The 57,671-nt window shown below is 52.8% G+C and carries 48 protein-coding genes and 1 other RNA gene (2 of these 49 running past the window's edge); 31 read left to right on the forward strand and 18 right to left on the reverse strand.

Translation table 11 applies throughout. The annotated features are described in order from the left end of the window. A protein-coding gene (locus tag BLU99_RS07360) for an ATP-dependent Clp protease ATP-binding subunit (RefSeq protein WP_091900680.1) crosses the window boundary here: on the forward strand, positions 1–310 show its end. Its footprint begins 2,198 nt before the window's first position; 310 of the gene's 2,508 nt are visible here — the last part of the coding sequence; its start codon lies beyond the left edge, outside the window; it ends in the stop codon at positions 308–310. A gap of 34 nt (positions 311–344) precedes the next feature. On the opposite strand, the gene BLU99_RS07365 is transcribed toward BLU99_RS07360, so the two are convergent. The 5 genes from BLU99_RS07365 to hflX form a co-directional block, all read right to left on the reverse strand. Continuing rightward, positions 345–1,796, reverse strand: a complete 1,452-nt coding sequence (locus BLU99_RS07365) for a M6 family metalloprotease domain-containing protein (RefSeq protein WP_091900682.1) — start codon at positions 1,794–1,796, stop codon at positions 345–347. Positions 1,797–1,803: 7 nt separating this feature from the next. Then, positions 1,804–3,453 carry a fumarate hydratase gene (locus BLU99_RS07370; protein WP_091900684.1) on the reverse strand — a complete coding sequence of 550 codons (1,650 nt, stop codon included), beginning with the start codon at positions 3,451–3,453 and terminating at the stop codon, positions 1,804–1,806. Between the two features lie 33 nt (positions 3,454–3,486). Then, the gene (locus BLU99_RS07375) at positions 3,487–6,390 is read right to left on the reverse strand and encodes a M16 family metallopeptidase (protein ID WP_091900686.1); all 2,904 of its coding nucleotides are present in this window, start codon (positions 6,388–6,390) and stop codon (positions 3,487–3,489) included. Between the two features lie 83 nt (positions 6,391–6,473). Then, positions 6,474–8,327, reverse strand: a complete 1,854-nt coding sequence (locus BLU99_RS07380) for a DUF4954 family protein (protein WP_091900688.1) — start codon at positions 8,325–8,327, stop codon at positions 6,474–6,476. A gap of 69 nt (positions 8,328–8,396) precedes the next feature. Then, a complete protein-coding gene (hflX, locus tag BLU99_RS07385; RefSeq protein ID WP_091900690.1) occupies positions 8,397–9,734 on the reverse strand; it encodes a GTPase HflX in 1,338 nt (445 codons plus the stop codon). 159 nt (positions 9,735–9,893) lie between these two features. Here hflX and nagB point away from each other — a divergent pair, with 159 nt between their 5' ends. Beyond that, complete coding sequence (gene nagB / locus BLU99_RS07390) at positions 9,894–10,688, forward strand: glucosamine-6-phosphate deaminase (protein WP_091900692.1); 795 nt, start codon at positions 9,894–9,896, stop codon at positions 10,686–10,688. A 19-nt stretch (positions 10,689–10,707) separates the two neighbouring features. Further along, positions 10,708–12,669: a glycoside hydrolase family 97 protein gene (locus BLU99_RS07395; protein ID WP_091900694.1), complete on the forward strand. Its 1,962-nt coding sequence runs from the start codon at positions 10,708–10,710 to the stop codon at positions 12,667–12,669. Between the two features lie 75 nt (positions 12,670–12,744). Here BLU99_RS07395 and BLU99_RS07400 read toward each other — a convergent pair whose 3' ends face one another. The 4 genes from BLU99_RS07400 to BLU99_RS07415 form a co-directional block, all read right to left on the reverse strand. Further along, positions 12,745–14,280 (reverse strand): lipopolysaccharide biosynthesis protein, encoded by a 1,536-nt coding sequence (locus BLU99_RS07400; protein WP_091900696.1) that lies wholly within the window; start codon positions 14,278–14,280, stop codon positions 12,745–12,747. A 102-nt stretch (positions 14,281–14,382) separates the two neighbouring features. Beyond that, positions 14,383–15,315, reverse strand: a complete 933-nt coding sequence (locus BLU99_RS07405; RefSeq protein WP_144006112.1) for a FimB/Mfa2 family fimbrial subunit — start codon at positions 15,313–15,315, stop codon at positions 14,383–14,385. A 180-nt stretch (positions 15,316–15,495) separates the two neighbouring features. Next, the gene (locus BLU99_RS07410; protein ID WP_091901121.1) at positions 15,496–16,026 is read right to left on the reverse strand and encodes a hypothetical protein; all 531 of its coding nucleotides are present in this window, start codon (positions 16,024–16,026) and stop codon (positions 15,496–15,498) included. A gap of 8 nt (positions 16,027–16,034) precedes the next feature. Then, complete coding sequence (locus BLU99_RS07415) at positions 16,035–16,583, reverse strand: DUF3267 domain-containing protein (RefSeq protein ID WP_091900700.1); 549 nt, start codon at positions 16,581–16,583, stop codon at positions 16,035–16,037. 90 nt (positions 16,584–16,673) lie between these two features. Between BLU99_RS07415 and BLU99_RS07420 the strand changes: the two genes are divergently transcribed. The 6 genes from BLU99_RS07420 (at position 16,674) to BLU99_RS07455 (ending at position 22,005) form a co-directional block, all read left to right on the forward strand. Then, a complete protein-coding gene (locus BLU99_RS07420; protein WP_091901123.1) occupies positions 16,674–17,072 on the forward strand; it encodes an FKBP-type peptidyl-prolyl cis-trans isomerase in 399 nt (132 codons plus the stop codon). Between the two features lie 43 nt (positions 17,073–17,115). Then, positions 17,116–17,745, forward strand: a complete 630-nt coding sequence (locus tag BLU99_RS07425) for a hypothetical protein (RefSeq protein ID WP_091900702.1) — start codon at positions 17,116–17,118, stop codon at positions 17,743–17,745. A 1,235-nt stretch (positions 17,746–18,980) separates the two neighbouring features. Beyond that, on the forward strand, positions 18,981–19,349 hold the full coding sequence (locus BLU99_RS12270) for a hypothetical protein (RefSeq protein WP_176771079.1): 369 nt from the start codon (positions 18,981–18,983) through the stop codon (positions 19,347–19,349). Between the two features lie 1,065 nt (positions 19,350–20,414). Next, the gene (locus BLU99_RS07445; protein WP_091900710.1) at positions 20,415–20,957 is read left to right on the forward strand and encodes a hypothetical protein; all 543 of its coding nucleotides are present in this window, start codon (positions 20,415–20,417) and stop codon (positions 20,955–20,957) included. Positions 20,958–20,981: 24 nt separating this feature from the next. Further along, positions 20,982–21,341 (forward strand): hypothetical protein, encoded by a 360-nt coding sequence (locus BLU99_RS07450; protein ID WP_091900712.1) that lies wholly within the window; start codon positions 20,982–20,984, stop codon positions 21,339–21,341. 10 nt (positions 21,342–21,351) lie between these two features. Continuing rightward, positions 21,352–22,005 (forward strand): hypothetical protein, encoded by a 654-nt coding sequence (locus BLU99_RS07455; protein ID WP_091900714.1) that lies wholly within the window; start codon positions 21,352–21,354, stop codon positions 22,003–22,005. A 297-nt stretch (positions 22,006–22,302) separates the two neighbouring features. On the opposite strand, the gene ssrA is transcribed toward BLU99_RS07455, so the two are convergent. Next, positions 22,303–22,704: a transfer-messenger RNA gene (gene ssrA / locus BLU99_RS07460) on the reverse strand. 161 nt (positions 22,705–22,865) lie between these two features. Between ssrA and BLU99_RS07465 the strand changes: the two genes are divergently transcribed. The 9 genes from BLU99_RS07465 to BLU99_RS07500 all read left to right on the forward strand — a co-directional run bounded on the left by BLU99_RS07465 (position 22,866) and on the right by BLU99_RS07500 (position 31,972). After that, complete coding sequence (locus tag BLU99_RS07465) at positions 22,866–23,672, forward strand: polysaccharide biosynthesis/export family protein (protein WP_091900716.1); 807 nt, start codon at positions 22,866–22,868, stop codon at positions 23,670–23,672. Positions 23,673–23,681: 9 nt separating this feature from the next. After that, positions 23,682–25,226, forward strand: coding sequence for a GumC family protein (locus BLU99_RS07470; RefSeq protein ID WP_091900717.1), 1,545 nt, complete (start codon positions 23,682–23,684; stop codon positions 25,224–25,226). Then, positions 25,223–26,521, forward strand: a complete 1,299-nt coding sequence (locus BLU99_RS12345) for a lipopolysaccharide biosynthesis protein (protein WP_218128543.1) — start codon at positions 25,223–25,225, stop codon at positions 26,519–26,521. The genes BLU99_RS07470 and BLU99_RS12345 overlap by 4 nt, the downstream gene beginning before the upstream one ends. Then, complete coding sequence (locus tag BLU99_RS07475) at positions 26,470–27,765, forward strand: O-antigen polymerase (RefSeq protein WP_218128544.1); 1,296 nt, start codon at positions 26,470–26,472, stop codon at positions 27,763–27,765. Before BLU99_RS12345 ends, BLU99_RS07475 begins: the two co-directional genes overlap by 52 nt. Then, positions 27,762–28,499, forward strand: coding sequence for a glycosyltransferase (locus BLU99_RS07480; RefSeq protein WP_091900721.1), 738 nt, complete (start codon positions 27,762–27,764; stop codon positions 28,497–28,499). Before BLU99_RS07475 ends, BLU99_RS07480 begins: the two co-directional genes overlap by 4 nt. Positions 28,500–28,594: 95 nt before the next feature. Next, positions 28,595–29,617: a glycosyltransferase family 2 protein gene (locus tag BLU99_RS07485; RefSeq protein WP_091900724.1), complete on the forward strand. Its 1,023-nt coding sequence runs from the start codon at positions 28,595–28,597 to the stop codon at positions 29,615–29,617. Positions 29,618–29,622: 5 nt separating this feature from the next. After that, positions 29,623–30,819 carry a DegT/DnrJ/EryC1/StrS family aminotransferase gene (locus tag BLU99_RS07490; RefSeq protein WP_218128545.1) on the forward strand — a complete coding sequence of 399 codons (1,197 nt, stop codon included), beginning with the start codon at positions 29,623–29,625 and terminating at the stop codon, positions 30,817–30,819. After that, positions 30,816–31,403 carry a sugar transferase gene (locus tag BLU99_RS07495; protein ID WP_091900728.1) on the forward strand — a complete coding sequence of 196 codons (588 nt, stop codon included), beginning with the start codon at positions 30,816–30,818 and terminating at the stop codon, positions 31,401–31,403. The genes BLU99_RS07490 and BLU99_RS07495 overlap by 4 nt, the downstream gene beginning before the upstream one ends. After that, positions 31,400–31,972, forward strand: coding sequence for a sugar transferase (locus BLU99_RS07500; protein WP_091900730.1), 573 nt, complete (start codon positions 31,400–31,402; stop codon positions 31,970–31,972). The genes BLU99_RS07495 and BLU99_RS07500 overlap by 4 nt, the downstream gene beginning before the upstream one ends. On the opposite strand, the gene BLU99_RS07505 is transcribed toward BLU99_RS07500, so the two are convergent. Together BLU99_RS07505 and BLU99_RS07510 are read right to left on the reverse strand one after the other, a co-directional pair. Then, positions 31,969–32,415, reverse strand: coding sequence for a lipocalin-like domain-containing protein (locus BLU99_RS07505; protein ID WP_091900732.1), 447 nt, complete (start codon positions 32,413–32,415; stop codon positions 31,969–31,971). The genes BLU99_RS07500 and BLU99_RS07505 overlap by 4 nt on opposite strands. Then, the gene (locus BLU99_RS07510) at positions 32,412–33,908 is read right to left on the reverse strand and encodes a capsule assembly Wzi family protein (RefSeq protein ID WP_255397495.1); all 1,497 of its coding nucleotides are present in this window, start codon (positions 33,906–33,908) and stop codon (positions 32,412–32,414) included. Before BLU99_RS07510 ends, BLU99_RS07505 begins: the two co-directional genes overlap by 4 nt. A gap of 229 nt (positions 33,909–34,137) precedes the next feature. Here BLU99_RS07510 and BLU99_RS07515 point away from each other — a divergent pair, with 229 nt between their 5' ends. Further along, positions 34,138–35,157, forward strand: a complete 1,020-nt coding sequence (locus tag BLU99_RS07515; RefSeq protein WP_091901125.1) for a hypothetical protein — start codon at positions 34,138–34,140, stop codon at positions 35,155–35,157. Position 35,158: 1 nt separating this feature from the next. Here BLU99_RS07515 and BLU99_RS07520 read toward each other — a convergent pair whose 3' ends face one another. Continuing rightward, positions 35,159–35,665 (reverse strand): histidine phosphatase family protein, encoded by a 507-nt coding sequence (locus BLU99_RS07520; protein WP_091901127.1) that lies wholly within the window; start codon positions 35,663–35,665, stop codon positions 35,159–35,161. 115 nt (positions 35,666–35,780) lie between these two features. Between BLU99_RS07520 and BLU99_RS07525 the strand changes: the two genes are divergently transcribed. After that, positions 35,781–36,467 (forward strand): HdeD family acid-resistance protein, encoded by a 687-nt coding sequence (locus tag BLU99_RS07525; protein WP_091900735.1) that lies wholly within the window; start codon positions 35,781–35,783, stop codon positions 36,465–36,467. Positions 36,468–36,477: 10 nt separating this feature from the next. Here the strand turns inward: BLU99_RS07525 and udk are convergent, their stop codons facing one another. Both udk and BLU99_RS07535 read right to left on the reverse strand, forming a co-directional pair. After that, complete coding sequence (udk, locus tag BLU99_RS07530) at positions 36,478–37,092, reverse strand: uridine kinase (protein WP_091900737.1); 615 nt, start codon at positions 37,090–37,092, stop codon at positions 36,478–36,480. Further along, complete coding sequence (locus BLU99_RS07535; protein WP_091900738.1) at positions 37,089–37,691, reverse strand: uracil-DNA glycosylase family protein; 603 nt, start codon at positions 37,689–37,691, stop codon at positions 37,089–37,091. Before BLU99_RS07535 ends, udk begins: the two co-directional genes overlap by 4 nt. 137 nt (positions 37,692–37,828) lie before the next feature. On the opposite strand from BLU99_RS07535, the gene BLU99_RS07540 reads away from it, so the two are divergent. The 4 genes from BLU99_RS07540 (at position 37,829) to BLU99_RS07555 (ending at position 41,808) form a co-directional block, all read left to right on the forward strand. After that, positions 37,829–38,083 (forward strand): type B 50S ribosomal protein L31, encoded by a 255-nt coding sequence (locus tag BLU99_RS07540; RefSeq protein WP_091900740.1) that lies wholly within the window; start codon positions 37,829–37,831, stop codon positions 38,081–38,083. Positions 38,084–38,260: 177 nt separating this feature from the next. Next, positions 38,261–38,812: a glutathione peroxidase gene (locus BLU99_RS07545; RefSeq protein WP_091900742.1), complete on the forward strand. Its 552-nt coding sequence runs from the start codon at positions 38,261–38,263 to the stop codon at positions 38,810–38,812. Positions 38,813–38,840: 28 nt separating this feature from the next. Further along, complete coding sequence (gene trxB, locus BLU99_RS07550) at positions 38,841–39,773, forward strand: thioredoxin-disulfide reductase (protein ID WP_091900744.1); 933 nt, start codon at positions 38,841–38,843, stop codon at positions 39,771–39,773. A 436-nt stretch (positions 39,774–40,209) separates the two neighbouring features. After that, on the forward strand, positions 40,210–41,808 hold the full coding sequence (locus tag BLU99_RS07555; RefSeq protein WP_176771080.1) for a hybrid sensor histidine kinase/response regulator transcription factor: 1,599 nt from the start codon (positions 40,210–40,212) through the stop codon (positions 41,806–41,808). Here BLU99_RS07555 and BLU99_RS07560 read toward each other — a convergent pair. Then, positions 41,747–43,183, reverse strand: coding sequence for a sodium:solute symporter (locus BLU99_RS07560; protein ID WP_091900748.1), 1,437 nt, complete (start codon positions 43,181–43,183; stop codon positions 41,747–41,749). The two genes, BLU99_RS07555 and BLU99_RS07560, sit on opposite strands and share 62 nt — an antisense overlap. Before the next feature lie 110 nt (positions 43,184–43,293). Between BLU99_RS07560 and BLU99_RS07565 the strand changes: the two genes are divergently transcribed. The 5 genes from BLU99_RS07565 to BLU99_RS07585 all read left to right on the forward strand — a co-directional run bounded on the left by BLU99_RS07565 (position 43,294) and on the right by BLU99_RS07585 (position 51,334). After that, on the forward strand, positions 43,294–44,652 hold the full coding sequence (locus BLU99_RS07565) for a TrpB-like pyridoxal phosphate-dependent enzyme (protein ID WP_091900750.1): 1,359 nt from the start codon (positions 43,294–43,296) through the stop codon (positions 44,650–44,652). A gap of 62 nt (positions 44,653–44,714) precedes the next feature. After that, entirely contained in the window at positions 44,715–45,296 is a 582-nt protein-coding gene (locus BLU99_RS07570) for an RNA polymerase sigma-70 factor (protein ID WP_091900752.1), read from the forward strand. An 18-nt stretch (positions 45,297–45,314) separates the two neighbouring features. Then, positions 45,315–46,298: a FecR family protein gene (locus tag BLU99_RS07575; RefSeq protein ID WP_144006114.1), complete on the forward strand. Its 984-nt coding sequence runs from the start codon at positions 45,315–45,317 to the stop codon at positions 46,296–46,298. Between the two features lie 106 nt (positions 46,299–46,404). Next, positions 46,405–49,740, forward strand: a complete 3,336-nt coding sequence (locus BLU99_RS07580) for a TonB-dependent receptor (RefSeq protein WP_091900756.1) — start codon at positions 46,405–46,407, stop codon at positions 49,738–49,740. A 19-nt stretch (positions 49,741–49,759) separates the two neighbouring features. After that, positions 49,760–51,334: a RagB/SusD family nutrient uptake outer membrane protein gene (locus tag BLU99_RS07585; protein ID WP_176771081.1), complete on the forward strand. Its 1,575-nt coding sequence runs from the start codon at positions 49,760–49,762 to the stop codon at positions 51,332–51,334. Between the two features lie 835 nt (positions 51,335–52,169). Here the strand turns inward: BLU99_RS07585 and BLU99_RS07595 are convergent. Then, positions 52,170–52,595: an Hsp20/alpha crystallin family protein gene (locus BLU99_RS07595; RefSeq protein ID WP_091900762.1), complete on the reverse strand. Its 426-nt coding sequence runs from the start codon at positions 52,593–52,595 to the stop codon at positions 52,170–52,172. 119 nt (positions 52,596–52,714) lie between these two features. Then, on the reverse strand, positions 52,715–56,155 hold the full coding sequence (gene mfd, locus BLU99_RS07600; RefSeq protein WP_091900764.1) for a transcription-repair coupling factor: 3,441 nt from the start codon (positions 56,153–56,155) through the stop codon (positions 52,715–52,717). A 145-nt stretch (positions 56,156–56,300) separates the two neighbouring features. Here mfd and BLU99_RS07605 point away from each other — a divergent pair, with 145 nt between their 5' ends. Beyond that, positions 56,301–57,053 (forward strand): polyprenol monophosphomannose synthase, encoded by a 753-nt coding sequence (locus tag BLU99_RS07605; protein ID WP_091900766.1) that lies wholly within the window; start codon positions 56,301–56,303, stop codon positions 57,051–57,053. 8 nt (positions 57,054–57,061) lie between these two features. Beyond that, positions 57,062–57,671: the 5' portion of a lysophospholipid acyltransferase family protein gene (locus tag BLU99_RS07610; protein WP_091901129.1), read on the forward strand. The gene runs 149 nt beyond the window's last position; the window shows 610 of its 759 coding nt (coding positions 1–610); its start codon is at positions 57,062–57,064; its stop codon lies off the right edge, out of view.

Consider the following 57,671-nt stretch of genomic DNA (forward strand, 5'->3'; position numbering starts at 1 on the left):
CCGTATCGACGAGATCATCACCTTCACACCGCTCACCAAGGAGCAGATTGCCGACGTGGTACGCCTGCAGATGAAGAAGGTGACGGATATGCTGGCTCCTCAGGGCATCACCCTCGAGTGCACACCACAGGCCATCAACTACCTGGCTGAGCAGGGTTACGATCCCGACTATGGGGCTCGTCCTGTGAAGCGTGCTATCCAGCAGTACGTGCTCAACGACCTGTCGAAGAAGTTGCTCGCCGATGAGGTGGATCGTGACAAGCCTATCGTCATTGACGAGTTCGGCGAAGGACTGGTGTTCAGAAACTGAAAAAGGTAAGAAGCAAAAAGAAAAGCATTCGCCACTAGCGGATGCTTTCTTTTTTGCCATTATGAATATATATGCCTGGTCGCTGAGGTCGGCCCTGCAAACGACGACCCAGGAGGTCGTACCAGCTGCCCTCTCCTTGGGAGAGGATTGGGGCGAGGTTCATCCCTGTCGTGACCACCTCGAAGGATATCCTGCCATCAGCAGATAGTTGGATATTGGTGAGCGGCAGTGGCAGATCGGCACACGCGTGCACCTCAAGGGTATCAGTGAGCAAGGGATAGGGCGATGTACTGAGATGACGACGACAGAGGCGTTTCTCGGTATCGACATACTCTGAGAGTCCTTGGTTCTTCACATAGAGTACCCATGCCGCATAGTCCATCCCATCGGCATGTAAGATATCATACCGCTTGGGCGTATATGCGTTCACGGTATTATACCTCCACGCATTCTGGTCGAAGCGCACGTGTGCGATGAGAAGGCCCTTGCCTGGGAGGTACGAGTCCCAACCGCTTTGCTGACGGTTCTCGAGCACATAGAACTCATCACCCTGCTTCACCATTTTATAGGCCTTGCCCCCACGATCCACAGGCTTCAGGTCAGAGACCGTCAGAGGCCCTGTGATCTCTTCGAATGTGAGCCATCCCAGGAGACTTCGCTCGAGGGCGGAATAGTTGGGTGGGCACCAGCCCCAGGCGGTGTAGTTTCCTCCATCCATGAGATCCCACTCGTCGACCTGCGTAAACCCGCCTCCACTGGTAGGATAGATATCCGGCAGACCCAGACAATGGGAATACTCGTGACAGAAAGTGCCGATGCCACAGGGATGACCGTTGAACCACATCTCGGCACTGACACTGAACTGTCTGACGTTCAGTTTCTCTGTGACCTTCTCATTAGAAAGCAAGATGGTGTTAGGCCATACATATTTGGAGAAGGCACTGCCTCCGCCATTAGCACAATAGCCCGACATGATGAAGGTGATCTGCTCTATCGAGTTATCGCCGTCCCAGTCGTAAGGCGAGAAGTCGACATGGAGCGAGTCGACGGCCTTCTTCAGGGCCTCCCTACAGGCATCCTCGGCATAGGAACGAATGTTCTGGGCAGAATGACTCACCTTCACAGGACCAATGACATCGAACTGAGCGTTGAACTGTCCTCTGGACTGGTCACGGAAATAGTCGGCGGCACATCCCACCCCACCACGTGTGTTGCTACTCGACACATTGAGCAGCTCATGGTAGTAGGTCTTGGGATCGCTCATGCTGAATGCCATATCGGCATACTGTACGAGGATGACAGCCTGACGATAGACGCGCAAGGGGTTCCAGTTCTGATAGAAAGGAGGCAGGCCGCGCGTGGTGGCGCGCTGAGCCATGCCCTCACCATGGACACAAGGAACACGCTCGAAACACAAACGCTCTTGTGCACTAGAGAACAAAGCCACTAGCAGCACAAGAGCGCCTATCGTCAGAAGTCTTCTCATCGTTTATTTACTTGGCACATGGTGTCCAAGGCTTCAAGGTCTTGAAGAAGTCGTTGCCCTTATCATCGACAAGGATGAATGCGGGGAAGTCCTCCACCTCAATCTTCCAGACAGCCTCCATACCGAGCTCAGGATACTCTACGCACTCGATGCTCTTGATGCTCGACTGAGAGAGGACGGCAGCCACACCACCGATGGTGCCCAGGTAGAAACCACCATGCTTCTTACAAGCCTCTGTCACCACGTCGGAACGGTTGCCCTTGGCAATCATCACGAGTGAGGCGCCATTAGCCTGGAACTCATCCACATAAGGATCCATACGGTTGGCCGTGGTGGGACCCATCGAACCACAGGGATAACCCTCTGGTGTCTTGGCAGGACCAGCATACAGCACAGGATATTTCTTGAAGTAATCGGGCATGCCCTCACCAGCATCCAGACGCGCCTTCAGCTTGGCATGAGCGATATCACGGGCCACAATGATGGTACCTTTCAGGTTCACACGGGTAGAGACAGGATACTTGCTCAACTCTGCACGTACGGCATCGATACCCTCGTTGAGGTCGATCTCGATACCCTTGCCGCCCTCACCCGGCTTACGGAGTTCCTCAGGAATCAGCTCTGTGGGGTTAGCGTCCATCTTCTCCAGCCAGATACCATCACGATTGATCTTCGCCTTGATGTTTCTGTCGGCAGAGCAAGACACGCCCATGCCGATAGGACAGCTGGCACCATGACGCGGCAGACGAACCACACGGATATCGTGAGCCAGATACTTACCACCGAACTGGGCACCGAGTCCAATCTTCTGAGCCTCCTTGATGAGCTTCTGCTCGAGATCGACATCGCGGAAAGCACGACCCGTCTCGTCGCCTGTGGTAGGCAGACCGTCGTAGTACTTGATGCTGGCGAGCTTCACTGTGAGCAGGTTCTTCTCTGCTGAGGTTCCACCAATCACGAAGGCGATGTGATAAGGAGGACATGCGGCTGTACCCAGCGACTTCATCTTCTCCACGAGGAAGGGGATGAGCGTACCCTCGTTCTGGATGGTCGCCTTGGTCATCGGATAGAAATAGGTCTTGTTGGCCGAGCCACCACCCTTGGCCACCATCACGAACTTATACTCAGCACCCTCGGTAGCCTCGATATCGATCTGGGCAGGGAGGTTACAACGGGTGTTCACCTCGTCGTACATGTTCAGCGGCGCATTCTGCGAGTAGCGCAGATTGTCCTGCGTGAAGGTATTGAAGACACCCCGCGAGAGGGCTTCCTCATCCTCAAAGCCAGTCCAGACCTGCTGACCCTTCTCACCATGGATGATGGCGGTACCCGTGTCCTGACAGAAAGGCAGGATGCCCTTGCAGGCCACCTCTGCATTACGCAGGAACTGCAGGGCTACATACTTATCATTCTCCGAGGCCTCGGGATCGGTGAGGATCTTGGCCACCTGTTCGTTATGCTCGCGACGCAGCATGAACTCCACATCGTGGAATGCCTGCTGAGCCAACAATGTCAGGGCTTCCTTAGAGACCTTCACGATCTCCTTTCCCTCAAATTCTGCGGTGCTCACACCTTCCTTGGAGAGCAACCTGTACTCTGTGTTGTCCTTGCCCACCTGAAACATCGGGGCATACTTAAATTCAACTGCTTTTGCCATACTAGTATTTGTTTAATGTCTCTTATTCATATATCAATATCCAAATATCTCTTCTATCGTGAGGCGGCGGATAGGACCGATCTTTTCCAGCGCTTCCATATCAAGCTCCTTCTCATCGCCTAGGATCAGGTAACGGAGCGGTTTGTTGGCCACGTTAGCCTTCTCATAGTCCACGATATCCTGAAGCGTCACCTTCTGCAGATTCTCATAGATCTTCTTGTTGAAATCGAAGTCGAATCCCAGGTTCTTCATGGCATACCAATGGTAGATGATATTCTCCTTCGTGATACGCAGACTGGCGAGCTGTTTCGTGAGACCCTCCTTCGCAATATTGAAGGCATTCTCGCTGGCCGGCATCTCGTCAAAGATCTCCTTGAAGTGGTTGATGCAGTCCATCATCTTATCGTTCTGGGTGACGATATGCGTAAAGAACGACTCCGTCTCACCCTTTCTGTTAGGTTGGTTATATATGGCACCAGCATTGTAGGCCAGTCCACGGGCCTCACGCATCTCCTGGAACACGAGACCATTCATACCACCACCCAGATACTCGTTGAACAACGACATCACGGCAGCCTCATCGACATGCCAGTCGCGGTTCTCATTATGGTATGCACGCATGTAGATATTCTTGGCATCGAAGGGAGCTATCCAAACCTCGTTCTGGTTGGCCTCCTGCTTCACGTAGTAGTTGTTCTGAGGCACAGCCTGGAGTTTCTTAGCCGTCTTGTGGTACTTGTCAACAAGAGCCGAGATCTTATCCACGCTCAGCGGACCGTAGTAGTTGGCGGTATGCTCATAGTTGCTGAGGTTCTTCAGCAGATCGACGAACACCTGAGGATCAGTCTCTTTCAACTGCTTCTCGGTCAGCACATCACTGAGAGAACTGCGCACACCATATATTCCATAGGCCAGAAGATGGTTGAAACAACCTGTTTGGTTCTTCTTGGCATCCTCACGATTCTTCAGCACCTTCTTCACCATAGCCTCATAAGCCTCCTTGTCGACCTTGGCGTTACTCATCAGGTCCTCGAGCAACTCAAGGGCTGGCTGCATGTTCTCGTTCAGACCATAAAGATAAACATACGTCGCATCGGCACCTACGCTCACATCCATATCGCAGGCCAGCTCATAGAACTTCTGGCGCACCTCAGTGGCACTCAGTTTCTCTGTACCCAGGAGGTCGAGGTAATCTGCGGCAACGCTATAACGGTTGTCTGCGCTCTTTCCGAAATCGTAGCGGAAGAAGAGTTCGAACAGACCGTTGGTATTGTTCGCCACATAGTATAGAGGGAGTCCTTTCTTTGTCTTAGCGACAGTGAGATCCTTCTCAAAGTCCACGAAGCGGGGGTGGATAGGCTCCACCTCCGAGTCCTGGATAGCCTGTACGAAGGCACTCTTCATGTCGCGGTTAGCCTGGATAGGTGTAATGGCAGGCTTATCGATCTTCTTCTGCAGAGAGTCGACGCCCTGACGCTTGTACACCACGGCATAACCATCTGTGAAGAACTGGTTGGCGAAATCAACGATCTCCTGCTTCGTGATTCTGGAGATACGATCCAGTTTGCCGACCTCATCCTTCCAGTCTATCTCATTGATGAAAGCATCCACAAACATATCAGCTCTCACCTCGTTGCGCTCCAGACTCTGGTAGTATCTACGTTTCTTGTTATTGATGATACTGGGCAGGAGGTTGTCTGGGAAGTCACCCTTCTTCAGCTTGTCGATCTCAGCGAGCAAGAGCGCCTTCACCTCGTCGAGACTCTGACCTTCCTTGGGTGTTCCCATCACCATAAATTCACCCAGGTCATGGTCCAACTGACACGTTCCGTTGGCTTTCTGTAGCTTCATCTTCTGTACCAGGTTCAGATCGAAGAGTCCCGCACGACCATTATTTAGTACATCCTCCATCAGCTCGAGGGTGTCGGCCTGTAAGGAGTTGGCCTGCTTGGCCTGCCAGCCCATCCAGATCTGCTCGGCTTCTTGACCAACGACGGTTGTATCCCTGGGTTGGGTGAATACAGGCTGTTGGGGGAACACAGGTTGGCGCACATCGTCGCCTGGTTGCCAACTTGAGAAGTACTGGTCGATGATGGCGATGGTCTTCTCGGGATCCAAATCGCCAGCCATACAGATGGCCACATTATTGGGACGATACCACTTGTTGAAATAGTTCTTGATATTCGTGATCGAGGGGTTCTTCAGGTGCTCCTGCGATCCGATAGTGGTCTGAAGACCATAGGGGTGCGTAGGAGCCAGCATCTTGTTCATCGCGGCCTGAAGCTTGCGCCAGTCGTTAGTCAGACTGATATTAAACTCCTCATACACGGCCTCCAGCTCTGTATGGAAACCGCGGATCACCATATTCTGGAAACGGTCTGCCTGAATCTTTGCCCAGTTCTCAATCGCGTTCGACGGGATATCCTCCATATAGCAGGTGACATCGTCCGAGGTATAGGCATTACACCCCTCAGCACCGATGGCCGCCATCAGTTTGTCATACTCATTGGGGATGAAATACTGGGCGGCAACCTGAGAAATAGAGTCGATCTCATGATAGGCCTGCTTACGAGCCTCGGGATCGGTGAGCTTGCGATAAGTCTCATAACGCTGTTCAATCTCGTCGAGCAGAGGAGCCTCGGCAGCATAGTTATTGGTACCGAACTGTTTTGTGCCCTTGAACATCAGATGCTCCAGATAGTGAGCCAAGCCCGTTGTCTCTGAAGGGTCGTTCTTCGAACCTGTACGCACGGCGATATAGGTCTGGATACGGGGCTTCTCCTTGTTGACGGAGAGATACACCTTCAGACCGTTATCAAGTGTATAAATACGCGTTTTCATCAAGTCGCCATCAACCGTGGCGTACTTGTAGTCTCTGGCCAGAACACTCATACCAAGCATCAGACCACATACTGTCAATAATAATTTAGTTCTCATTGTGTAATTGTAAATTGTATATTCAATTAAGTTCTTCAATTCTTCAATCTTTCAATTCTTCAATTTTTCAATCCTTCAATCCTTCAATTCTCATAATCCACCTCATGATCGAGTTTCTCGAGGAAATCCTCATACACCTCCTGCTCCACATCACCCATGGCATATTCCTTCTCCGCATCCTTACGGATCTCGGCAATCCATGTACGACGGGCTTTCACATAATCCTCGCGGATCCGCTCACAGGCAGCCTCGTCGAGTTCGTCCAGATGGTAATAGTCAAGAATCATCTGATAGCTCCATGCCCAACGATAGTCGCGGTAACTGCTATGGATATCGGCAAAGCGGTCAAGCACCTGTTGGATATTGTCAAAGACACCTCCCTTGATATCACTAATCAGACGCTGCTCCTCACTCTCTGGCATCAGCAGACCGCTCAGATCCACCCATTTGCCCTTGCCGATACTACTAACGGGCTTCCCTATATAACCTTCTCTCTGGGCACGCTTCAGGACGGCACCCATATAGATACGCAATGCGATATCATAATACTTCAGTCCTTTGCGCAGAGAAGAGGCGTTGATCACATACTCGTGGAAGTTATAGCTCGACACATTCTCACCCGAGGCGTGACGCAAGTCTTCCAGGATCTTGATACCCTGCATAATCTCTCCCACAGTGAAAGGCGACAGCCAGTCGAAGTTGATGATACTCTTACGCGACAGCTTCGAGCGCTTATCACGTTTCGGCCATTTCTTGATATCACGATACAGACCGACTGTTGTGATGTTACGTCCTGGCACCAGCACCATCTGGTCGCCATAGGCTATCAGATAAGAGAACGGCAGGTTACGGGTGTCAGGATGGTGCATCAGTTTGCCGAAGCAGACGGAGAAGGCACCGATGGTGGCAGGCATCAGGATATAGGCTCCGGAAGCCGTCTTCGTACCGCGCTCCAGTGTTCCCCAGTGCATCGGACCCATCTTATAGGCATGGTTCGAGAAGTTGGTGTTTGAGCCGGCATTATAGAAAGAGAACTCACCGCCAATGAGCAGTGAACTCTTATGATGCGAAGCCGAGAACGGACCGCAGAAGGCGGCACAGGCCTCACCGTTGGCCATGAACGAGTTGGCGAAGAAGAGACTGGCTTCGGCCGTGAACCCGTTGGTAATCTGACAGGCCTCTCCCACGAAGCAATCCTGCATCTTCACGGAATTATTGATGGAACAACCGTCGCAGATGATCGAGTTCTCACATATCACGCCCGTGCCGATAAACACAGGCGCATCCGTCGAGCTCATCACCGTACACTCACTCAGTCGAGCAGCCCCACTGATCTCACAGTCGCCCTTGATGATGGTGTTCGTGATATCCTTGGCATTGATGATCTTCACGTTATTGCCGATAAATCCGCGTTCCGGTCTTGACACGCGCAACTCATCCTCAATCATCTGCTCGAGGATACGCTTCAGTTCCTTGTCGGTGTTGTATTTCACCATGAAGGCGGCCATCTGACTGTTCAGTTCTCTGAAGAGCGTCACGTTTCCGTCGCCCATCTCATTCAGCACACTGATGATGCTACCTTCACCATAGGTGGCGTCGTCTGTCGTCTCCAGCGTACAGATATTCGAGAGATAGCAGTCATTGCCTATCGTATAGTTGTTGATATAATTTCCGACTTTCTCTATCAGACAATCATTACCGACGGTGACGTTTCTCAGGGTCGCGTCATTAATACCAGAATGCTTGAAGAAGCCTTTGCTCACCTCCACCTGTTTGTTGAACTCTCCCAGACGGATATCGCCATAGAATACGACACGATGGAAATTATACGGCTTAAAATTCTCATGCACCTTCACCTTCTGCCAGTCCTCCGCCCAGCAGACATTATTCTCCAGCACCTCAATCTCTGATGGCGTGAGTTGTCTGTAGTCACTCATAAATACTTATTTTTGAATTTGTTTCACTTCATTAATTAGGATACGTTCATCCATCCTCATCTCCCTCGTCTACTCCTCTATCGTATAGAGGAAGTCGTTATACGGATACTTCTGAACATGCAACTCGCGTACTCGCTTGTAGATGATATTACGGAGTTCATCGATGTTCTGTTTGTTCTTTGCCGAGATAAAGATACACTCCAGATAATGCTGGTTCTCACCCGTCTTCGCCATCCAGGTCTTCTGCAGGTCTTCCAGCGTATAGTTCTCCTTCGTCAGAGGCGTCAGGTCGTCCTCCTCCTTCTCCACCCATGTATAGGCATCGATCTTATTGAACACGAGCAGTGCCGGCTTATCAGCACAGCCAAGCTCTTTCAGTGTCTCTTCCACCACCCGTATCTGCTCCTCGAAGTCTGGGTGCGAGATATCCACCACGTGTACCAGCAGATCAGCCTCGCGCACCTCGTCGAGGGTACTCTTAAAGCTCTCCACGAGGTCGGAAGGCAACTTACGGATGAATCCAACGGTATCAGCCAGAAGGAAGGGTAGATTGTCGATGGTCATCTTCCTGACCGTGGTGTCAAGGGTGGCAAACAGTTTGTTCTCGGCAAACACCTCACTCTTGGCAAGCAGGTTCATCATCGTCGACTTTCCCACGTTTGTATAGCCCACAAGAGCCACACGGATCAGACGACCACGGTTCTTACGCTGGGTGGTCTTCTGCTTGTCGATCTCAGCCAGGCGCTGCTTCAGCAGGGTGATACGCTGTAAGATGATACGACGGTCGAGCTCCAACTGGGTCTCACCAGGACCACGGAGACCCACACTACCCTTACCACCACCAGAGCCGGAGCCACCGCCCTGGCGCTCCAGGTGTGTCCACAATCGCTGCAGACGGGGCAGCATATAACGGTGCTGGGCCAGTTCCACTTGCGCCTTGGCCTCAGCCGTCTGGGCACGCATGGCAAAGATATCCAGGATCAGTGAGGTGCGATCGAGGATCTTCACCTGTAGTTCTTTCTCAATATTCCGGATCTGCTTGGCAGAAAGCTCGTCGTCGAAGATCACCATACCCACAGGTTGGGGAATCTCCACACCGTCGGGCATCTGTCCGCCATTAGCCAACTGCCACTCGCTCAGTTCATCCATCGCCTCGTCATAGGCATCCTGGCACTGCTTGATATATTCCTTAATCTCCTGCAGCTTTCCGCTGCCTACATATGTCGTCTGACTCGGTCCGCCCACCTTCTGGGTAAACCGCTTCACCGTCACGGCACCTGCCGTGTCGGCTAAGAACTCCAATTCGTCAAGATATTCATTGGTTTTCGCTTCGTCTTGCTCCCTCGTAATCAGGCCAACCAAGACGGCCGTTTCCGCCTTTGCTTCAGATATTACAAATTCTTTCATTCAGACTTTCTTCAATTTGCTTACAAAGATACTTCTTTTTTGTCACAGATGAAACAGATTAACACAGATTAATAAAAAAAAACGAAGAATCCTGTGTCTGTTTTTCTAGAATTTTGTACTTTTGCAAAAATTTCAGACCATCTAAAACAATTAATTATTATGAGAGTAATCATTCAAAACGACTACCAGAAATTGTCCCAGTGGGCAGCAAACCATGTTGTCGAGCGTATCAATCAGTTCAACCCGACACCCGATCACAAGTTCGTGCTGGGTCTGCCGACCGGTTCTTCTCCCATAGGCATGTACAACGCACTGGTGGAAGCAAACCGCGCAGGCAGAGTTTCCTTCAAGAATGTCATCACATTCAACATGGACGAGTATGTTGGCCTGCCCGAGACACATCCGGAAAGCTACCACGCTTTCATGGCACGTAATCTGTTTGATCATATAGATTGTCCCAAAGAGAATATTCATATCCTCAACGGCAACGCTCCCGACCTGAACGCAGAGTGTGCGCACTATGAGCAGATGATTCTCGAGGCTGGCGGCATCGACCTGTTCATCGGCGGCATCGGTCCCGACGGACATATCGCCTTCAACGAGCCGGGCTCTTCACTTCGTTCCAGAACACGTATGAAGACCCTGACCACTGACACACGCATCGCCAACTCTCGTTTCTTTGGTGGAAATCCCGAGAACGTGCCTGCTCACGCCCTTACTGTTGGTGTGGGAACTGTCATGGATGCCCGTGAGGTCATGATCCTGGCCAACGGTCACGGTAAGGCTCGCGCCCTGCAGGCTGCCATCGAGGGTAGTGTCAACCACATGTGGACCATCAGTGCCCTGCAGATGCACGAGCACGGTATCATCGTGTGCGATGAGGAGGCTGCCGACGAGCTGAAAGTTGCCACCTACAAGTACTTTAAGGACATCGAGAGTGACAATATTCTTTAACACAAATGAAGATTAGAGAATGAGAAAGACCCTCTTCCTTTCTATCTTCCTAACGTCATCAGTCTTCACCCAGGCTGATGACGTTACGGTTTTATCCCCAGACAGCAATCTGCAGGTGACTATCAGCACCAACGATGGGGACGTAACCTATGCCGCCACGCTCGGCGGATTACAAGTGCTTGAGAAATCTTCCCTGGGACTGAAGACAAGTGTTGGCGACTTCACGCATGGACTGACCATGAAAAATTGTCACAAAAAGGAAGTGTTCGACTGCTATACCATGCGCAGCACCAAGACCGCTTCGTCCGAATACCATGCCAACCAACTGACACTCGACTTCGAGAATCAGGAAGGACGGACGTTCAGCATCATCTTCCAGGTCAGCAACAACGATATCGCCTTCCGCTACAGCATCCCTCGTCAGCAGTTCGATGGCAAGGAATACAAACGCGCGGTCGTCTATCAAGAGAAAAGCAGTTTCCTGTTCCCCGACAGGACCACCACCTTCATCTCTCCTCAGATCGGACCAGAGACTGGTTGGGAACAGACGAAGCCCAGCTATGAGGAGGGCTACTCTGCCGACGCCCCCATGGCCGTCAGATCCCAATACGGTCATGGCTATATCTTCCCGGCACTGTTTCATGTTCAAGGCGGAAAGAGTCAGCAGGAGGGCTGGGCCTTGGTCTCCGAGACAGGTGTGAGCAGTGGCTATTGCGGCTCTCACCTCTCCGACTACCAGTCGGGCACCGGCTATACCGTCGCCTACCCCGACAAAGGCGAGAACAACGGGTTCGGCTCGGAGTATGCCGGCATTCCCCTTCCCGGTGAGACCCCATGGCGCACGATCACCGTGGGCACCAGTCTGAAGCCTATCGTTGAGACCACCATCTCTTACGACCTGGTGACTCCTCTCTACGAAGCCTCCACCGACTACCAGTCGGGGCGCTACACCTGGAGCTGGCTCATCTGGCAAGACAACTCCATCAACTACGACGACCAGGTGAAGTTCATCGACCTGGCTTCGGCCATGGGCTTCGAGTACTGCCTTGTCGACAACTGGTGGGACACACAGATCGGTCGTGAGCGCATCGCCGAACTCTCCCAGTATGCCCAGTCGAAAGGGGTTCATCTGATGCTGTGGTACAACTCCAACGGTTTCTGGAACGACGCGCCCCAAGGACCACGCGACTGCATGAATACCAACATCGCCCGTGAACGGGAGATGGCATGGATGCAGCGCATCGGCATCAAGGGCATCAAGGTCGACTTCTTCGGTGGCGACAAGCAGGAGACCATGCGTCTCTATGAGGATATCCTCAGTGATGCCAACCGATACGGTCTGCAGGTCATCTTCCATGGCTGTACCGTTCCTCGCGGATGGGAGCGCATGTACCCCAACTACGTGGCCTCCGAGGCCGTCCTGGCCAGTGAGAACGTGTTCTTCAATGAAGGGGCAGCCATCCGTCAGCCGTTCGACCTCACCCTCCACCCCTTCTGCCGGAATGCAACAGCCTCCATGGACTGGGGCGGCATCATCATGAACAAGTATCTCTCGAAGGACAATAAGAGTCGTCATCGTCGTAAGACGACCGATATCTTCGAGTTGGCTTCAGGTATCATCATGCAGACCAGTATCCAGTGTGTGGCCATGCAGCCCAACAACCTCGACGAACTGCCCCAGTTTGAGATGGACTTCCTGCGCCAGCTTCCTACGACATGGGACGAGACCCGTTTCATCGACGGCTATCCCGGCAAGTACATCATCCTTGCCCGTCGACATGGCGACGACTGGTATGTGGCTGGTCTCAACGCCAAGAAAGAGCCGATCACGCTGACCCTCGACCTCTCCTTCCTATCCGATGACGCGACACTCTATATAGACGACACGAAAGGAGCGCCTATACAGACCACGCTCAAGCGCGACAAGAAAGGACGGGCCAAGATCACACTACAGTCTAACGGCGGTATGGTGATCTACTGATCCGCCGACAGTCACAGAACGAAAAAGCCCTCATCGATTGATGAGGGCTTTATATGTCTTATTCATTCTTTCTCTTTAATCCTTCTTTCTCCGCCACGGGAAGATGATCCTGACCATATCCTTGCGTTCCTCTTTCTTCAGGAAGAATGCCGAGGTGACAAGCAGCAGCAGACCTTCCGTGGCCATGACATGAAGCAGACCGTTCAGCGGACCGTCCACCTCCGACCATTTCAGGTAATAGGCACCGCAGAAGATCAGGACGGAGATCAGTGTCATCATCAGGAAGGGCGTATACACCTCCTTGACGAAATACATGAAGGGGAACTTAAACTTCCTGGTTGCCACCCACACCGTGGCAGAGTGGTTCACCACCTCCAGCACAGACATCCCGATGAACACCGTCCAGAACGGCAGTCCCTGCTTGAGCAGGAAATAGGCCAACGGGAGAATCAGGATCATCACAGAGATCTCGATGATCTGATATTCCTTCATCTCACCAATAGAGATAAAGAACTGGTTCACCAGCTCATGAAGGGAGCGCAGCAGATGATAGATGCTGATGGCCAGCAGGAAGGGGATGACATGCTCAGGCACATGTCCCAACCAGAACTGGACGATGGGACGCGCGAAGATCAGCAGCGGCACCACGATCAGCAGGTAGAAGATGAACGTCACCTTCGCATTATAGCCCAACAGCTTGTAGAAGGTACGTTTCTCGTCATAGGCAGCCGAGGCGTTGATCTGAGGCTTGTAGGCCGTATTCACGTTCGTCACCAGCGTGCTGACACCACCCATCATCTGATAGGCGATGGTACGCGCCGCATTCACGGTGACACCTCCCGCGAGGTTCAGGATGAAGTTCACACCCTCGTGTGTCAGTTGGTTACCCGTATTACCCAGGAAGTTCCAACCGGCAAAGCGACCCATATCCTTGATCAACGACTTATCCCACAGCCAGTGGAACTTCGACTCGACGAAATGACGATGACAATAGAGAGCCGTGACCGTCAGCATCAGGATCGTCACCACCAGCAACAGCACGGAATAGTTGATCAGCTGCTCGAACGGGCCGATAGATATCAGGAAGATGATGACAAGGCGCAGCGCGTAGTCCATGATGGAGAACAGCGCATACACATCCATCCGCTCGTTGGCTATCAGCAAGGCATCGTAGGGCACGGTCATCATCGAGACAATGGCCGTGGCGATGGCCAACTGGAACAAGACCTTGGCCACAGAGAACTGCTCCGGGGTCAGGTTCAAGTGCATGAACACCACCAGTCCCACCGTCTCCATCAAGACGAAGAACAGGCCTGCCAGCACCAGTTGTATCTGCACACCTGTATTGAATATCTTGTTCTGCTGTTTCTCGTCGCCCAGTCCTTTCGTGTAATTAAGGAACCTCTGTATCGCAGAGGAGAAGAAGATACGCAAGGAATGGAACATCAGCACGACGCCACTCACGATATTATAGACACCGAAATCTTCTATGCCCAATTTCTCCAACAGAACTCGAGCCGCATAGAAACCCAACAAAATGACAATGATGCTCCTTACGAAAAGGAACACCGAATTTCTGAATATCACCTGTTTAGCGTCTAACTGCTTCATATCATAGAGGAATCTGCCAGCTGTTTTTTCTTATCCAACTGGCAGCATCTTTCCAATTTGCGTGCAAATTTACTGATTTTTTTCGATACAGACAAGAAAAGATTAGAAAAATATAGTCTGCCCCTCTTCCCATTCATTTTCCACGGTGAAGGAGAACGAGCTGGAACGTGTCGCAGACGCTTCACGACTGAACAGATTTCCACGACAGACCGTGATACGGTTGCGCGTAATCGGGATACTGTCTATCTGTCTCTCTGTCAGCACTGCCAAGCAAGAATCCGTCTGCTGGTAACCCTCCACCGTCACCGTCAGATACTGGCTGTCTTCGCGCGGTATCGTGTATATCTCATATTGTCTGACATTTCTGTCGACATCACAGAACTCTTTCTGTTTCGACTTGACGACACCCCAGCCCGTCGTAGCGTCAACAGTGCCCGACCCTCCCTCATAGGCAAAACGGATCCTATTGACGGATGACGGCGGTGCATCATCGAGCTCAAAGCGCACCTTCGCCACGATACGCCTCAGGGACAATACACGTTCTACCGGCTCGTCACCGACGATCAGACTGCCGCCATAGAGGAAAGTGTCTGAATAGCCTATGCCCTCCGACTGATTGGAGAACCTGATCTTCTGTGCATTGGTCATCGTCGGGTTCTTGGAACTGTTGTGTGCGAGAGCCACCAGATAATAGTGTCCTGCTGGCAGGAGAAAGCCCACCTGTCCGAACCCCGTGTCTCCCGCCTTCTGGTTCACCTGTTTTACCCGCAGCCCCGTCTCGTCATAGACCGCGATGTTCAGTCGGGTACTCACCTCCCCCACTGCCGCCCTCGTCCTGGCAGGAAAGGGCACCTGCTCGAAGCTGGCGACACGCACCACAACATTGGGTGTTTCCTTGTCACCGGCCTCAGAAAGATCATCGGCATTCATTTCCTCACACGATGCCATAGAGAGCATCATCATACTCACGAGAACGCATGACAGCGATCTGCCTACACGACCTGTATAAGAAAAGCAGAAGTGCTTGTTCTTCATAATGTTACCATTTAAGTTAAACAACGATTATACACTGCAAAGTTAACTTAAACCTGTCACATTCCGATTAAACCCGTTGGATATTTAATATTTTTTTACTCTTATCATACACGACAAGCCACTTCCCCACACTGTCATCTCAACCTAAGACCCTTCCGGACCGAGGATTCATCTCCTATATCAGTCCATCTTCGTCATGTGATAGCCCATACGCCGCAGTTGCATGGCAGCGCCATACAGGTAGAGCTGACGCAGACAGGCGACATACCCCTCGAAGGCCTCCTTCGTGCCAGGTTCAAGACGCTGGTGCATCAAGGCGTTATACACCCGTGAGGCACACTCGCCCGTCACCTTCTCCAGCACGATATAGTCGGCACCCTGTAGCGACAGCACCTCCTCGCGGATATACTCGTCCATCGCATCGTAGCCCCGCTTGTCGCGCATATAGACATAGAGGTCCTCGATCTTCGAATAGATCTCCCACTCCGTGTCCCACATCTTCGCCACAGCCATGCCGATATACATCATCCAGCCGAGCGAGGCCGAGGGGAAGTCCTGGAACTCACGGATGCCGTCGGGGATGTAAGCCTTGGCTATCGCCTCCCACTTATCCTCCACGTCGGGACACTCCGGCAGCCGCTCGTCCACCTCCTTGATGCTCAGCAGGAACTGATGCAGGTCAGTGTGTAGTTGCTCTTCAAAATTCTCCATCATCTTTTTCAATCAAGAATGTAAAAGCCAGCCTCTGTGGGATGGTCGAGCACCATGCTCTTCGGATCCTCCTTGGTCAGAAGCCAAGTCATCCAAATATCGCCAGCGGCTCCACCTATGAAGAAGATGCCCCATAAAAGCAAGGGCAGGTTGCCGATGAGCAGCGCCACAACCGAGGGGATGATACCCATCACGATACAAGGCATCATGGCTCCCTTTATGTAGTCTGGGATACGCATCGGCTCATCGCAGTGGCAATAGGGGGTGAGCATCTTCCACATCACGCCAAAGCTGATGCTCTTCCATCCGCCTGGCACATAACAGGCCCATGTGATACCGTGAATAAGCTCATGTATCACGACGCCGACTATCAAGCCAAAGAAAGCCACATACCATTGTGTCTCGCTGCCCAACAGCTCCGCCAGCGGCTTGCGTCCTACCCAAATATAATAGAACGGCACCAGAAACACGACTGCCGACACCAGCAGGATGACAAAGGCAAAGAGATTCGCCTTGACTATATTTATCGACACTTTACGTTTGTTCTCTTCTGACATATTCACAAAACATTTTTTATTCTGCAAAGGTACTCATTATTCCCATTATTTTCGTATTTTTGCACCGATTATTTAGGATTGTTTATGATTATGGCAAAGCGAGAGTATATACAGGCCAACAAGGATTGGCTGGAGGCCAAGGCCAAGGAAGAGGGCGTGAAGGCACTGCCCAAGGGCATCTATTACAAGGTGCTGGGCGAAGGCAACCAGGACAGTGCGAAGCCAACCGTGCGTAGTATCATCACTGCCCACTACACGGGTAGGACGATCGACGGCAAACAGTTTGACAGCAGTCGTGGCGGTGTGCCTCTGGCCTGCCGTCTCTGCGACCTCATCGAAGGATGGATCATCGCCATCCAACAGATGCGCGTCGGCGACAAGTGGGAGCTTTACATCCCTGCCGAGATGGGCTACGGCAAGTTCTCCCAGCCCGGCATCCCCGGCGGTTCAACCCTGATCTTCGAGATCGAACTCCTGTCTATCGCATGACACTCCCTAAGTTCATCATAACGATCATTTCAAATATATCAATATGAAAACGAGAAATAAAATAGCATTAGCAGCATTTATCACTCTTGTTGTGGGTATTGTAGCATACATTACAATTCCATTCCCCAAATTTGAACAGATAGATGTTAGAGATTATACAGCCCCGAGCGATAAAAAGGGAACATTTAGATTTCGGCTATATGATTATAATCACTATATTTATGTTCATAAAGGTATGTCATTTAGAGAAATACCATGTTATAGCGGTGATGGAAGCAAGCATATTCTTGACATAAAATTCAATTGGGATAATAGTATCAGTATCTCTGAAAAAGATCATAAAACCATACTACATATAGATAGTATACATTGTGAACGGACATTATCCTATGGCATTGGATATCTGGTAGGTAACGAGTACGTTTTTGAAGATGTTCCTAAGGAGGCATATTTTGAGAGTATTTCATTCCATGACTCTAAGCAAATATGTGACTCGGTGTCATATATGGTTTGTGACTCAAAGCAAATGTGTGACTCGGTGCCATATACGATTACTCTTTTTAGGCAGAAGCGTTCTCTTCCGAATGGCCCCAAAAGATATGGCTTTGAATTGTATATAGACAATCAGCGCCTTGTAACTGGCAAAGGAGATGAGCCCTTTTTTAACTATTAAATAGGTGAGCAGGTGAATAAACGATAGCCTAGTTGCGGACATTTCGGGGCCACTTGTTTTTACCTGGCAGGAAAGTCGGAGTTTCCTGCCAGGTTTCTGTTACTTTACCGGCATGAAACTCCCAGTTTGCCCCTGCCCTTTCTTTATGCGGATTCATGGTGGTATGCGATTTGTAAATATTGTGTGCCAAATATCACACGCTTACCCATGAAATACAAATAATCCCCCTCACACATTTGGCCGTTTCAGACAAATTGCCTATATTTGCCCTCGATATCAACCATATATCGCATGGGATTACGAATGAAGGTCACGACGGAAAAAGCGTGCGTTCAGAGTAAATGGTGTAACATATAATGGAATTCCTTGAAAATGAGAAGAATTGTTATATTGTTTTTTTGTATAAGTTTTCTCCAATCGTGCTATACGACAAGAAGAAACATTGATGACCAGTTCGTGAAACAAGAAATCCGTATATATAAAAGAATTGGGGATGACTACAAGGTACACTACAACATTCTTAGAATGTATATTATACTGAAAATGACCAATTCTGTTTATGAGATTTACACGGAGACTGCAGAAGGAATTATGGGAAAGTTTTCTTTGAGGAACGACACATTAACCTTGTATCACGACTTTCAACTTGGTTTTTCTGACAGTACAATTAACGTCGCGAAACTTAATAGAAAAGATACTATTCCAGAATTCTATCCTACAAAGTTTATTGTCAGAAAAGACAGTCTGATAGATATTACAGATTATTATGATTCCCCTGAATATCAGAAGGCATTTACTCGTCCAAAGGAAAATTACATTTTGGTAAGATAGAAGGAAACGATTGCATGAGTTTATCAATTTATATGAAATATAGTTTAATCGCATTATTCTGTTGCTTTTTGATGTTTACTGCGTGTGGGCAGAAATATACAAACAACTCTGATCGCAAGTCAGAATCTTGTATTAAAGATTCACAGAAACATACAGGAAAGAAACCTGTTATTGAGAGAAGACAACCAACCGTTGGCGACGTGAACTTATTCATGTTGAGAAAAACATCTGATGAATTCGATAACCTATACTATTTATTTCTTAATGCCGACTCGCAGTTTGAGATTCTCCTTTATGCGATAATTGCTACAGACAAATTCGACATCGCATCTGGATATTACGAGATTGCTTGTTGTCTGACCAATTGCCTAAGTTATCTTTCAATAGGAACACACTCGAAAGAGATGGCTTCTCATTATCTTAGAATCGGCTCAGAGAAAGACAAAATATGTGCAGAAGCATATAATTCTCTTGATAAACGTAGGGATTATGAAAAGATGTGGCTACCAAAGAAAAATAAAAGCCCATTAGCAGAACTTAAAGCAAATTCTCTGATGGGTTCTATTAGGGATTACAATAAACTTAAGAGTGTGCTTCTTCATGAAGACCAATACGATTTGTTGTTGTATTATTCCTACATAATGGTAGAACGGTATAACTATATTCCTGCGAAGAAGGATATTATAGATATTATGGAGAAGGCATATATAAAATATGGCTTAGGGAAATATGGTAAAGACGCAGATTACTTCTGTAATTTCTTTCAAGAGTAGACACCCCAAGAATAGAACAAAAGGGGGCTTTTGTGTTAGTGCGCAGAACAAATAATCCTACTCACACATTTGGCCGTTTCAAACAAATTGCCTATATTTGCCCTCAATATCAACCACATATCGCATGGGATGGCTTATCTCCTCTTTTAAATTCTAAGAAATGAAAATTAAATATTTACTTCTCATCCTCATCCTAGTTGCATGTTCACGAAAAGAAATGCTTATACCAATATCTTACAAATTACACAATCCTTAATTATATGTTGAAGAGAAGAGTCGCTATTCTGAGTGTAATAGATATTGTGATTGTCTTTTGGATTGTATGGTTTGAAAGACAAATACAATATGAGCCTTTACTGGATTATGATTCGAATATAGGAGCAAAGCTACTTCCATTACACTCTGAAGTATATAATACAATGATTATTGCAATCATTATCAACATGATTGTACTGGCTTTTGAATCAAGGATAAGACGCATTAGAAAGTACATGAAGTGTGATCTGATAATTGCGTTTGCATATCTCTTTCTTATTACGTTTTGTATGATGGCAGGGTATTTCTTTATTTTGTCAAGAATACAAGATGGAGTTATTGATGAGCATAATGCTTTGTTCCAATTCCCAATCTGGTTATTTGGGAAGGACTCGTTTTCAAGCGTTATTACCGTCACAGGCCTTTATTCATCGCTATGCATTATACATATTTGTATTTGTTTGTTTTATCTATATTCGTGTGTTAAACAATATAAGAGATGCAAAAAGGACATATGAGGAGGGTATAACACAAGGCGTCTCTTTGTGATAGTGACGAGTAGTACAAATAATCCCCCTCACACATTTGGCCGTTTCAGACAAATTGCCTATATTTGCCCTCGATATCAACCACACGGATCGAAAGATGAAAACCAATAACCAGAAATTTATGAGGAATCTCACATACTATTTAAGCAAGAAGACTGGGCATTGACACATAGGCGAGAACAAGCCTGTGCCGACAATGGTTTTATTGCAGGAACGAGGACTCTCAAGCAAATTGCAGGTTTTTATAAAGATAAGTAGAAATATGAAAATAGGAAATATCATATCGTTTTTGGTTCTTGTTATTATTATATTATCATGCGACTTTTCTAATGGGAAGTCACATGATTATCAAGAAGAGCACTTAGATAGCGACTCGACCATATCGGACAACCAAGAATTAAAGAATTACTTTGTTCCATATGGAAAGGATTCTCTTTTAATGATTCCAGATTGGACACTTGCTAATTTGTATGAATCCCCATTGGAACCTTATCATAAGTTGTATAAAAGCTATCAGGATTTCGAGAGAGCTTTTTTATATCATCCAAAGAATCTCTCAAAACGAATAAAATGGTCATATCATATTAGAGTGAATGAGCAGATCCTGTGGGATTATTCTCAAATGTCTTTTGAGAATTTTAGCAAGAAATATACAATGGTGGAGGGGAATGACACCGTATCGCTTCTTAATGATACTACTTTGGCATACTGTTTTGATAAACATGGTTATTATTGTATCTTTAATTACCAAAATAAGGGAAAGACCAAAATAATAAAGACAAGGTCACATGATGATAATAATTGAAGAAGAAACAAAGAACAGAAAACAATGAAAAAAATTCAAGATTATTATGGATTAATTATTAGCGTGATTTTGCTTTTCGTAGTAATACTATTTTACGATAAAGATTTAAAAGAATCAGCTATCGAATTATTATTTATTGTGGGAATGATGATATTTAACTATGGTATTGCCATCATATATCGAAGCCTTAAAAAGAATAATTGGAATTACGCTTTGGCAAAAGATGAATATGATTATATGTTTTTCAACACGGGAGTTATTGTAGTTATAATTCTATTTATATTATTTCTACCTTCGGACTGTATTCTGTTATGGCTCATTCCTTCGGCGTTTCTTTTGTTCGGTTTGTTCATATATGATTTAATCGTCAACGGATTACACTAAGTATAAAAAGATGAAGAAAGCATTATTATTCCTATTCTTTCTTTTCCAATTATCTTCAGCATCTGCTGATTCAGATTTGATAATTAGAGAAATGGTTAGAAAGGCTAATACAAGTATTGATTCTATCTCTCTAGAATATGATGGACATAGAACGCTGATTAATAAATGGGTGGAACTATATCAGAAAGAGAAAAAAGTGAATGTATACAATTTGTTCTATCCATTATTGAGAGGCGATAGCGTCTTTTTGTATAAGATAAGAGTGAGAGTACCAAAATTCATGAGGTATCAGTACACGAAATTATCAAATGAGAATAATATTCAATTTCATTTTGGCAATAAGGATGAGGGATATATTATCTCTGTTAGACAAGGGGAAATAGAAGGATTCGAGAGATACAAATCTTTTTGTTCTAATATCGTGTCAGAAGATTCTTCTCAAAAACGAATAAGGCTTTTATATTTCTTTCAAGAAGCGATATCAAAAGAACATACATACTATATTTACAATGACAAAGAATTAGTTTACTTAGTAAAATATCGCGATAATACAACGAGTAAGAAAAAGAACAGATTGATACAATCAGTTTCTGGCACACAGAGAGAGGATGTTCGGATAATAAAATTATGTCGTGAGGCTACTCTGGGTAGGGGTGGCTTCTAACGGTTAAAGAGATAGGCTCCATGGCTGTAAGGAATGGCACTTACGAGTGAAAGGGATTATCTCTATACCCTATAAGGGATTATCTCTTTCACTCGTAAACCCTATCTCCATGAGGCATAGGGCCTATCTCTTTGAGGGAAAGATCCCACCTCTTTATCGCGGTTTTCCCTTCGACAGGCTCAGGGACCGCGAGGAGACAGGCTCAGGGACCGCGAGGAGATTGGCTCAGGGACCGCGATAATATAATATGCGAAGAAAGAACCCTCACGAGGGTGAGACCTCATGAGGGCGAAACGTTAGTGGAGCTGGAGGGAGTCGAACCCTCGTCCAAACAGGGAAACCATACGCTTTCTACACGCTTATTCCAGCCTTCGGTTTTCGAGTGACAGCAAGACCTGGACCACCCACTGCGCACCTTAGCTCCTAAATCTTCACCCATGCATCGGAGCCTGCAAGGGCTATTTCCGATTTAACCTGCGCCGCTGAATCTTCGGATTCGGAACAACATCCTCGGAGCGACGTCTCGTTTCCCCGCCTTGCAGGGAAATTAAGCTCTTAATCTACTATACTTCGATTAGGCAGCGAGAGCATACTCATTGTTGCCAATTAATTTTTTGTTCACTCAGATTAAGGAGGTAGCCAACGAGCCTCCGCGTGCTTACGTACCATCTCAACCCGCTGTCAAATCCAGTCAACCCCAAGTCATGATTTCCGTAAATCGGCTGCAAAGATAAAGATAATAGGTGAATAATCCAAATTTTTTGGCACGATTCTCGCGAAAACCTCGTATCTTTGCAGTGGTTTACAATAATCATGTGACAACCGCGTTTTCTATAATTGACAGTACAACTGATAAAGCGATGATAAAGAAACTGAAACAAATATGCGTGATGGGAGCGATAGCCCTGACGATGGGGTCGTGCATGACGCCCAAGACGGTGGCCTACTTTCCCAACCTGAGCGACGGACAGATATTCGCCATGGTTCAGAGCAAGGGTATCGCACTGAGACCCCACGACAAGATCTCGATCGTGGTAAACACCAAGTCGGCCGAGCTGAACAACGTGTTGAACATGCCCGTGACCTCACAGATCATCGGATACACCGAGATACAGTCGATCAACCAGAGCCGTGGCACGTCGGGCTACACCATCGACGCAGAGGGCTACATCGACTTTCCACTGGTGGGTAAGGTGAAGGCCGCAGGACTGACACGCGCCGAACTGGCCGACCACCTGAAGCGAGCCATGGAGGAACAGAGTGTGGCCAAGGACGCCGTCGTGACGGTAGAGTACCTGAACCTGGGATTCACCGTCATCGGAGAGGTAAAGAACCCGGGATTCTACACCTTCGACAACGACAAGACCACTCTGCTGCAGGCTCTGGGCAAGGCGGGCGACATGACGATCTACGGCGACAGAAACAAGGTGAAGGTGCTCAGACAACAGGAGGACGGACAACAGCAGACCTACGTGCTGAGCATGATGGATGCGGAGGCACTGGCTCAGTCGCCAGCCTACATCCTACAGCAGAACGACGTGGTATACGTGCAGCCCAACAACTACCGTAAGCGTCAGGCTGCCAATGCCAACGACACGACGACAGGCTCATTCTGGATCTCTGCCGTCTCTGTGCTCACCACCATCCTCGTACTCATCTTTAAGTAAACAAGCATTATGACGATAGGAAGTTTTCTCAAGGCATGCACCACCCGATGGAGATGGTTTGCAGCCTCCGTGGCGGTGGTCATGCTACTGGCAATAGTCTATCTGGTGGTCACACCGCCAAAGTACACACGTAAGGCCCAGGTGCTGGTGAAGGAGGAGAACGGCATGGGCGCCATCATGGGACAGTTGGGCGGACTGGCGGAACTGGGCGGACTGATCGGCCTGGGTGGCTCGCAGAACGTGTACAACGAGCTCTACGCCATGCAGTCGTCGTGGCTGTTGCTCAACGTGGTCGACCAGCTGCACCTCGACATGAGCTATACCGTGAAGGGCATCCGCAACCGCGATCTCTATGCCGAGACACTGCCCGTGACCGTGACGTTCAAGGATATCACGGCCGAGGACGACGTGAGGATGAGGCTACGACTGAGCCGCAACGGCGACGTGAGGATATGGAAGCTGAAGAAGAACGACGACAGCTATCCCGACGAACTGACGGGAAAGGTGGGACAGACGCTGAAGAGTTCCATCGGTAATATCGAGGTCAAGGCGACACCTTACCTCCAGAAGATGGACGACGACGAGATGACCATCACCGTGAAGCGCACCGAGCCCATGGCCATGGTGGAGCTGATCAAGAAGAAACGCCTCAGCGTGGTCGTAGGCAGTCGCGACGCGTCGATCATCGACATCAAGTACAAGGATGTGTCGAAGCAACGGGCCACTGACGTCATCAATGCCGTCATCGCCGAATACCGCAAGGAGGCCAACGACGACAGGGATGCGCAGACGGCTGTGTCGGAACGCTATGTCATAGAACGACTGGCCTCACTGGAGAACGAGCTGAGGACGCTCGACCAGCGCGTGGCCGACTATAAGAGTAAGACGATGATGCCCGACCTCGAGGTGATGGCGAAGGTCTATGCCGAGGGGGCCAAGGATATCTCGGCCGCCCATCTGGAGCTAAGCAACCAGCTCTACGTGGCACAGGCCATCCGCGACTACCTGCGCGACGAGTCGAAGAAAGACGAACTGCTGCCCGCCCTGCTCGTGGCTGACAACAAGGCGCTGGCCGACCAGGTGGGCGAATACAACACCTTACAGCTGCAGCGCAGTAAGATCGTAGCCAGCTCGAGCAAGGAGAGTCCGTTGGTAAGGGACATCGACCGTCAGCTCTCGGCCATGCACGACGCTGTGCTCACCTCGGCCGAGAATGCCATCAAACAGCTGAAGCTGCAGCTGAAGAGTGTGACGGCCAAGGAGAACGAAGGTAAGCAACTGCTGGCCTCGGCACCTAAGAAGGCCATCGGCGGACTGGGTGACGAGCGCGACTGGCGTGTGCTCAACGAGGTCTATGTGTTCCTGCTCCAGAAGCGCGAGGAGGCTCAGATGTCGAAGGCTCTGAGGAATGACATCCGGGTGCTCACCCCACCGTTGGGCGTGAAGGAGCAGAGCGCGCCCGTGAAGAAGAATATCCTCTTCGGTGCCTTCCTCTTAGGACTGTTCCTGCCGGCCTGTGCCATCTTCGTCAGAGAACGTAACGCCAGAGCATGAGAGAACGGGTGAGGTCGAAGATGGGGCAGGATGTCGTGTGGACATTCGCGCTGCAGATCGGTGTGATGGTCTGCGCGTTTGCCATCACGAAACTGTTGGCAAGTCGTCTGAGCATCGACGACTTCGGACAGTACAACGTCATCAAGCGCTCCGTACAGGTGCTCTCGTTCGTGATGCTCGCCGGCGTCGGCATCGCCCTACCCCGTTATATCCCCCTATATCGTAACAGTACACCACCACGCAGGATCGTCCCCCTGCTCGTGGCCTCACTCGTCTATATCCTGGGCGTCTCGCTCGTGGTACTGGTCGTATGCCTGCTCTTCTCCACGCAGATGCAGGACATCGTCATCGGACAGACTGGCAACGGCTGTCTGCTGCTCATCGCCCTGGGCTATGCCTTCACACTGGCGATGGCGCAGTTTGTCTTCGCCTACTACCGTGGCACCGGTAACTTCAAGTGGTACAACGGCACCCAACTGGCCGTCCAACTGGCCATCGTCGTGCCACTGGTGCTGTTGCCCGTGCTCACCGTCAAGACCGTATTCGTGTCGTGGCTGGTCATCACCGCCCTGCTCGTGGCGCTCTGCCTGGTCAAGGAGGGAAGAGGACGCTGGGGAGAGGTGAGCGATGGTACCCCACACTTCACACGACAGTCGTCGCTCTACGACTCACTGAAGACCATCGTGAGATACTCGTCGGGCCGACTGGTGGCCGACTTCTTCCTGTTCTCACTCTCGGCCTTCCCGCTCATCTATATCAGTCAGGCCATGGGACTGCAGGCGACGGCCTACTACGCTGTGGGCATCACCTTCGTCACGATGGTCACGCCTGTGTTCTCCTTCATCGGCATTATCCTGCTGCCCTACGTGTCGGCTTGTATCGCCAAAGGCGAGATGCAGAGGGCCGACAAGGTGATCACCCGTCTGCTGCTGCTCTATGTGGGGGCGGCCCTGCTTATCACGGTCGTGCTCTACATCTTCACCGACTTCATGACGGCTCTGTTGTTCGCGCGGAACTATGTGGCCGCAGGCGACCTGACACGCATCATGATCCTGGCCATCCTGCCACAGGCACTCTACCTGCTCTATCGCAACCCCATCGACGCCGTGGCCGTGGTACCTTATAACACGGTGATTCTCGGTATCTCTCTGGCTGCGATGGTGGTTAGCTTCGTATGGGCCTCTACCCTCACCCAGTATGCCTGGGCCTATCTCACGGTCTCTATCCTACAGGGACTGCTGTCGTGGCTGACTTGGCAGATCATCCAGAAACGCTCTATCCCCCGATGCCCATGACCATCCTCATCATCGCACTCGTCATCGTCATGCTCCTGTTGTCGTGGAAGTATATCCTCCGACTGGAGCCTGCGGGGGTGTTCGCTCTGCTGTGGGCGATCTCGATACCGGTCGTGCTGTTGCTCCAGACGTATATATCCCTGATGTTCACGGGCATCCTTTATATCGTGGGGGGCGTGATATGCTTCATGCTCGGAACGGTGTTCTGCGACACGGCCTATCGGCCTGAGCCGCGGAAAAGACAACTGACATTCCGTCGGGAGTGGGCCACACCCATCATGGTGGCACTGTTGGTGGGGGCGATGGTGAACCCGCTCTATTCGATCGTCCTCCACGGCTTCAACCTACAGGCTCTGCTGAGCATGCAGGATCTGCTGAACATGAACAGACAGATATCCGAGGACCGTTACATGTCGGGCGACGTGTCGAACGTGGTCAACCAGTTCTTCCTGATCTTCTGCTATGCGGCGCCTTTGTTCGGCGGCTTCTGCTACCGTTGGGTGGGCAGGTGGACGAGACTGGTGTGTATCCTCACACTGATACCGGGCATGTTCATCGCCCTGACACAGTCGATGAAGATGGGTATGATCACAGGGTTCGTGCTCTGGCTGACGGGCTATCTGGTCTGCTCGTTCAGCTACGCGCTCCCCCTTCGCATCCGTCCGCGCCACTGGTTGTATGTGGCCCTCGGCTTCGTGGGGTTCTTCGGTATCCTGTTCTTCTCGATGGTGTTCCGCACGGGTGAGATCAGTGAGAAGACCATCGTGGAGATCAGTCAGAAGTTCGTGACCTACGCCCTGGGCCATTTCCACTGCTTCGACATGTGGTTCTCCTTCCATGAGCCGGCCGCCTATGCCTGGGGCACGAAGACCTTCCTGGGCATCTCGAACGTGCTGGGACTGGAGGACAGGATACAGGGTATGTATCAGGAGTACTACCAGATAGGACAGAACGGCTACTATGGTATCTCGAACATCTTCACCATCTTCAGGCCGCTGATAGAGGACTTCGGTGAGGCTGGTGCCTATCTGGTGCTGTTTGTGATGGGTGCGCTGACGAAGGCGTCGCTGAAGGCGCTCGTATGCAGAAGGAACATCTTCCTCAACCAGGTCGTGACGACAGGCGCCTACCCCTATCTGCTGTGGTCGTTTGTCACCTCGTTCTTCGCCTATACCAGTTATATCGCCACCTTCGTCGTGGCATACGCTTTGTTCCATCTGTTACAAAAGGAGACTCAGGCATGAAACGGATAGCGGTGTTCTGTGTGACCTATCACTCCGACCGGGAGCTGGAGCAGTATCTCACCTCGCTCAGGAGAGCGCAGGAGTATGCCGGCGACAAGGTCGGGCTCGACATCTTCGTGGGCAGGAACACCGACGAGGACAACCCCGGCTACTTCGGAGCCGTGAGACGACTGATGACTGAGGTGGAGGTGAAAAGCTACGATTATGTCATCGTGAGCAACGTGGATCTGACGGTGGAAGTGGACTTCCTCTCGCAGCTGGCCGACTACGACTGCGCTGAGGATACGGGATGGATCGCTCCTCAGATCTACTCCAGCTATGAAGACCGAGACCGTAACCCGGGAAGGATGCACCGGCTGTCGCTGAACGCCCTCAGGATCCTCAAGACCGTCTACCGCTTCCCCTTCCTCGACACGCTCTACCGGCACACCCTTTATCGACGTAAGAGATACCAGCACCACGAGGCCGGCACCATCTATGCCGGTCACGGATCGTTCATCATCCTGACCCGGAACTATCTGGAGCGTTGCGGCACGATCGACTACCCCGTCTTCCTGTTCTGCGAGGAGATCTACCTGGCGGAGATGTGCAGGAGAAACGGACTGACGGTGGTGTATGTACCTCACATGAAGGTGAACGACACGGAACATGTATCCGTGGGACAGATGAGTCATTCTACCTACTGCCGGCATAACTTCGAGGCCGTCAGTTATATCATCCGTCACTTCTATTAACCCGACCTGTTTTTTCTTCTCTAATTGGTGCGGAATTACTAAAAAATGTCGTACCTTTGCACACTAATTATAGAAAAAGGTCGTTTACTATAGAAATGAACGTTCGAAAAGTATCCGTCATTTGCCCAGTATTCAATGAAGAGAGATTCATTGAAGCATGCCTTGTGTCGATTATCGAACAGGACTACCCTCTGGATCATCTGGAAGTGCTGTGCGTCGACGGACGGAGTACAGACCATACGGTCGACATCATCAAACGGTATATGAAGGACTATCCCTTCATCAAGCTGCTCGACAACCCTGAGCGCATCGTGCCCTATGCTCTGAACAGAGGACTGGAGGCCGCGACGGGTGAGGTGATCATGCGATTGGACGGTCACTGCACTTACCCCACCAACTATATCTCCGAACTGGTGAAATACCTCTATCTGCTCAATGCCGACAATGTGGGAGGGGTGTGGAACACACAGCCCGCCAAGGACACACCTGTGTGCCAGGCCATCGCTCAGGCGTCGAGTCACCCCTTTGGGGTGGGAGGCTCCATGCATAAGATCGGTTCGTCGAAGATCATCGAGACCGACACCGTACCCTTCGGCTGCTACAGACGAGAGATCTTCGAGAAGACCGGCCCCTTCGATACAGACCTGGTGCGCAACCAGGACGATGAGTTCAACGGGCGTCTGGAGAACCTTGGTGGGAAGATCTACCTGATTCCGCAGGTGATCATCAACTACACCGCCCGCGACACGCTCTGTAAGATGCGCAGGATGTACTACCAGTACGGACTCTACAAGCCTCTGGTGAACAAGAAGCTCGGTGCCCCGGCTACCGTGCGTCAGTTCTTCCCGCTGCTGTTCCTGCTGTTCCTCGTCTTCGGCGGCATAGGCTGTCTGTTCTCTCCGTTGGTACGACAGGTATATGTGGGCATCCTGCTGCTCTACCTGTTCATCGGACTGGTGGTGGGCGGCATGAGCGCCATTCGCATGCACCAGCCGGTGCTGATCCTGCTCATGCCCTACGTGTTCCTGAACATCCACCTGAGCTACGGATTCGGCTATCTGACAGGTAGCTTCAACGTCATGCGAAAGAAAACGACCCGTGTAACGTCTAACAGATAACAACGATTATGATCATACCATTCTCACCACCCGATATCACAGAACAGGAAATCCTGGAAGTGGCCGATGCCCTGCGCTCCGGCTGGATCACGACGGGTCCACGGACGAAGGCGCTGGAGAAGGAGGTGGCCGCCTTGTGCCATACCGACAAGGCTGTCTGCCTGGGCTCCGCGACCGCCTGTCTGGAGTCGGTGCTGCGCCTGTTGGGCATCGGCCCTGGCGACGAGGTCATCACCACGGCCTACACCTATACGGCCTCGGCCAGTGTGGTGTGCCATGTGGGAGCCACACTGAGACTGGTGGACACACAGAAAGACTCGCTCGAGATGGACTACGACCAACTGGCCGCCACGATCAACGAGCGCACGAAGGCGGTCATCCCTGTCGACATCGCCGGCATCCCCTGCGACTACGACCAGGTGCTGGCTGTCGTTGATGCCAAGCGTCATCTGTTCCGACCTGCCAACGACCTGCAGAAAGCCATCGGCCGTGTGGCCGTGACTGCCGATGCTGCCCATGCCCTGGGTGCCAGCAGAGGCGGGAAGATGACTGGTGCGATGGCCGACTTCTCGTCGTTCAGCTTCCATGCCACGAAGAACCTGACCACGGCCGAGGGCGGTGCGCTCACATGGCGCCCTCTCACAGGCATCGACGACGAGTGGATATACAAACAGTTCCAGTTGCTCTCGCTCCACGGACAGAGCAAGGACGCCCTGGAGAAGACCCAGAAAGGGGGTTGGGAGTACGATATCGTCAGTCCGGCCTACAAGTGTAACATGACGGACCTGGCGGCTGCCGTCGGACTGGCACAGATACGTCGCTACCCTGCCATGCTGGAGAAGCGTCGCCGTCTGATCGAGACTTATGATGCGGCCCTGAAGGGTGAAGACATACAGGTGCTTCGTCACTATACGGACGCGTACACCTCGTCTGGTCACCTGTATATGGTCCGTCTGAACGGCCGTTCCCTCGAGGCCCGTAACGAGGTGATAGAACGGATGGCCCAACAGGGTGTGGCGACGAATGTGCACTACAAGCCCCTGCCGATGATGACGGCCTACAGACGACTGGGCTTCGACATCGCCGACTATCCTCATGCTTACGCTTTGTTCCAGAACGAGATAACACTCCCCCTGTATTCACGACTTAACGACGAACAGGTGGCATACCTGCTTAAGACTTTCAAGGAGACGATACGTTGATCAGACTGTTAGACATACTCTTCTCGGCCATCGGACTGGTGCTGCTCTCACCACTGTTCATCCTGTTCTACATCCTCGTCTGGATGGAGAGCAAGGGCGGCGGTTTTTTTGTGCAGGAGCGCATCGGGAAAGACGGCAAGCCCTTCGGACTGTATAAGTTCCGTTCGATGAAGACAAAGGCCGAGGCCGAAGGTCAGATCACGGTCGGAGCCCACGACACACGCATCACACGCATCGGCTATTTCCTGAGGAAGTACAAGCTCGACGAACTGCCTCAGCTGTGGAACGTGCTGAAAGGCGACATGAGCATCGTGGGTCCCAGACCCGAGGTGAGGCGCTATGTCGACCTCTACACCGATGAGCAGCGCAAGGTGCTGACCGTCCGACCTGGCATCACGGATCATGCCTCTATCCGGTATATCAACGAGAACGAGATCCTTTGTCGGGCGGATGATCCCGAACGGGTATATATCGAGCAGATCATGCCCGACAAGATCAAACTGAACATGGTATATATCGAGCACCACACGCTGAGAGAGTATCTCAGGGTGATCCTGCTCACCCTCAAGAGTCTGCTGTCATGAAACGTATCCTCGACTTCATCATCGCCCTCCTATGCCTGGTGGTCTTCTCACCACTCTTCCTGATAGGCTATCTGATCATCCGTCTGGAGGATGGAGGTCCTGCCTTCTTCAGTCAGGAGCGGGTCGGACGCAATGGTCGTCTGTTCCGTATCTATAAGTTCAGGAGCATGAAGACCGACGTGGCACGCGACGAGAATGCGCTCGTCGGGATGGAGCGCAGCGACGACCTCACCCGTTGCGGCAGGTTCCTGCGCGACCATCATCTCGACGAACTGCCTCAGCTGTGGAACGTACTGAAGGGCGACATGGCCTTTGTGGGGCCCCGTCCCGAACGACCGTTCTTCGTCGATCAGATCATGCAGCACGACGCACGCTACGAGCGTCTGTATGTCCTGCGCCCTGGTGTCACCAGCTACGCCACACTCCATAACGGATATACGGACACGATGGAGAAGATGCTCGTCAGACTGGAGCTGGACCTCTACTACCTGGAGCATCATAACCTGTGGTTGGATGCCTACATCCTGGCCCAGACCTTCTGCCGCATCGTCTCTGGCAAGCGCTTTTAGAGTTTTCTGAAGGTCAGCCTCAGCATCGGCGACTGAAGCACCATCTCGTGTTTCCCCAACCGTAAGGTCTTGAAGGTCTCCACCATCTCATGGATGCCGTAAGGATGCACCACCACCAGCGAGTCGGCCACGACCACGGGGTCGCCGGCACTACGGTTCTTCTCATGTATGTCGTACAGCGTCAGATGACCGTCCTGACGATCGAAGCGCGCATAGAACTCACGCCCCACCCCCTGACGGTCGGCTCCCTTCAATTGGATCAGGTCGAACTGCACAGCCCAGAAGATGGTCTCGTCAGAGACATCACGATGCCCAGAGGTGACCAGCGTATCGACACCCGTCAGATGCCAGTAGCCGTCCAGACGACCGTTGTCCGACGTCTCGACATCGCACGCCACCAGTGCCGTGCACACCACCGTCCATAGATAGATCCACTTTCTCATCTTGTCCAAATGCCAGTCTTGATGATTCTCAGTTGGGCACCGTAATTCTCGCCCAACAAACGTCCTTTGTCCATCGCCCAGGCGCCACACACCTGCCAGTCAGGCGCCAACTGCCACGACACCTCGGTCATCACACTCAGGTTATACCGCGGTTGGGCATAAGGCGCGTCGTAGGTCCCCAGTCCCGTCTGATAGGTGGCCAAGACCCTGTAATGCACCGACGGCGACGGCTCACCGCTCAGTCCTACATGCCAGGCCACGAAACGGTTGTTCTCCACCTCAATCTTCCCGTTGTTGTTATAGATCGGTGACCGGTAGAGCGGGTTGCCCATCACCTGTCCCCAGTGCTGCCAGCCCGTGAAGATATAGTGATTATAATAGTTGTCGTTACCACCGATATGGTCACGGTATGCAGGGGTACGGTCGTGGTACACCGGTCCGCTCTGATACTTCGAATACAGATACTCCACGACCACGTTGTTCAGCCATCCGACCTTCTTCAGTTGCACCTCCGCACCCAGCATGATATCCTTGAGGTCGTAGGCCACATAACGGTCGCTCACCCGCTCATTCCACTGCTCTCCCCGACCATAGCCGTCGTAGTCGAGCATGAACATCGACGAGTGGTCGTCGAAGAAATGATCGGCATACACACCTAGGTTCCACGAGGGCTGGTCGATATTCAGGCGCATCACCCACGAGCCCACATGATTGCCGTTGGTATTGCCATAGATGCCTTCATCAGAATCCGCCCCGCCAGGCACGAACGCATGCCAGAAGGCAGAGAGTCCCTTCTCGTTATCCGTCTTCTCCCAGATGTCCGTCAGCACCTCGTGGTAAGAGCTGCCACCAAACTGGTTGCCCATCTCCAGTCCGAGTTCCAGTGTCAGGTTACGGGGACCGATCTTCAGATAGCCGGCCTTACTATGATAGAGCGTGTTCTCCGTGTATTTCGACAACGGTGCCACGAAATCCTTCTGCCATCCGTCGTCGGTCGTCTTACCGAATGCGACATGTCCCTTCAGGGCCAGCCAGCGTCTGGTGCCAGGGATCGCCCAGTAGTCGGGCAAGGCCAACCGCACCTGTGGCACAGGACGGGCGTTGATGCCCAGTGTCTGCGAACCCGTGCTCAGTGCCTGGTTCTTCAGTTCCATGGGATAGGCCTTGGCACCAACGGTCAGGGTACCCTTGAGCCAGCGCCCCTCGACATAGGCCTGCTGTACGACCAACGTACTGGTGAAGCCCGTAGCCAACGCCATATCGGCACCATAGGCGACACCCCACCTCCTGCCGTCATCCCGTGCGAGCGGACGCTCTATCGCCGCCCTCACATAGCCGTTGACCGTCTTCAGCGAACTGAGTCCGTATCTGTTGGCATTCAACCACAAGGGGGTGTGATCGCCGCCCGACAAGGTCGTCTGCAGCTCCGTGCGATAGCATAGTGAGTCGAACAACGACCGTTCCTGTCCGTCGGCGCAGACGAAGTGACACATTATTAATAATATAAGGGCAACATATCTCATTACGCCCACAAAGGTAATGCAAACCGCTCGAAGAACAAAATAAAAACCGATATATTTGTCGATTTCCACATCTATAGGGATTTTCCCCATCCGCTTTAGGGAAAATCCTTTGCATAGGCCCGGAATTTGTTGTTTCTTTGCACCGTGAACCATCGTTCACAAGACAAAAGAATGTTGAACCATTTAAATGATAACGAAGATGAAGAAGATGTTTCTCGCATTGATCACTCTGCTGACGGTCACTGTTTCAGCAAGTGCTATGAGCTATGAGCAGGCCCGTAGCGAGGCACTGTTCCTCACAGACAAGATGGCGTACGAACTGAATCTCACCGACGAACAGTATGAGGCTGCCTATGAGATCAACCTCGACTATCTGATGGGAGTGACAGGCCGTGCGGATGTGTTCGGCACCTATTGGGAGCGTCGTAATCTCGACCTGAGCTATATCCTTCTCGACTGGCAGTGGCAGGCTTTCATTGCCGCCTCGTATTTCTACCGTCCCCTCTACTGGGAGGCAGGCTACTGGCACTTCGGCATCTACAGCCGCTACCCCCATCGCGACTATTTCTTCTTTGGCAGGCCTCATTTCTATGTGACCTACCGAGGTGGTCATAGCTGGCACATGAACGGCGGACATAGCTTCTACTACGGTCGTCGCCACACCTACCGTGTCGCAGACAGAAAGCATTTCGGCATGCACGACCGCTGGAACCGCGGTGACTTCCGTGGTCCTCGTCACAGCTCGACTCGTATCACTGGTCATGATCGTAAGAGAGACCATGAGATGCACAACAGAGGACTTGAGCACCGTCGGAACAATGAGATTCGCAGAGACAACAGTCAGATGCGCGACCATCAGCATGCCGACAGAGGTCACACCATCAACAGGAATCACGAGCATAACGGCGTGCGCGACAACCAGTCGTTCAACAACAACCGTAACAACGGTTCGTTCAGGGGTAACCGTGAGAACAACACCGTAGGTCGTTCGCGTGGCGGTTCGTTCGGCAGCTCACGTAACAACAGCTCCTTCGGCGGCACACGTAGCAACAGCTCGTTTGGCAGCACACGTAGCAGCAGCTCGTTCGGCAGCTCGCGTAGCAGCACCCGCAGCTCTGGCTCCTTCAGTGGCGGCTCACACGGTGGTGGGCACTCTGGCGGGCACTCTGGTGGGCACGGTGGCTCACACGGAGGTGGACACTCTGGCGGTCGCCGGTAGCCTACAGCTCCAGGATGCGTACTTCCGCATTCGACATCCTCTGTATGTCGCTCATTGATTTCTGATAATAGACAGCCTGGACGGCTTTGTTGATGATGCCATGTCCTACTGCCAGCACCTTCTTTTCAGGGAACGTCTGTCTCACAAAGGTGAGAAACTCATCAGCCCTGGAAAGAAGGTTTTCTAATGTCTCCACATTGTCGGGCCATACCTCGTTCTTCAGGTCAGGGATATACCTGCCAGTGAAGTCGCCCCAGTCGCGCTCCCTGAGCAACGGGGTCGTCAGCACTTCCAACTGGTGGGGTGCCGCGATGATCCTCGCCGTATCCACCGAGCGTTTCAGGTCACTGGCGATCACGGCGTCGAGCGGTTGCTCCTTCCACGTCTCACTCAAGAGTCGGGCCTGTCGCAGACCGTTCTCGTTGAGCTCGCCCTGTGTCTGCCCCTGCATGATCTGGTTGGCGTTGTCCACCGTCTCACCATGTCTAACCAAATATAATGTTGTCATCATCCTTCTATTTAAGGCGCAAAATTACTAATAATTGTTGATAACACGGTAAAAATTTGGCTTTTTACGCGATTTCCATTATATTTGCAGTCAGAAACCAAAGAAACTGACCATTATGAAGATACTCCAAAGTTCTATATTCCGTGCTATCTGTGCGATCACCATTGGTATACTGCTCATCAAGTACCCCGATAACACCGTGACGTGGATCACCGTTGCCATCGGCGTCCTGTTCTTCCTGTCGGGCATCATCTCCCTGATCACCTATGTCCATGCCAGGAACAATGTGACCGAATACAAGATTACCGATGCCGATGGACGAGTCATCGCGGGCGAGCAGCCCACCTTCCCCCTCGTCGGCACAGGCAGCATGATCCTGGGTGCCCTGTTGGCGCTGACGCCCAACGTCTTCGTCACTGCCCTGATGTACATCATCGGTGCCATCCTGATCCTCGGTGCCGTGAACCAGTACACGAACCTCATCCATGCCAAGAAATACGGTAAGATCGGCTTCGGCTACTGGATCTTCCCGTCGATCATCCTACTCACGGGTCTCTACGTCATCATCCGACCGATGGCTCCTGTCAGCATGGCCATGCTCATTCTCGGTTGGTGCTCACTGCTCTACGGTGTGACAGAGGTCATCAACTCGTTGAAGTTCCATGCCGACAAGCGGAAGGCCAGTCAGGCACAGGCGATCCCCACCGCCGAAGAGGTCGTGGAGGAGATCACCGAGGCATCCGACTCAGAAGACAGCGCCGGGTCCGACGCTCCCAGAGAGCTCCCCACCATCGAAGACTAAGTCTTTTGTTTTATACGCCCGTCACGATCCCCTCGATATAGGCTTTCAGGATGTGAATACCCGTCCTGTTGTCGCCGCCCCAGGGGATGATGAGATCCGCGAACTTCTTCGTAGGCTCGATAAACTGCTCATGCATCGGCTTGAGCACCTTCTCGTAGCGGTCGAGCACCATGTCGACCGTTCGTCCGCGCTCCACCACGTCGCGCCGGATATTCCGGATCAGTCGTACGTCATCATCCGTATCCACGAAGATCTTCAGGTCCATCATGTCGCGCAGCTTCTTGTAGTGCAGCGCCATGATACCCTCGATGATGATCACAGGCTTGGGCTCCACGTGGATGGTCTCCTTCAGACGGTTACTCTCAATATATGAGTAGGTAGGCTGTTCGATGGCCTCCCCGTTCTTCAGTTTCCTGATATGCTCCGTCAGCAGTTTCCAGTCGAAGGCGTCGGGATGGTCGAAGTTGATGGCTCGCCGCTCCTCAGGCGTCATGCCCGTCGTATCGTTATAGTACGAATCCAAGGGCACCACTGCCGCACAATGAGGAGGCAGAGCCTTGGCAATTCTCTTCACGACGGTGGTCTTGCCCGAACCCGTACCGCCTGCAATTCCTATTATTGTCATAGTTTCAAGTATTTGAAAACAATATCATAAAATTCCGCTTTCCGTTCCGCCTTCATGGGATAGGCACGCGAGCTGCTCGGCATGCGGTAGAGTCGCAACGACCTCCCGTCAAGCGTGAATTCCGCGTATGCCCCCACCTTCGGGGGCACGATCCCATAGTGCCTGCAGAAGATGTCCGTCGCCAACTGCCCCGCCGTGACCACGGCGCCACAGTTGGGCAACCGTCTCAGCATCGCGTCGAGATCCGTCTCCTCCACGATCTCCAGATCCTTGTCGGAAGCGTTGTTCCTGGTACGACGGATACGGACGGCCGTGTCAAACAAGGCGATGCCTTTCTCCTTCAGGAATGCCACGATACGCTCCAGGTCGAACCTTTTCTCTCCCTCCACCACGAAGTGACTTCTGTCATCATAGAAACAGATGCCGAAGATACGCCACATATCATTGATAAAGTTCGGGTAATAGAAGCGCATGCACCACCGTTTCTCCGACGGAGGGAACGTCCCCAGCATCAGCAGCCGGGCATTCTCAGGAAGAAACGGTTCAAATGGGTGACACTCAACAGGTAAGCCCTCCTCACTCTGGATCTTTATCTCCATAATGATGCAAAAATACGAAAAATATACGATACAATCCACTTTTCTTCAAAAAATATTTGGCAGAGTGCGAAAATCTTCGTAATTTTGCAGCCCGTAAGTGGAATTTCCAAGTAATAAATAACAATTTAGATTTAAAAATGAAAAAAGGTATTCATCCAGAAAACTATCGCCCCGTCGTATTCAAGGATATGTCCAACGGCGATATGTTCCTTTCGAAGTCTACTGCAAAGACCAATGACACCGTGGAGTTCGAAGGCGAAACTTACCCAGTGGTAAAAGTCGAAATCTCTAGCACCTCTCACCCGTTCTACACTGGTAAGAGCAAGCTCGTCGACACCGCAGGTCGTGTTGATAAGTTCATGAGCCGCTACGGTAAGGCTGCGAAGAAGTAAATCATACGAACAACAAATTAAAAGTGCGTCCACGGTAGTTGCATATGCCTGGCCGCACTTTTTTTATGTCCCTTCCCCTCTGGGCCCCAAAATAAATTTTATCACCTTTTGTTTTGGCTAATAGAAAGAATTGTCGTATATTTGTGCCCTAGAACTTAACGCATCATTAAAATTCGAATGAAAACTATTTATGACTTCACTGTCAAGGACAGAAAAGGCAAAGACGTATCCCTGAAGGAATACGCCAACGAGGTGTTGCTCATCGTAAACACAGCAACCAAGTGCGGATTCACCCCTCAATACGATGAGTTGGAGAAGCTCTACGAGAAATACCACGCCCAGGGCTTTGAGATTCTCGACTTCCCCTGCAACCAGTTCGGCCAACAGGCACCTGGCACCGATGCGAGCATCCATGAGTTCTGCAAACTGAACTTCGGCACGGAGTTCCCACGATTCAAGAAGATCAAGGTCAACGGCGACGACGCCGACCCGCTATACAAGTTCCTCCAGCAGCAGAAAGGCTTCGCCGGATGGGACATGAGCCACGAGATAGCCCCCGTCCTCGACGATATGCTGTCGAAGGCTGATCCCGACTACAAGCAGAAGCCCAGCATCAAATGGAACTTCACCAAGTTCCTGATCAACAAGAAGGGACAGGTGGTGGCCCGCTTCGAGCCCACCGAGAATATCGACCATATAGCCCAGCAGATCGAAGAACTGCTGAAATAAGCCAAACGGAACCAACAACCCCATCAAGATGGAACATACGAAATGTCTGATCATCGGTAGCGGCCCCGCAGGTTACACCGCTGCCATCTACGCATCGCGCGCCAACCTCAGTCCGATAGAATACAGTGGCATGCAGCCCGGTGGACAACTCACGCAGACCACCGAGGTAGAGAACTTCCCCGGCTATCCGCAGGGGGTGGACGGCAACCAGATGATGATGGACCTGCGCGAACAGGCTGAGCGTTTCGGAGCAGACATCCGCGACGGTTCCATCGTGAAGGTCGACTTCTCGAAAGCACCGTATATCTGTACCGCCGAGGACGGCACCGACATCGAGGCCGACACGGTGATCATCGCCACGGGAGCGTCGGCCAAGTACCTGGGACTCGACGACGAGCGCAAATACAACGGACAGGGCGTATCGGCCTGTGCCACCTGCGACGGGTTCTTCTACCGGAAGAAGACCGTGGCCGTGGTGGGCGGCGGCGACACGGCCTGCGAGGACGCGCTCTACCTCTCAGGACTGGCTAAGAAGGTGTACCTCATCGTGCGCAAGCCGTTCCTCCGTGCCTCGAAGGTGATGCAGCAGCGCGTGATGGAGCGCGAGAACATCGAGATACTGTTCGAGCACAACACCATCGGACTCTTCGGCGAGAACGGCGTGGAAGGGGCTCACCTCGTGAAGCGCAAGGGTGAGGCCGACGAGAAACTGGTAGACATCTCCATCGACGGTTTCTTCCTCGCCATCGGCCATCAGCCGAACACAGACATCTTCAAGGAATGGCTCGACACAGACGAGGTGGGATACCTGAAGAAGATCGACGGGACACCCAAGACGAAGATCCCCGGCATCTTCGTGGCAGGCGACTGCGCCGACCCGGTGTACCGCCAGGCCATCTCGGCAGCCGGCTCGGGCTGTCAGGCAGCCATCGAAGCCGAACGCTTCCTGATGAACCGTTAATACCCTATATCTTATTCCCCCATCTTGCGATATCAAGACGGTATCGACAAAAATGAAGAAAAGGCCCGTTTCACAACGCGCCTTTTCTCACAATTACTTAAAAAACTAAATTAATCAACCATAAACCTTAACCATTAAAATCTTTTTCCACCACAAATATACGATAGGGTTCGCAATATGATGTACAATTTGCGTGAATTGATGTTGAAAATGCGATAATTCACGGATTTTCTACATAAAATCACGCATTTTAAACATTTTAGGCCATAAAATACTAGTTTTTGTAGAAAAAAAAGCGTGTTTTCGAAAAAAAAATCTATTTTTGCAACAAATTACCATATCCATGAACCTGGACTTGCGCATACTATTAGCCATTGTGACCCTCATAATAATTGCCATTATCTTAATCTTCGGGCGATTATTATACCTCCGCAGTATGCGCTTGAAAAGGCGACTCCACATGAGCGCCATCTTCACCAATATCACACATGAGCTGCTGACGCCGTTGACCGTGATCTCTGCCTCGGTGGACAAGCTGCGCGACGAGGAGCCGAAATTCCAGCACGACTACGACCTTATGCAGCTCAACATCCAGCGTATGGTCCGACTGCTGCAGCAGATCCTCGAGACGAGCAAGTCGGAGGCCGGCGGTCTGAAGCTGCGCGTGGCCCACGGCGACGTGATGAAGTATATCCACGAGACGGCGCGCTGTCTGGAGCCGCTGATATCACAGAAGAAGATGAAGTTCACCGTGCAGTGCTATCCGGAAAGCATGATGGGCTGGATAGATACCGACAAGCTCGATAAGATCATCTACAACCTGCTGTCGAACGCCGCGAAATACGCCAACGAGAACGGTGAGGTGGCCATCAGGGCGTTCACCAACAAGACCTACGACCATATCAGGATCGAGGTCAGCGACACGGGCAGCGGCATCTCCAAGGAGAAGATGAAGCATCTGTTCCAACGGTTCCAGGACGGCGACTACCGACAGCATAAGACCATCGGTACAGGACTGGGACTGGCGCTGACGCACGACCTGGTGTACCTGCATGGCGGCACGATCAGGTGCGAGAGCGAGGAGAACAAAGGTACGACGTTCATCGTGACACTGCCCATCTCGAAGGAGGCGTTCACCTCCGAGCAGATCGACGAGCAGCATAAGATCGACGTGAACATCCCACAGAACGCCATTGCCGACTTCAAGACTGTCATCCCCGACGTGAACGAGAACATGAACACCATCGACGAGGACAGCTACAAGCTGCTGATCGTGGAGGACAACGTGGAGCTGCTGATGCTGATGAGACAGTTGCTACGCCCCTACTACCGTATCTACGTGGCCCGAAACGGCATCGAGGCCCTCGACATCGTGCACAAGCGCGACCTCGACCTGATCATCTCGGATGTGATGATGCCCGAGATGGGCGGCTATGAGCTGACGCGCGAGCTGAAGTCCGACCCCAACTTCAACCACCTGCCCATCATCCTGCTGACGGCGAAGACGCAGGAGGAAGACGAGAAGAAGGCGCTGCTCATCGGTGCCGATGAGTTCCTGACCAAGCCCTTCCGTGTGAGCGACCTGAAGCTGCGCATCGACAATATCATCGAGAACAGGAAGCGCATCCAGCACGAATACAGTCAGCAGTCGCTCGAGGATACGATGATGAAGATCTCGCAGGCCACGACGCCGAGTGCCGATGATCTGTTCCTCGACCGTGCCCTGAACCTGGTGCACGCACATCTCGAAGACGACAGCTACGACCGCGATGCGCTGGCCGCCGACATCGGTGCCAGTTCGTCCACCTTATATAATAAGCTGCGTTCGATCACAGGCATGAACGTGTCGACGTTTATCCGCGACATCCGCATGAAGGAAGCCAAGCGGATGGCCGAGAGCGATCCGAACATCCGGGTGAGCGACCTGGCCTATAAGGTAGGTTTCCGCGACCCCCGTTATTTCTCCACCTGTTTCAAGAAGCAGTTCGGCATCCTGCCGAAGGAGTTCCTCGAGAACATAATAGCAAAGCCATGAACGTGAGTGCGCCGTTGAGCATCAGCAGTTCATAGCCGAACACATACCCCAGATAACGCGAAGAAAGCATATCGATGGCGTAGCAGAGCAATGGCGATGCCACGCAGATATAAGGTGCCCAGCGGTCGTCGGGATGCCTGTGGGTGAGCATGCCGAAGGCGAACAGTCCCAGCAGCGGACCGTAGGTATAGCCGCACATGATAAAGATGGCATCGATGACGCTCGTGGAGTTGAGCAGATGGAACAGCAGCACCAGTCCCACGAACAGCCCACAGATGGCGAGATGCGTCCGGCGTCGCATACGCTCATCGTCGGCCCTCCCGCGGATATCCACGCAGTAGCTGGTGGTGAGCGAGGTGAGCGCAGAGTCGGCACTCGAGAACGAGGCGGCCACGATACCGATCGAGAACGGTATCAGCACGGCCATGTCGGCCTGCAGGACAAAAGTCGGCAACAGCTCGTCGCCCACCGCCACAGCTTGTCCCTGCTGTCGGGCGAGCATCATCAGGAGCACGCCCAGCGAGAGGAACAACAGGTTCACCGGCACGAAGGCGACGCCATACGAGCACATATCCTTCTGCGCCTCCCTTAGCGTCTTACAGGTCATGTTCTTCTGCATCATATCCTGATCGAGCCCCGTCATCACAATGACGATGAACACCCCACTGAGGAACTGTTTCCAGAAGTTCTGCCGTGACAGCCAGTCGTCGAAGACGAACATCCTACTGTGCTCGTCGGCGACGATGGCCCCGACGGTCTGACTCCACGTGAGTCCCAGCTGTCCCATCACCTTATATATAATAAGGAGCAGTGCCACGAGCATACAGACAGTCTGGAACGAGTCGGTCCACACCAGGGTCTTGATGCCGCCCCGACGGGTGTAGAGCCATATCAGCGCCACCATCACGGTGACCGTCGCCGCGAACGGCACGCCCATGGCGTCGAACACGAAGCGTTGCAGGATCATGCACACCACATAGAAGCGGGCCACGGCGCCCGTCATCTTCGACAACAGGAAGAACGAGGCGCCCGTCTTATATGACCGGGACCCGAGGCGTTGTCCCAGATAGGCGTAGATGGTGGTCAGGTTCAGTCGGTAGTACAGCGGCAGAAGCACGAACGCCACGACGACATAGCCGAGGATGAATCCCAGACAGGTCTGCATATACGTCATATCGACCCGCGTCACCATGCCCGGCACGGAGATGAACGTCACGCCCGAGATGCTCGCCCCGATCATGCCGAAGGCCACCAGATACCACGGTGACTGACGGTTAGCACGGAAGAAGGTGTCGTTGTCGGCACGGTGTACCGCCAGTCGGCTGATGCCATACAGAATGGCAAAATAGACCAATATGATAACAATCATCCACATAATAGCTGCAAAGGTACACATTTTTATGAAATTCTTAATTCCCTGTTCTTAATTCTTAATTAAAAAGTGTACCTTTGCATGCGGAGAGAACAATCCTAAAACATTTAATTATGACTAAACAGAAAAAATTCATCCTCCAAGAGAGTGAGATCCCAACACAGTGGTACAACATTCAGGCAGACATGCCCAACAAACCTATGCCCCCCATCCATCCGGTCACGAAGCAGCCCTTGGGCGTCGACGACCTCGCCCACATCTTCCCCCGCGAGTGCTGTGTGCAGGAGCTCGACACCGAGCATGCATGGATAGACATCCCCGAAGAGGTATTAGAGAAATACAAATACTACCGTTCGACGCCGCTGGTACGCGCCTACGCCCTCGAGGAGGCGCTCGGCACCCCGGCACATATCTATTTCAAGAACGAGTCGACCAACCCCCTCGGCTCGCATAAGATCAACTCAGCCCTGCCGCAGTGCTACTATGCCAAGCAGGAGGGCACGACCAATGTGACCACGGAGACGGGTGCCGGTCAGTGGGGCGCTGCCCTGAGCTACGCCGCCAAGATCTACGGTCTCGACTGTGCCGTCTATCAGGTGAAGATCACCATGCAGCAGAAGCCCTACCGCTCGTCGATCATGCGCACCTTCGGTGCTGTCGTCGAGGGCTCTCCCTCGATGTCCACCCGTGCAGGTAAGGATATCCTGACGCGCGACCCCAACCACTCCGGCTCTCTGGGCACCGCCATCTCCGAGGCCGTCGAACTGGCCACCACCACCCCCAACTGTAAGTACACGCTCGGTTCGGTGCTCAACCACGTGGCCATCCACCAGTCGATCATCGGTCTGGAGGCCGAGAAGCAGATGGCCATGGCCGGCGAGTATCCCGACATGGTGATCGCCTGCTTCGGCGGTGGCAGTAACTTCGGTGGCATCGCCTTCCCCTTCATGCGTCATAACATCCTCGACGGGAAGAAGACGGAGTTCATCGCTGCCGAGCCCGACAGCTGTCCGAAGCTCACACGCGGTCAGTTCCGTTACGACTTCGGCGACGAGGCCGGTTACACGCCGCTGCTGCCCATGTACACGCTGGGCCATAACTTCAAGCCCTCCAACATCCATGCCGGTGGTCTGCGCTACCACGGTGCCGGCATGATCGTCAGTCAGCTTATCAAGGACGGCTTCATGAAGGGTGTCGACATCCCGCAGCTCGAGACCTTCGAGGCCGGCATGCTCTTCGCCCGCACCGAGGGTATCATCCCTGCGCCCGAGAGCTGTCACGCCATCGCCGCCACCATCCGCGAGGCCAACAAGTGCAAGCAGACCGGCGAGGAGAAGGTCATCCTCTTCAACCTGTCCGGTCACGGTCTGATCGACATGCCGTCGTACGACTCGTATATCAAGGGCGACCTGCAGAACTACACCGTCACCGACGAGATGATCGCAGCCAACCTGGCTGAGATCGACCAATAAAAGCCTATCGGCGAGAGCATCCTGTCAGAGGGATGCTCTCACCTTTTTGGAAAAACTACATCATGCACATCAGCGAGGGTATCATCGAACAACTGGCATCTGGCAGTCAGGAGGCTTTCCACACCGTGTACAAAGTCGCCTACCCCCAGGTACGGGCCTTCAGCAAAGGTCTGGTGAAGAATGATGCCGATGCCGACGATATCACCCAGTTGGTGTTTATCAAGCTATGGACCAAGCGGTCCATGCTGAAGGAGGTAAAGAACTTTAACACCTACCTCTACACCATCACCAAGAACACCGTTCTCAATCACCTGGCCACCCGCAAGGCCTTCACCGTCGATATCGCCGGTATGGGCGATAGGGTCACAGGCAGTGCGACGCCACAGGAGCAAGTCGAGGCCCGCGACCTGCAGCTCCTGATCGACATGGTGGTCGAAAATATGCCGCCGCAACGGCAGACCATCTACAAGCTGAGTCGTGAGGAGGGCCTGAGCAACGACCAGATAGCCGAGCGACTGGGACTCCAGAAGAAAACCGTCGAGAATCACCTCAACCTGGCCTTAGGCGATATCCGGAATATGCTAAAAATTCTTATTTTATTGCTCTACGGTTGGGGGAAAAGCGGACCTTGGTGGTCTATATAATAAAAAAACAGGTATAGCGTGAGTCGATACATGCCACAGATCGTCAAGTATTTCTTCCGCCATCAGGTGTCGGACGAGATAGCTTCAAAGGTACAGGACCGTCTTGTACACACATCCCATGACCTCGATCCCGTACTCCGGGAGCTCTGGGACGAGTGCGAGGAGGCCACTGCCGACGACGCATCTACGGAGACAGCCTACCGACGGCTCCTGTCGTCGCTGCCTGGTTCATCGGGCAGCGGACGTCTGCCATGGCTGAAGATCGCGGCCATCTGGATCGTCCCGTTCACGCTGATGGGTCTGGCGGCCTTCTTCTACGCCTCAGGTCTCAAGCAGTCGAGATCCCTGTCCGAGGTGGTGTTCATGCATCAGTTCACGGCCTACGGCGAGCGCTGCATGGTGACCCTGCCCGACAGTTCGCGGGTATGGCTCAACGGCGGCAGCTCACTCATCTATCCGTCGCGCTTCGTTTCGGCCGAGCGGAATGTCTGTCTCACTGGCGAGGCCTTCTTCGAGGTGACGAAAGACGCCAGTCGTCCGTTCACCGTCGATGTGAACCAGATGAAGCTGAAGGTGCTGGGCACCACGTTCAACGTGTTCTCCTACCCCGACAACCCGAAGGTCGTGGCCACCCTCGAGACGGGTAAGATCGAGATCAGCGTGGCCAACCAGAAGAAGCCCTATGTCCTGTCGCCCGACAACCAGTTGGTGCTCGACACCAAGACAGGCGACGTAGAGGTGCACGATGTCCGTGCGGCCGACTTCTCCGTCTGGCGCATCCCGGCCCTCCATTTCGACGAGGTCGAGCTCATGTATGCGTTCCAGCAGATTGCGCGCACCTACGATGTGAAGATTCATATTCAGAACAGCCGATATAATCATCAGACCATCAGAGCACACTTCAATGCCGGCGAGAGCATCGAAGGTATCATGGCCGTCATCAAGATGCTGATACCCTCGCTGAACTACGAGATCGACGGCAACGACATCTTCATCAGGTAACTTTTCTTTTTACTTTATTTAACATAAACGGATTGGGTGTACACTTCACATTTATTGTCCTTTGGGTACATTAACTATTATTATTTCAATCTAATTTCAACCTAAAATGAAGGAAAGACAAAACCGAATTCTGAGACTAGCTGCTATGTTGCTACTTGGAGGCTGCCTCTCGCTTCAGGCCCAGAACGTATCGTTCAACAACGAACGGGTGACCCTGAAGAAGGCATTTGAGAAAATCGAGTCTGTAAGTAACTACCGTATTGCTTACAATGCGACGAAGTTGAACGTCAACCAGCAGGTTGTTCTGAACCAAAAGGACAAGACCGTGCCCCAGATCATGGACGAGCTGCTCAAGGGCACCGACTACACTTTCGAGATCAAAGGCCATCAGATCATCATCGTGCCGAAGAGACAGACCAAGTCGGATGCCAGGCAGAAGATCACAGGTATCGTGACCGACGAGAACGGTGAGGGCATCATCGGCGCCAGCATCACCGAGAAAGGCACAGGCAACGGAACCGTTACCGACATCAACGGCCGCTACGAGCTGACCGTACCGAAGGGAAGCACCATCCAGATCAGCTATATCGGCTATCTGACACAGCATATAAAGGTCAACAAGAATCAGATCGACATCCGTCTGACCGAGGACGCCCACAGCCTCGACGAAGTGGTGGTGGTGGGCTACGGTCAGATGAAGAAAAGCGACTTGACCGGCTCCGTATCTTCAGTGGCCGTCGACCACGACAAGGCCATCTACAATTCAGGTATCGACCACCTGCTGCAGGGTAACGCCCCCGGTGTGTATGTCAACGGCGGCGACTCGCAGCTGGGTGGACTCGTCAACGTGCGCATCCGCGGTACCTCTACCCTCAACGGTAACAAGGAACCGCTGTATGTGATCGATGGTATTATCATGAACGACGCTACCGAGGACGTCGGCAACCCCAACAGCGGTGGTGGCACAGGTAGCGACCCCGTGCAGACCACCCAGAGCGGTCTGACAGGTATCAACCCCCAGGACATCCAGAGCATCGAGGTGCTGAAAGACGCCTCTGCCACAGCCATCTACGGTAGCCGCGCCTCCAACGGTGTCGTGCTCATCACCACCAAGCAGGGTAAGAGCGGCAAGGCCAAGATCAACCTCACCACCGGTATCTCTTTCGACCGTGCCAGCAAGCACATCAACGTGCTCAACGCCGAGGAGTATATCGCCTACAGGAACGAGAAGGAAGAAGACTTCTACAAAGCCGACTTCCACCCCGAGAACCGCGACTGGCAGCGCGAGCTGTTCCACACCGCCATCACCCAGTCCTACCGTCTGTCGGCCAACGGTGGTAACGACAAGGCCAACTACTACGTGGCTGGCGGTTACCTCGACAACAAAGGTATCATCCGCAACACCGGTCTGTCACAGGCCGACCTCCGTGTGAACTACCAATACAAGCTCAACAACAACCTCGCGCTGAAGGGTACGTTCAGCATGATGCGCCGTGTGAACGACATGACCACAGGTACCGACGGACAGGGTAACCAGCGCACCAGTCTGACGCGCCATGCCGTCCTGGCCAAGCCCTTCGCCAATGTCGATCCCGAGGACGACGACGATACCGGTCTGCAGCTCACGCCGACCAACTGGCTCACCGACTATGAGGACCACTCCGAGGAGAACCGCACCATGGCGTCGATCGCCCTCGACTATAAGATCATCAAGGGTCTCACCTTCCACCTGATGGGCTCCTACGACAACCGCGACAAGACCCGTTCACGCTGGTACAGCACAGGTGTGTACACCGGCATGAAGGTGAACGGTCAGCTGGGCTACAGCGAGCTGAGAAGTCTGAAGAAAGGCCTCGAGGCCCTGTTCTACTACGACTACACCCTGAACCACGTCCATCACCTCTCAGGAACCGCCGGTGTCACCTACGAGCGTCGCGATGCCAACCGCTACGGCATGCTGGGCGAGGACTTCTCGATCCTGAGTCTGGGCATCGACGGTATCGGCTATGCCAACAAGACCTATACCAACAGTCACTCGATGACCAACGAGACCACCGCCTCATCGCTGGTCCGTATGAACTACAACTACCTCGACCGCTACCTCGTCACCCTGACAGGCCGTGTCGACGGCTCGAGCAAGTTCCAGAAAGGCAACCGCTACAGCTTCTTTCCCTCGGTGGCCCTGGCCTGGCGCGTGAACCAGGAGCAGTTCCTGAAAGACAGCCAGTGGCTCAGCAACCTGAAGGTGCGTCTGGGATGGGGTATGACCGGTAACCAGAGTATCTCAGCCTACGCCACACAGAACACCTACGGCAATGTGGAGTACTCCACAGGCTCAGGTCAGAACATCGTCGGTCTGGAGCCCAGCAAGATCGCCAACCCCGACCTGAAGTGGGAGGCCACCACACAGGTCAACGCCGGTATCGACTTCGGTGCCTTCAACAACCGCCTCACCTTCAGCATCGACGCCTACCATAAGGAGACCAACGACATCCTGCAGTCGATGAACACCGCCGTATCAACAGGCTACAGCTCGATCTACGTGAACTGCGGCTCGATCCAGAACAACGGTATCGAGGTGGCAGTCAATGCCGTGCCCGTGAGCACCAAGGACTTCACCTGGACCATCGGCGCCAACCTGTCGCACAACAAGAACCGCATCACCGACCTCGGTCTGCCCCTGACCAAGTACGGCACCGAGTTCTACGAGGCCTACTACGGCACCAACCTGTCGTACTACGCTTCGGCCGCCTTCCCTGTCAACATCTTCATCAAGGGCAAGCCCATCGGACTGTTCTGGGGCTACAAGACCAACGGTATCTTCCAGAGCGACGAGCAGGCCAACGGACTGGTGTACAACGGCGACGCCCTGAAGGCAGGCGACATCGCCTATGTCGACACCAACGAGGACGGCGTCATCAACACCGAGGACCGCGTGATCCTGGGCGACCCGAACCCCGACTTCACCTTCGGCTTCAACACGTCGCTCACCTATAAGGACTTCACCCTGTCCGCACAGTTCCACGGCTCAGTGGGCAACGAGGTGGTCAACGCCAACAAGCTCGACAATACCAATACCTACTACGACTACAACATCCTGCGCGAGGCCTACTTCGACGCATGGCGCGCCGACAAGCCCAGCACCACCTATCCGCGCATCGGTGTACCCCTGAGCGAGCTGACCGATCGTCTGATCGAGGATGGCAGTTTCCTGCGCCTGGGCAGCCTGAGCCTGACATGGAACGTGCCCGTGAAGCCCGTGAAGCTCATCAACGCCATGCAGCTCACCCTCACAGGCCGTAACCTCTTCACCATCACCAACTACTCAGGCTACAACCCCGACATCAACAGCTTCTCCAACGACCCGAAGCGTATCGGCATCGACTACGGAAGCGCACCTATCACACGCTCATACAGCTGTACACTCAATGTTACATTCTAACCCTATAAACACAGCAACAATGAAAAAGATCAATATACTGCTGGGAGCAGCATTATTCACGATAAGCAGCACCCTGTTCACGTCATGTGACGACATCCTGGAAGAGAACACCGACTCGTTCCCCTCGCAGGCAGTCATCTACTCCAACGACAAGAGTGTGGAGGCAGCCCTGACGGGATGCTACCACGGTCTGATCAACTACAACGTGTTCCAGTCCGACTACCACACCATCTTCTGCACCGCAGGAGGCACGATGAACAACACCAGTTCGTCGTACAACGACTCCAAGGCCCAGAAGACCGAGCCCGACAACAAGTACGTCGGCCGTCACTTCAAGACCTGCTACCGTGTCATCGCCGACTGTAACGACCTGCTCAGCAAGATCGACGGCAGCGGTGCCTCCGACGTGCTCAAGACCCGTGCCAAGGGCGAGGCCCATTTCCTCAGAGGCATGATCTACTTCAACCTGGTGCGCGCCTTCGGCGGTCTGCCCCTGCGCCTCACCCCCATCACCAGCACCACACTCGACATGCCGCGCTCTACCGTCGAGGAGACCTATCAGCAGGTGGTCGCCGACCTCCAGGAGGCTGCCGAGCTGCTGCCCGAGGTGAACCCCACCGACGGCCGTCCCAACAGCTATGCCGCCCATGCCCTGCTGGCAAAGGTGTATATCACCCTGGCCAACGGCGAGGAAGGCTCCCCCTACTGGCAGAAGTGCATCGACGAGTGCATGAAGGTGTATGGCCACTACCAGCTGGTACCCCTGCAGACCCTGTACAACGCACAGAACCGCAATACGGCAGAGTCGATCATCGAGATCCAGTTCTCCGACATCAACGGCAGCACCTGGACCCAGGGCATCGCCCCCGATGTCAGCGACTTCACGCCCAACTCATCGAGCAACCCTTACGGCCGCTACCGCCCGTCGAAATATATCTTCGACACCTGGCGTGAGCAGTACCCCGGCGATCCCCGCATCGAGGAAGGAATCATCTACAACTACTACACAAAGAACGGCGGTGTCGACACCGTTGAGATCTATCCTGCCTACACCAGCGATACGGGTAGCGGCCGCATGTGGCCTTACCTCAAGAAGTTCCTCGACACCCGCTACGTGGCCCAGTACACCGCCCAGAACTTCATCTACCTGCGCTATGCCGACGTGCTGCTGATGCTCGCCGAGGCCATCAACGAGGTGAGCGGTCCCGACCAGGCCTACCAGTATGTCAACGAGGTGCTGGCCCGTGCCCGCAACAGTGCCGAGCCCGCCGCTGCGCAGCCCGCCGACTGGAGCGGCATGACCAAGGCCGAGTTCCGTCATCGCATCATGTACGAGCGTTTCTTCGAGCTGCTCGGCGAGGAGACCGAGTATTTCGACATGCGTCGCCGCGGTCCGGAGTTCCTGCTCGAGTACTGGAAGGCCCACAATGCCCATCCGGCCAACTGTCCCGAGCCGTCGTCGACCAAGTATAAGGAAGACTACTTCATCTGTACGCCGGAGATGGCCCAGCGCGCCATGCTGCTGCCCTTCCCCACGCTGGAGATCAACTCCAACAACGCCATCACCGATGCCGACCAGAACCCCGGCTACTAATCACGGAAAAAGTTTTCACATCATACATTTATGATTGATTGGTTAATGAAGGCTGCACCCCGACGATGGGGTGCAGCCTTACCTTTTCACCCCCACCACACACGGCAGGCGCGAGGGGGTGAAGCTAGAAAATTAAAACACAGATAATCAGTTACTTATGGTGTATGCATGCAGTGCATGCACTGCATGCATACACCTAATTCCCGATTTTATTTTGTATCTTTGTTCCCAGACTTATATTGATAGCTCATGGACCAAGTACATCACATACATTTTCGCCCCCCTCCTGTGTGACAGATGGTACAGATGACAGATGGGTCCTGAATACACATGCGCGTGTACGCAGGAACTCTCGAGCCGCCAAAAGTTCCTGCGTACACGCGTGAGAAATCTTATAACCCATCTGTCATCTGTACCATCTGTCACAAATAAAAGCAGAAGAAGATTATGGAAGGGGCACGGTTGCTGAGCCTGTCGAAGCAAGGTAGTGACCCTTCCACGCCCTACTACGAAAAAGTGCTCTTTGAAATGTTGTACCTTGATAAGCGACCAGACAAGTGTGTCGCCCCCCCCCCCCAACTATGGGTGAAAGAGATAATCCCTTTCGGTGAAAGAGACGTCATCTACGACTGATGGAGATAATCCCTATAGGGGTATAGGCCCTATCTCCATGACTCGTAAACCCTATCTGAATGACTCATAGGAGGCATCTCTTTAAGCCAAAGATCCCCCCATCCACAGGGACCGTATGAGGGAGGGGGGAAAAGAAAAAAGAGAGGGCGTCAATGGTGACGCCCTCTCTCTTCTTGTCAAACAATAACTAAAAACCTTGCATTTATACGATGTCGATCTGCCTGGAGACCTTGACTTTCTCTTCAACAACCTTCGGGAGCTCGACGGTGAGGACACCGTTGTCGACCTTCGCTGTGATCTCCTCGCGCTTGACGTCGTCGGGCAGGATCAGGGTCTGCTCGAACTTGGTGTAAGAGAACTCACGACGCAGATAGCGGGTGGTCTTGTCCTCGTCTTTCTTCTCGTTCTTGCTCTCCATCTTGATCATGAGGTTGCCCTCGTCGTTGATGTGTACGTTGAAGTCCTCCTTTTTCATGCCCGGTGCAGCAAGTTCTACGGTGTAGGACTTGTCGCTTTCTTTCACATTGATAGCTGGTGCTGTGAAGTTGGCCTTCGGCATCAGATCAACATCGAACAAATCATTGAATACACTGGGAACCCAGTTGTTACTTCTCATCATTGGCATCATAGTTGTTACCTCCTCGTTATACTTTTAAGTTGTTAATACTATTCATTCTGAACGCGGCCTCGCTGGAAGCGTTGTTCACAGAACAGGAAGCAAGAAAAATGCCAAGGGGAAAAGATGCGTCAATCTGTCAGAATCTCACGACAAACTGACAGCGCAGCCTCAACGGAGGCGACGGACGAGATGACCACGGAACGCTTGCCGCCGGCCTCACGGAAGTTGCACTGGCGGGCATGGGTGGACACATACTGCAGGATGCGGCCGAAGGCCTCGCTCTGATAGTAGGGGCTGTCGGGGTTGCTGACGAAGTAGAAGTACATCTTCTGCTGCTTGAGCATGAGCTTCTCGATGCCCAGCTGGCGGCCACAGACGCGGAGGGGAACGACACGGATGAGCTCTTCGGCGACATCGGGGATCGCGCCGAAGCGGTCTCTGAGACGACTGCGATAGGCCTCGAGCGAGGCCTCGAGGTCGTGGCGGTTGGCCAGGTTGTCGAGCTCACGATAGAGGAGCATACGCTCGGAGTCGTTGGGCACATACTGGTCGGGGAAATACATCTCGATGTCGGACTCGAGGGCACAGTCGTCGACCCACTGGGCGTTGACCATCGAAGACTGATCATTCTTATCTGCTGCGCCCTCGGCCTTGACGAACTCGGGTTCCTCGCTTCTCAGCTCGGCCATGGCCTGGTTCAGGATCTTCTGATAGGTCTCGTAGCCGAGGTCGGAGATGAAGCCCGACTGCTCGGCGCCGAGGAGGTTGCCGGCGCCACGGATATCGAGGTCCTGCATGGCGATATTGATGCCGGAGCCGAGGTCGGAGAAGTTCTCTAAGGCCTCGAGACGGCGGCGCGACTCGGGGTTGAGGGCGGCCAACGGGGGTGCCAGCAGGTAGCAGAAGGCCTTACGGTTGCCACGGCCCACACGGCCTCGCATCTGATGGAGGTCGGAGAGCCCGAAGTTATGGGCGCCGTTGATGATGATCGTGTTGGCATTGGGGATATCGATACCGTTCTCGACGATGGTGGTGGAGAGCAGCACGTCGTAGTCGTAGTTGGAGAAGTCGAGGATGATCTGCTCGAGCTCCTCGGGCTTCATCTGACCGTGACCGATGGCGACACGGGCGTCGGGGATATACTTATGGATCATCTCGGCGATATGCGTGAGGTCGGAGATGCGGTTGTTGACGAAATAGACCTGACCGTTGCGCGACATCTCGAAGTTGATGGCGTCGGTGATGATCTCGGCCCCGAAGGTGTGGATCTCGGTCTGGATGGGATAACGGTTGGGCGGCGGCGTCTGGATGACACTCAGGTCGCGGGCACCCACGAGGGAGAACTGCAGGGTGCGGGGGATGGGCGTGGCCGACATCGTGAGGGTGTCGACGCTGGACTTCATCTGGCGCAGCTTCTCCTTGGTGGAGACACCGAACTTCTGCTCCTCGTCGATGATGAGCAGGCCGAGGTCCTTGAACACAACGCTCTTGCCGATGAGCTTCTGGGTGCCGATGAGGATATCGATCTTACCGTCGGCCAGGTCCTTGAGCAGGGCCGTGGTCTGCTTGGTGCTCCGCGCACGGGTGAGGTAGTCGACCCGCACGGGCATGTCCTTCAGACGACCGGCAAAGGTGCGGAAGTGCTGGTAGGCCAGTACGGTGGTCGGCACGAGCACAGCCACCTGCTTGCCGTCGGTGGCGGCCTTGAAGGCGGCACGCACGGCCACCTCGGTCTTGCCGAAGCCCACATCGCCACAGACGAGGCGGTCCATCGGACGAGCGCGCTCCATGTCGGCCTTCACATCCTGGGTGGCCTTCAGCTGGTCGGGCGTATCCTCGTAGAGGAAGCTGGCCTCGAGCTCGTGCTGCATATAGGTGTCGTGACTGAAGGCGAAGCCTTTCTCACGGCGGCGCTTGGCGTAGAGCTTGATGAGGTCGCGGGCGATATCCTTGATATGTTTCTTGGTGCGTTCCTTCAGGCGCTCCCACTGACCGGTGCCCAGGGTGGAGAGACGGGGTGGCTCACCATTGTCCTGCGACTTGTATTTCGCCACCTTATAGAGGGAGTGGATAGACACGTAGATACTGTCGCCTCGCTGGTACAGAATCTTGATCATCTCCTGATAACCGTCGCCCTGCGGCATCCGCACCAGACCGCCGAACTTACCGACGCCGTGATCGACATGCACGACATAGTCGCCGATCTCGAACTGCTGGATCTCCTTCAGCGTCAGCGCCATCTTACCACTGCGGGCCTTGTCGCTCTTCAGACTGTACTTATGGAAACGGTCGAAGATCTGATGGTCGGTGAAGACACAGACGCGCAGGTCGTCGTCGACGAAGCCTTCGTGGAGGGTCTTGTCCACCGGCGTGAACACTTCTGTCTGCGGGCGCTCACCGCCCTTGGAGGGGTCGGCGGAGGTCAGGATCTCCTTCAAGCGCTCGTTCTGCTTCTGACTGTCGGCAAGGACGAAGATACGATAGCCCTGAAGGAGGTAGTCGTCGAACGCCTTCGTCAGCAGCTCGAAGTTCTTATGGAACAGCGGTTGGGTGGTGATATTGAAGCGGACCGTGGCCTGGGACTGGGATGACGGACGATGGCCGAACTCCACCCGACGGAACGTCTCGGCATCGGTCATGAACTGTGCCCCCGTGATGAGCTGCGACTCCTTCCGGAACTGGTGCTCGATCTCGCGCTGCTCCATCTCCGTGGCGGCCTCCAACTGCTCCAGTCTCGCCTGCGAGGAGAAGCCTTCCTGATAGGCACGGTCGATAGCATCGCGCACATAGAGATAGTCCTTGACCACCAAGACCACCTGTCTGGGCACGAACGAGAGGAAGGGTTCCTTGTTCTCGGTGGTGACGGCCAACTCGGGCACGATCTCGATACGGTCGCGCCGGTCCTTCGATAGCTGGTCCTCGACCTCAAAGGTACGGATGGAGTCGATATCGTCGCCGAAGAAGTCGATACGGTAGGGATACTCACAGCTATAGGAATAGACGTCGAGGATGGAACCGCGAAGGGCGAACTGACCCGGCTCATAGACGTAGTCGACCTCCTTGAAGCCGAAGCCACGAAGGGTGGTCTCGATCTCCGACACGGCGATGGTCTGGTCTTTCTCCAGGACGAGGGTCCGGGTGTCGAGGGCCTGCTTGGATACCACCATCTCGGCCAACGCCTCCGGATAGGTCACGATATAGAGGGCGGACGACTCCTGACTGTCGGCAGAGAGGCGCGCCAGCACTTCCGTGCGGAGGATCTCACTGGCCGCATCGCGCTGGGCGTACTTGATGGAACGGCGGTAACTGGAGGGGAAGAACAGCACGTCGCGGTTGCCTAACAACTGGGTGAGGTCGTGGTAGAAATAACCGGCCTCCTCGGCATCCTGGAGGATGAAAAGCAGCGGGGCCTTGACCCTCGGTGCCAGACAGCCGAAGAGCATGGATGACGAGGAGCCCAACAAGCCCTCGAGGAAAATCGTCTTCACCGAAGATTTCCCTAACAGATCTACCACCGCCGACACCTGCGGCAAACGGGTATAGACACTTTCTAATTCCTGTATATTCATCAGAACCGACTGCAAAGGTACGGAGAAAATAAGAATTAAGAGTTAAGAATTGAGAAAAAAAGTAGGACGACCGTAAAAAAACGCGACTCGTTGACCTTTATTCTAATTTAATTCGTATCTTTGCAGCACCAAACCATTAAAAACGATGTACGAAAGCGACAGCATAGTCATCATACCAACCTACAACGAGAAGGAGAACATTGAGAAGATCATCCGCGCAGTGTTTGCCCTTGACAAATGTTTCCATATTCTTGTGATCGACGACGGCTCGCCCGACGGGACGGCAGCCATTGTCAGAGGACTCATGGCCACGGAGTTCGGCCCCCGGCTCTTCCTCCTGGAACGGAGCGGGAAGCAAGGGCTCGGCACCGCCTATATCACCGGGTTCAAGTGGGCTTTGGCACACGACTATGAATATATCTTCGAGATGGATGCCGACTTCAGTCATGACCCGAACGACCTGCCCCGACTCTATGCGGCCTGTCATGACGAAGGCAACGACATGGCCATCGGCTCACGCTATGTGACAGGTGTCAACGTGGTGAACTGGCCCATAGGCCGGGTGCTGATGAGCTACTTCGCATCGAAATACGTGCGTCTCGTCACCGGCTTCCTGGTTCATGACACCACCGCCGGCTTCGTGTGCTACAAACGGCGGGTGCTGCAGACCATCGAGCTCGACAAGATACGATTCAAGGGGTATGCGTTCCAGATTGAGATGAAGTACACGGCCTACAAGATCGGATTCAAGATCAAGGAGGTGTCGGTGATCTTCGTCAACCGTCAGGAGGGCACCAGTAAGATGTCGGGCGGCATCTTCGGTGAGGCTTTCCTGGGTGTGATGAAGCTGCGCTGGGACGGATGGACACGGAAATACCCCAAACCCATTGAAAACTGAACAAGATGATGACCTTTCTATATAGGATTTATCAGTTACTGATCGGTCTGCCTATCGTGGTGATCCTGACGATCATCACCGCCCTGACAGTGGGTATCGGCACGACCATCGGCGACGGTCATTTCTGGGGATACTATCCCGGACGCTGGTGGGCGAAGCTCATCCTGAAGGTGCTGCTGATACCCGTCAAGGTGGAGGGGCGCGAGCACCTGGAGAAAGACCAGAGCTATGTGTTCGTGGCCAATCACCAGGGATCGTTCGACATCTTCCTGATCTACGGTCATCTGGGACGTAACTTCAAATGGATGATGAAGCACCAGCTGAAGAAGATGCCCTTCGTGGGCTTTGCCTGTCAGAAATCCCACCAGATATTCGTGGACAAACGGGGACCGAGTAAGGTACGCAAGACCTACGAGGACGCCCGTGAGATTCTGCAAGAGGGTTACAGTGTGGTGGTCTTCCCAGAGGGATCGCGCACCTTCACCGGGCATATGGGTCTGTTCAGGAAAGGGGCCTTCGCCCTGGCCGACGAGCTGCAGCTGCCCGTCGTACCGCTGACCATCAACGGCTCGTTTAACATCCTGCCAAGGATGCGCGACGGCAAATGGATCAAATGGC

The sequence above is a fragment of the Prevotella sp. lc2012 genome, from assembly GCF_900107065.1.
Taxonomy (GTDB): domain Bacteria; phylum Bacteroidota; class Bacteroidia; order Bacteroidales; family Bacteroidaceae; genus Prevotella.

Excerpts from the sequence above, each read along its gene's own strand:
- BLU99_RS07485 (WP_091900724.1), top strand. The coding sequence starts at position 28,595 with ATGAACGTTCGAAAAGTATCCGTCATTTGCCCAGTATTCAATGAAGAG.
- hflX (WP_091900690.1), bottom strand. The coding sequence starts at position 9,734 with ATGAAAGAATTTGTAATATCTGAAGCAAAGGCGGAAACGGCCGTCTTG.
- BLU99_RS07420 (WP_091901123.1), top strand. The coding sequence starts at position 16,674 with ATGGCAAAGCGAGAGTATATACAGGCCAACAAGGATTGGCTGGAGGCC.
- BLU99_RS07505 (WP_091900732.1), bottom strand. The coding sequence starts at position 32,415 with ATGAGAAAGTGGATCTATCTATGGACGGTGGTGTGCACGGCACTGGTG.
- BLU99_RS07365 (WP_091900682.1), bottom strand. The coding sequence starts at position 1,796 with ATGAGAAGACTTCTGACGATAGGCGCTCTTGTGCTGCTAGTGGCTTTG.
- BLU99_RS07585 (WP_176771081.1), top strand. The coding sequence starts at position 49,760 with ATGAAAAAGATCAATATACTGCTGGGAGCAGCATTATTCACGATAAGC.
- BLU99_RS07510 (WP_255397495.1), bottom strand. The coding sequence starts at position 33,908 with ATGTGTCACTTCGTCTGCGCCGACGGACAGGAACGGTCGTTGTTCGAC.
- BLU99_RS07535 (WP_091900738.1), bottom strand. The coding sequence starts at position 37,691 with ATGGAGATAAAGATCCAGAGTGAGGAGGGCTTACCTGTTGAGTGTCAC.
- BLU99_RS07500 (WP_091900730.1), top strand. The coding sequence starts at position 31,400 with ATGAAACGTATCCTCGACTTCATCATCGCCCTCCTATGCCTGGTGGTC.
- BLU99_RS07470 (WP_091900717.1), top strand. The coding sequence starts at position 23,682 with ATGACGATAGGAAGTTTTCTCAAGGCATGCACCACCCGATGGAGATGG.
- udk (WP_091900737.1), bottom strand. The coding sequence starts at position 37,092 with ATGACAATAATAGGAATTGCAGGCGGTACGGGTTCGGGCAAGACCACC.
- BLU99_RS07525 (WP_091900735.1), top strand. The coding sequence starts at position 35,781 with ATGAAGATACTCCAAAGTTCTATATTCCGTGCTATCTGTGCGATCACC.
- BLU99_RS07545 (WP_091900742.1), top strand. The coding sequence starts at position 38,261 with ATGAAAACTATTTATGACTTCACTGTCAAGGACAGAAAAGGCAAAGAC.
- BLU99_RS07375 (WP_091900686.1), bottom strand. The coding sequence starts at position 6,390 with ATGAGAACTAAATTATTATTGACAGTATGTGGTCTGATGCTTGGTATG.
- BLU99_RS07555 (WP_176771080.1), top strand. The coding sequence starts at position 40,210 with ATGCGCTTGAAAAGGCGACTCCACATGAGCGCCATCTTCACCAATATC.
- BLU99_RS07410 (WP_091901121.1), bottom strand. The coding sequence starts at position 16,026 with ATGGAGAATTTTGAAGAGCAACTACACACTGACCTGCATCAGTTCCTG.
- BLU99_RS07415 (WP_091900700.1), bottom strand. The coding sequence starts at position 16,583 with ATGTCAGAAGAGAACAAACGTAAAGTGTCGATAAATATAGTCAAGGCG.
- BLU99_RS12345 (WP_218128543.1), top strand. The coding sequence starts at position 25,223 with ATGAGAGAACGGGTGAGGTCGAAGATGGGGCAGGATGTCGTGTGGACA.
- BLU99_RS07580 (WP_091900756.1), top strand. The coding sequence starts at position 46,405 with ATGAAGGAAAGACAAAACCGAATTCTGAGACTAGCTGCTATGTTGCTA.
- BLU99_RS07425 (WP_091900702.1), top strand. The coding sequence starts at position 17,116 with ATGAAAACGAGAAATAAAATAGCATTAGCAGCATTTATCACTCTTGTT.
- BLU99_RS12270 (WP_176771079.1), top strand. The coding sequence starts at position 18,981 with ATGGCTTCTCATTATCTTAGAATCGGCTCAGAGAAAGACAAAATATGT.
- BLU99_RS07605 (WP_091900766.1), top strand. The coding sequence starts at position 56,301 with ATGTACGAAAGCGACAGCATAGTCATCATACCAACCTACAACGAGAAG.
- BLU99_RS07570 (WP_091900752.1), top strand. The coding sequence starts at position 44,715 with ATGCACATCAGCGAGGGTATCATCGAACAACTGGCATCTGGCAGTCAG.
- BLU99_RS07370 (WP_091900684.1), bottom strand. The coding sequence starts at position 3,453 with ATGGCAAAAGCAGTTGAATTTAAGTATGCCCCGATGTTTCAGGTGGGC.
- mfd (WP_091900764.1), bottom strand. The coding sequence starts at position 56,155 with ATGAATATACAGGAATTAGAAAGTGTCTATACCCGTTTGCCGCAGGTG.
- BLU99_RS07515 (WP_091901125.1), top strand. The coding sequence starts at position 34,138 with ATGAAGAAGATGTTTCTCGCATTGATCACTCTGCTGACGGTCACTGTT.
- nagB (WP_091900692.1), top strand. The coding sequence starts at position 9,894 with ATGAGAGTAATCATTCAAAACGACTACCAGAAATTGTCCCAGTGGGCA.
- BLU99_RS07445 (WP_091900710.1), top strand. The coding sequence starts at position 20,415 with ATGAAAATAGGAAATATCATATCGTTTTTGGTTCTTGTTATTATTATA.
- BLU99_RS07540 (WP_091900740.1), top strand. The coding sequence starts at position 37,829 with ATGAAAAAAGGTATTCATCCAGAAAACTATCGCCCCGTCGTATTCAAG.
- BLU99_RS07560 (WP_091900748.1), bottom strand. The coding sequence starts at position 43,183 with ATGTGGATGATTGTTATCATATTGGTCTATTTTGCCATTCTGTATGGC.
- BLU99_RS07455 (WP_091900714.1), top strand. The coding sequence starts at position 21,352 with ATGAAGAAAGCATTATTATTCCTATTCTTTCTTTTCCAATTATCTTCA.
- BLU99_RS07480 (WP_091900721.1), top strand. The coding sequence starts at position 27,762 with ATGAAACGGATAGCGGTGTTCTGTGTGACCTATCACTCCGACCGGGAG.
- BLU99_RS07395 (WP_091900694.1), top strand. The coding sequence starts at position 10,708 with ATGAGAAAGACCCTCTTCCTTTCTATCTTCCTAACGTCATCAGTCTTC.
- BLU99_RS07465 (WP_091900716.1), top strand. The coding sequence starts at position 22,866 with ATGATAAAGAAACTGAAACAAATATGCGTGATGGGAGCGATAGCCCTG.
- BLU99_RS07520 (WP_091901127.1), bottom strand. The coding sequence starts at position 35,665 with ATGACAACATTATATTTGGTTAGACATGGTGAGACGGTGGACAACGCC.
- BLU99_RS07450 (WP_091900712.1), top strand. The coding sequence starts at position 20,982 with ATGAAAAAAATTCAAGATTATTATGGATTAATTATTAGCGTGATTTTG.
- BLU99_RS07400 (WP_091900696.1), bottom strand. The coding sequence starts at position 14,280 with ATGAAGCAGTTAGACGCTAAACAGGTGATATTCAGAAATTCGGTGTTC.
- BLU99_RS07565 (WP_091900750.1), top strand. The coding sequence starts at position 43,294 with ATGACTAAACAGAAAAAATTCATCCTCCAAGAGAGTGAGATCCCAACA.
- BLU99_RS07595 (WP_091900762.1), bottom strand. The coding sequence starts at position 52,595 with ATGATGCCAATGATGAGAAGTAACAACTGGGTTCCCAGTGTATTCAAT.
- trxB (WP_091900744.1), top strand. The coding sequence starts at position 38,841 with ATGGAACATACGAAATGTCTGATCATCGGTAGCGGCCCCGCAGGTTAC.
- BLU99_RS07405 (WP_144006112.1), bottom strand. The coding sequence starts at position 15,315 with ATGAAGAACAAGCACTTCTGCTTTTCTTATACAGGTCGTGTAGGCAGA.
- BLU99_RS07380 (WP_091900688.1), bottom strand. The coding sequence starts at position 8,327 with ATGAGTGACTACAGACAACTCACGCCATCAGAGATTGAGGTGCTGGAG.